The organism is Micromonospora fulviviridis (assembly GCF_014648395.1).
In the GTDB taxonomy this organism is placed as follows: domain Bacteria; phylum Actinomycetota; class Actinomycetes; order Mycobacteriales; family Micromonosporaceae; genus Micromonospora; species Micromonospora fulviviridis.
Map to the genome: position 1 here is coordinate 212,442 of NZ_BMRA01000006.1, position 56,277 is coordinate 268,718.

The following is a 56,277-nucleotide window of genomic DNA, read 5'->3' on the forward strand; positions in this document are numbered from 1 at the left end:
CTCAACCAGTTCCTGCACGCGCGGGGCATCCAGCAGTTCGGGGTCTACCACCCGGCCGACCGGTTCTGGACGTTCCAGCTCATCGAGACGGCCCTGTTCGTCGCCGTCGCGGCGGTCCTGATCGGTGTGGTGGTGTGGCGGGTACGGCGCCGTATGATCTAGTGCCCTGACCACAAACGTTCACGGTGTTGGTTGACACGCTGTTCGGCTTGTCGGCCGGGCGGCGTGTCGACGTTCACGCTGTGTGGATGGCAGAGCTGGGCTTCCCCCGGGGGTGTGGACACCGGGTCATGCCGCGATCGGTAGCAGCGTAGTGGGGTCGTGGGGCTGCGGTAGCCGAGGGCGGAGTGGCGACGGCGGTGGTTGTAGAAGGCGATCCAGCGGAAGATGTTGCGTCGGGCGTCGGCCTCGCTGTTCCAGCGTCGATGGTCGACGGCCCGCTGACGCCAGCCGGGAGGTCTTGCCGAATCGACGTATGGCTCTGGCCGCTGCCGTCCTAGGTGGCACCGGTGCACCAACTGCCGGATGAGGTCGTCGAGGAAGTCGGGCGAGGGCGGGCGCCCCCTCTTGCCGCCGTCGTGCGGTCCGCCGCCAGTCGCAGGTGGTCAGGGTCAGGTAGCCGCCGACTGGGTCGAAGACCGCTCGGAGCGGCGCCGGCACTTGCCGGACGCACACCGTCGAGGTCGGTGCCAGGGGTGCGCCGTGGGCGAAGACGTACAGGCGTAGCACCAGAAACCGCCCGGCTCCGGCGAGTCCGGAGGCGCTGAGGTAAACGGCCTGCTCCCAGCCGATGCTGGCGGACGGCTGCACAGCGTGCAGGACGAGGATGGCAGCTGAGGTGACCAGATAGGCGGCGGTGGCGGAGCCGGCGGACTGCAGATGCTGGTGCCATCGCGCGCGCCGACCGGCGCCGAAGGTGAACCGGGCGTGCAGTTCCGTGCCAAGCAGCGTGGATATCGCGGTGATCAATGCGTTGGCGGCCGCCCATGGCATGAGCGTGGCCACCACCGGCACTGCGACACTGGAGGCGAGCCCGACACCACCGCCGAGCAGAACGAACCTGGCAAATGAGCCTAGTGTGCTTCGGTTCACCGGTCGGTCCTCGGATGCTCCGGGTGACTTCGGCAGGAGCAGCGACGTGATCTGCTCACCTTCACGCACTCGTGCAAAGCAGCGGCGAATGGGCTTCAGCATCGACGGAACGGTCGAACCGGAGCAACGTCTTCTTCGACCGGCTTGCCAGCGCCGCTGCGGCAGGCAGCCCTCGCCGGTGGCGGTCAGCCGCACCATGCCGGTCATCTGCCTGCTCATCACAGCTCTCCTCGCCAGGACAGCGGAGATCGAGGCCGGCGTGTCGAACTTCGGCATCACACTCTCCATCGGACGGTCGTCATTTCGTGCTCGGCGGCTCGTGTGTCCGCCGTGCACACTGACCATCGCTACCGCCGCTGACACCGCCCTATCAGCGCGCTGACACGGAGGCTCACCCACATCGACCCGATGTCAGCAGCGTGGAGCGGCGGCGGCTTCACCCAGCCCGTGTACGACGTACTCCACGCCGCCCTCCCCGCAACACCCGAGGACAGCCGATACCGCGACGGCTTGAGCCGGCCCTAGCGTGCCGAGCCTCCGGCAGTTGACCCTGCCTGACGGAGTGCCCGCGTAGGTAGGCGATGATCGTGGGATGGGTATTCCGGGATCCCTGCGCGAATCTCTGCACGATCCGGCGTTCTGGGCGCGGTACACCTTCGCCGCAGAGGACGGCCCCGGCGCCGATCGGCTCGGCGCACTCGAAGAGCTGCTCGATGACGATGACGATGACGATGACGATGACGAGCGCGAGAATGCGCAGAACGTCACCTTCGACGTCGGCGGTGGCCATCTCATCTCGCTGGATGTCGACACCCGGCTCGGCTCGTACGAATTGGGCATCACCGGGCCTGGTTCCGTCGAGTGGGCTGGGCTGGGGTGGGACGATTTGGCGCACTGGCACCCGTACGCGCTGCGCTGGTCGGAGCTCGATCTGATCTGCCGGGCAATCGCCGTGCGAGACCCGTTGTTGTCGCACCCCGGGGTGCCGATTGCCTTGCTATGCCGGTTCGCCGCGGTCTTCGAGGACGACGACGTGGACACCGCCGTTGCCGTAGTGGACGCGGCGTACGGCGTACTGCGGCCCCGGGGCTGGGACGGCTACTGGCCCAGTGGCGCCGACTGGCTCGAACGCACAGACTTCCGCGGTCAGAAAGTGGTCTGGCACCGCGACGAAGCAGGCAACCTGTGGGCCGAACAAGACGACGACCACGACGCCGACTTCTACAGCACACGGGTAACGCCGCCGGCGGGGGGCGAGGAGCATTTCCCGCATACCCGGCTCAGGGATCTGGTGGCTGCGGCCGCGATCACGGTAGCGACCGGGTCCCGCCCCTAACCCCTGGAAGCGGCGCCTTGCAGGCGCGGGCACCCGGGCGCCGACGAAGGGGCTCGCACGTCGACCGTACGCCAGTGCCGCTATCCGGAAGCCCGCAGATCATCAGCGGGCCCCGGAGGTCGATGAGCAAGTCCGGTCGGCGAGTGTGGAGATGCTCGTCGGGGTGCACCGTCGGCACCGGTACAGGGGATGTCTCTCAACACCGTCGCCTCGTGCTCGCCTGACGATCCAGGGGACCTGCGAGCTGGCGACATCGTGGTGAGCCGTTCGGTGCTGGTGGCAAAGGCATGGGCTGAACGCTGCTGGGATACCAGCGCAAGCCGCATTCCGCCACGGGAGTGGAGGACTTTTGAGTGGTGAACGCGCTTGGCCCGCTAGCCAGATCCCGGTACCCCCGTACCCGCTTCATCGAACTGCCTTGCGGTATCCCCTCTTTGGCACGGGCGTGCGTGGGGGGATCTCCGTCAGGCTCCCTCGCGCCGCATCTGCGGCATGGGAATTGTCGCGTGTACGGGTGGACGCGACCGTGGTTGATGACCTTCAGATCCATGTCCAGGGACGGAGGGCCATCCACAGGCGCCCCCGCCAACGGGCCCGCCGAGGATGAAGGAAGAGCTCAATGTCCTCCAACGCAGTGATGGCGGCACCACCGACATAAGGGGCCGATCGAACACGGCGAAGGGCGGCAACTACTCGAGTTTCCTCCAGCTGGCCGTGAACCCTCGCCAGATGGCCCAAACATGTGGCGGCCAGGGCCCTCACCTGGCGATCCTCGTGATCGAGTAGCTCAAGATAGAGTCCCTGCAGCTCCTGCCAGTCCCCGTCGCCGTACAGCACGGCACCGACCATCGCATCCAGTGCGCTGGAAAGCTCGCCGCGATCAAGCGCCCCACGCACCTCAGCCGGCGTCGCCGGCGGCGGGTTGTGGAACACACGATGCTCATGGCTCATGGCAACATCCTTGCTCACCTTCGAGCGATGGCCGCCAGGACAGACTCACCCTGGCAGAGCACCCGCAGGCCGAACACGTGCGCCGAAATGTCGGGCGCGTCGGCAGAGGCCTGCCAGTGCCCCTTGTCGTTGTCGCTTCAGCGGAGGGTCGTCCTCGGTCGGCGGGATTCCGCCCGGCCGGCGGCATCGGTGCGTGTGGTCGGGTTCCACTGGGAGGAGCCAACAGCGCAGTTGAACCGGCGAGCGTGAGCGGACGGATCTGCCTGCCTTGCGGGTGGCGCACCCGAGAGGTCAGGACGAGAAGCCGTCGACCACGGCGCGTCGGCTGGTGGCCGCAAACCAGCTGCGGACCTGGGGGCGGCTGGTCAGGAACAGCAGCGCGACCACCACGAGCGCCTTGGCGACGTTGACCGCTCGGATCCACCAGGGGAACGGCTGGAGCAGGGTCAGACCGGATACGAGCAGCACGACCACCGAGACGTAGACCACCTGCCGGTACGCCTTGCGCTGGCCCTCTCGCAGCCCGTGGATCACCCACAGGTAGGCGAGCGCGACCAGCGCCACGGGCAGCACGCGGGACCACGCCGACGAGCGCAGCGTCTCCCGGGCGGCGGCCAGGTCGGTGCCGGCGGGCAGGTCGAGGTGGGCGAGCTGGTAGTCCAGCAGCTGCTCCTGGAAGGCCAGCATCAGGCCGGCGAGCAGGGCGCTCAGGGCCAGGTTGGCGAGCATGAGCACGATCATGCGGCGCACGTGCGGCGGCGTGGCCGTAGCGGCGTCGGGATCGGTGGCGGGAGCGTCCGGTGTCGTCATCGGCAGGGATCAGATCACACGCCGCCTTCCCGCGCTGCCCCGGTCTCCCGCCCGTCCCGCTCACCCTGTGAACTACCCGGCGATTGTGCCCAGCGTTGCCGGCAAGCTCCGCCGCCGACGGCACACGGTCCAGGTGGACGAGCCAATGGGCCGCGGCACCGAACTGGAACGGCTACTGGACGAGATGGCCTTCCGGTGTCCGCAGCTACGGCAGGCGGTGGAGTGGAACCGCAAGCAGTCCAGGCGAACCCGCGACCGGCGCCGAGTGGTGAACGCGATTGATCTGCGCCCTACCCTCCTCTCGCTCTGCGGCCCAGCAGTCGCCTCGATAGGGACGGCTACGCGCCGGAGCTCCGACGAGGTCCAACCAGAGGACGAACGAAGCGGTGCAGGTGGCGCGGGTCCTAATCCATCGCGCTGCGGCGTTGCTGTTACCGGCCGCTGGGACCTTCCGCGCCACGGATGGCGAAGGGCCGGCTGTCGAGGCCCGGTTCGCCGCACCGGGTCGGAGCCGGATACCGGACTTGGAGTGTTTCAACTCAGACGAGTGCGGAGGCTGCCAACCCTGTCTCCTCTGCCTCAAGCCGGACGCGCACCCACCCGAGCCCGGTGTCGGCGAGGGCTTGTGCCAGGCGCCGCACGAGCAGCTGTGCCTGCCGCCCGTCGGTGTCAATTTCTACGTCCAGGTGCCACCGCCCGTCGCCCGTGCCCGCGCCCGTGACACTTCCCTCGTCACCGAGAGTCTGCTCCAAGAGGTCTTCGACGTCGTCTCGATCGACCGCGTCAGGAAGTGGCCGATCTCCAATGACTTCGATGAACATGCGAGGGACGATAGTTGACCCCGCATCGCCAGCGCCGTAACCGTGACCCATCGGGCCAGGCGGGCGATACCGACCAGGACTGAGCTTTGACCTCTTTCCCCGACAGATGCTCCGATCAGCCAGGGAGTGAGGCGCGGACGCAAGCTCGACCGTTGGACCGACGACGATCGAGGCGGGCGAGGACGGAAGTCCCAGCCAGCCTTCGACGTTCCGTAGCCTGTGATCGTTGCTCGTGCCATCGGCGTGCCATTAGCCTCCGCTCGGAGGTGAGCGACCTGGCAGCGACTCTGGCTCGAGACGAGGCGATCGCCCTCGTGGAGCGGATCATGAGGGGTGACTACGTGGACGACGCTGAGCTGGGCGGGTGGCTGCACCAGCTTGAGCGCGACCTCGCCTGTCCGGGCGGCAGCGTCTCCGACCTGATCTTCTGTAGTGACCCCGAATTGACGGCTGCTGAGGTGGTGGACCGGGCCTTGGCCTATCAGCCGATTGTGATGCGGTCCACGCCGTGGACGTAGCCGCCGCGGAGCACAAAGCCTCACACTTCCCCGTTCCTTGGCCTTCCTGCGGCCTACGCCAAGGCCATGGAACGACTCTGGAAGGAAGCCGTTCCTGGTGAAGACGCACCGCGACTCATTGTCCGGGCAGCCGCAGACCTCTGGGGCCAAGGGCGTGAGTCAGATCGACGAGCATCTGACGGGCCTGCCGAATGACGCTGGACCCGGCACCGTTGTTGAACCGGCTCGCCGTCCTACTCGGCTGGGAGGGATCGGCAGACCTGGAGTTCGATTGGCCAGCCCTCGAGGAAGCCGCTGGCCACCCCTTTCCCAAGGACTACCGTCGGTATGTCGAGCGCTTTCCACCCGGCGACATCGGCTTCCTGAAGGTGCTTCACCCCCTTCGGTGGGGCGCAACGGAGGACTTCCTCACCTACGCGCGGAACTGGCATGACGTCATGAACGAGAAGGCGGAGCTTGCCGGGGGGGTCCGCTACCACTTCGGCTCGTCCCCAGGCGACCTCCGAGTATGGGGAACGGTGAACCTCGACTATCTGCTCTGCTGGCGTCTGGACGGAGGGCCTCCCGAGCAGTGGCCGACGGTGGTTTGCGACACGGCCATGGCGGACCCGCCGGAGCGCTACGCCGGCACCGTCACCGAGCTGCTGGTCGACCTCGCTGAGGCACGGAACCCGTTGCCGGTGATCGGGTACGTGACTGAGATTGAGGGAGCGCCGCATGACGAAGGGCAATGCCGCAAGCTGCACCTGGCGGGCCTGTCTGGGCAGTACAGCCTTCCGTGCAGCCAAGACCACCCGCTGACACCGACGCCACCCGACATCGGCAGACCGGCTGAACAGGGAAGTGACACCTGACCAGCCGTCCACGATCTTCTGCTAAACCCATGGCTGGCCCAGGCAGGAATGGGGCCGTCAACCGCGGTTCGACCCCGGTATCCAATCTCCTATCCCGCGTTCCCACGCCAATTCCCCGTCTTGGACAACGGCCTTCAGGGGATCCGGCGCCCGGGGATAGTCGTAGGGGATTTGGTGAGCCAAGCCGACAGCTCGGCCTTCCAGCAGAGCCAACATCTCCATCAGCAGATCGTTCAGGCTATCCCACGCCAAACCGAACGGCCCTTCGACCTTGTCGAACTCGAATATCCGCCCGTACGGTGGCTGCGGATGAGTATCGAGGACAAGGCAGCCGCCACAGAGATCGTTTCCGAACGCGATCCAGGTCGGCCGCCAGGAATTGCCCCAGATTGATGCTCTCTGCACGCTGTCGCGTGCCATCTGTGAGCAATCCATCATGTAATAGCCCGGCGGAAGCAGGTTAATGCCGGTGACACCTCGTGCGTCGTCGGAACCGTTGAAGTTCAGGAGCAGTTCCACCAAATCAGGTGGAGGTTCTGTGCCCAATTCCGAAGCAAGCTCTGCCAGCACCCGTTCGTCGGCTGGAGAGTTGATCTTTTCGAACGTGAGAGGCGCGTGCTTCCGTAACCACTCGGCGATCTGCGTCCATAGGAGAGTGATCGAGCCCGGCATGGCTCACCAACCTAGCGTAGGGAGCCCGCTCCCACCGGCCGTGCCAGAGGGCTCGACTTGAGGAGCCAGTGGCGGGAGCCACCGGGGCGAACCGAGCCGGACGAGCCCGGACCGATCCAGTTGCCGAGGGCGCGGCGACCACGGCGACGCGGACGTCGCCGAACGGCATGCGGGGACGACGGTTGTACCGCCGTCCGTACCAGTCGACACGCGGGAGCGAGGAGGGGCAGCAGCGGACAGAACATCTCCCGGTGTCCGCCCGGCCTGGCATGGTAGAGGGATGTGCAGGAACATTCGCGTGCTCCACAACTTCGAACCGCCGGCGACCGACGATGAGATCGAGGCCGCCGCCATCCAGTACGTCCGCAAGGTCAGCGGCACGACACGGCCGTCCGCGGCCAACGAGGAGGCGTTCGACGAGGCGATCCGCGCTGTCACGGCGGCCACCCGCACCCTGCTCGACAGCCTCATGACGAAGGCGCCTCCCCGTGACCGCGAGGTGGAAGCCGCAAAGGCGAAGGCGCGCGCCGCCGAACGGTACGGCCTTCGAGGATCAGCCTCTGCCTGATGGCGCCCGATCCGGCCACGGTGTGTGGCGACTTCGTGCGTCACCGCGCCGTCGGGAAGACCATGGCCATTGGCTCCCTCCCCGGTGAGCGATCGTGAGGAACCTCGTCCCGCACGGGTTGACGTCGACGAAGAAGGGGGCGTCGTCACCGATGCGGGTGACGGTGAGTCGAGTGCCATCCCCATCGACCCCACCGCAGCGGCGCACCGTCCTGGCCTTCGCCGACGCTCACGCCCATCTGGCGCGGGTCGGGGTGAGGGATGTGGTGAGAGCCGGCGGCCGCAGTCTCGGTCGAGGCACGCCCCAGGACGCGCCTGTCAACGGCGCCGAGCACGACCATTGCCTCGTCAGCGAGGGCGGAACCCCACTGACGAGGCAATGATCACCGGAGTGCCCGGTAGCGCCTGACTACTGCTCGGCGACCGTGATCGTCGCCGTGCGGTAGTTGTTGCGCTTCTCGTTGTTCGACGGGTCGTAGTTCTGCTCGATGTTGCCGGCGCTGTCGACCGAGAACCAACGGAACGTGGTGGTCTCGGTTACGTGGAACACCTGCCCCGGCTCACGGAACTCCGTCGCTGCGTAGCGCGGCGACTCGAGGGTGGGCCGACTGCCGTCCGTCGTGTAGTAGATGGTGGCCGGCTCGCTGGTCTCGAAGCGCACGTCGACGGGCCCGGAGTACTTCCCGCCGCCGGGAACAAGCTGGGACGTGGGCTTCTGGTTGTCCTTGCCCCACTCCGCCGCGATCCGGAACATCTCCATGATGCCGTTGGCGTACTCCAACGTCTCGGAGTGGCCGCTGACCAGGTCCGGGTCTCCCACCCACGCCGGCTGGAACGAACCGCCCTGCCAGTTGCCGGTGGCCGGGTTGTAGATCGAGCCGCCGACCTCCCAGCCGAAGGCGTAGATCCCGTAGGTGTGGTAGAGGTCCTCGCGCACGTTGCCCGCGGAGGAGTAGAGGACATCCGATGACCCGCCGACGTTCTCCGGCGTGACGACGGTCTGCCGGTGCGCCTTGACCTGCGACAGGATCCTGGCGGCCGACTGCCAGTAGAACGCCTCGTCACCCAGCGGCGGACGCGGCGTGGTGATCCGCCCGTCCGCGATGTAGGCGCCCGGCTGCCAGAACAGCTGGCCGCCGTTGGAGTGCACCGACATCATGAACTTGATGTTCGAGTACTTCTCGACCAGCCAGATGATGTTCTTCGACTCAGGCTCCGACAGCTTCTCCGGTCCCTGGTAGGTGTCGCTGACGCAGCTGTTCGACCCGCCCGAGTAGCCGTCGTGAGCCGACCCGACCCGATAGTTCCGGTTCAGGTCGACGCCCCAGGAGTTGCGCCGGGCCGGATCGGCGTTGTCGTCCGCGCAGTGGTTCGTCATGTTCCGACGCTGTGAGGCGAAGTTGTAGAAGCTGTAGTTCGCCCCGTCGGGGTTGTTGGACAGGATGAAGAAGACGTCGGTGTTGTCGACGATCTTCTTCGTCTCCCAGTCGGACTTGTAGTTGTGCACCAGACGCTCGGCCGACTCCAGGCTGGTCGTCGCGGGCACCCATTCGCGGGCGTGGTCCTGCGCCTGGATCAGCACACCCGGGTTCCTGCCGTCGCGGTGCTTGCCGATCCGCAGGACGGGGATCGTGGCCGGACCACGCGGCACCTCGCCCTCCGGCGCGCCGACGCGCTTCTGGTCGAGGAAGTCGGTCAGCGCGACCGGGCCGGAGGTCGCCGCGACGATGCCGGTGCCCGCGTTGGTGCGATACGGGTGCGCCCGGTCGATCAGGCCCTGGGACTGGCTCTCCAGTGCCGCCGCCACCTGTGCGGCCGTACTCGCCAGCCCACCGGAAGCGTCCTTCGCGAGGAGGACGCGGACCGCCTTGCCCGCAACCTCGACCCCGAGCGGCAGGTTCGCCCCCGGCCGGTTCACGAACTCGACGGTGATGTCGTTGCCGCCCTCGTGGCCCCATGCCGCCGAGCTGACGACGACAGCACCCTGCCCCGTGCCGCCGATCGTGGCCTGCGCCTTCCGCTGGTAGCCGTTCGTCTTGTTCGGCAGGTAGACGATCTCGGCGATGTCCGGGTACTGGCGGGCGATCTCCTCGGCGCGGCTGAAGAGCTGCTGCGGGTGTCGGTAACCGTCGACGAAGTCCCACTTGTAGGCGGGGTTCGCCGTCAGCGGCGGCGCGCCGTCCTCGAGCCAGTTGGAGACGTAGCCGGTGGCGACGCCCCCCGTCGAGCTCGTGACCCGGATCTGGCTCGGGCGGGCGTCGAGCTTGAACAGGTTCCGGTGGAACATGTACTGGCCGGAATCGACGAACCGGCTCATTGTCCGGGCAGAGCCGAACGAGGTGCCCGAGCCCGAGTCGTTCTCGAGCTGCATCGTGACGATCGGATTCGTCTGCGCCCCTTCGGTGGTCCGCGCCTCGACGTAGAGGAAGCCCTGGCCCTTCGTCGTGAACCAGTCGGCACGGGCGATCCGTACCGTCTCCTCGTGAGCGAGCGGCTGGACGGCCTGCGCGCGGATTGCCTGGAGGCCGCCGTCGGCCTCCTCGCTCCAGGCGAAGCCCTCGCCGTCGCCGAGGATTTCGACGCCCAGCGCCTCGAGTTCGGCGACCTGCTCGGCGGTCGCCACCGCCTCGCCTTCGATGCCGGTCGGTACCCGCCTGAGACCGTGTTCGAGGTCGAAGCCGGCGGCGACCACCTTGTCCAGCATGTCGGCGCCGGTCAGATGGATGCGGACGAGGCGTGCGGCCTCCGGAACCTCGAGGCCGGATCGTCCTGAGCCTGCCATGGCTGCCGACCCGGCGGGATCCGCCCCCGCGGGCCCGGTTGCCATGAGGACGCTTGCCACCAGGGTGGGCACCGCGAAAAGCGCAATGCGTCGTCGTATGTGTCGCATTCTCCCCTCCTTCTGCTTGCGACGTGCGGTTGACGTGGTGGCCGGCCCGGCTGCGGGTCGGGCCGGCCATCCGCGACGGCCGTGCCGAGCTCGCGCAGGGTCGGCCCGTGGGCGACGGTGGTCGCCGCCGTAACGGGTTCGGGGAGGACCGTGAGAGAGCTGGGTGCGCTGAGCGTATGCAGCTTCTTCGCTTCGAAGGATTGGCCGAACTGGATTTGAGCATTACTTGAGGCGCAGCTGGGTGCATGTCCACCTCCGTCAGGCGCACCGATCCCGGTGCGCCTGACGGCCGTAGTCGACCGCGACGACAGTCGCCGCCGCGAGCCGCCGCGCCTGCGCGTCATGCGTGTCGAGATCTCCCAGCACGAACCGCCGCCCTCGGAAGTAGACGACCACAGGTGCACCGTGCTGCCCGGGTCCGGAGACATTGCCTCGGTCACAGATCGGGCCCGGGCCTGATCGCCGTGACGGCCGCGGCGAGGACGATGCCGAGGCTCCCCAGTTGCACCAGGGGAGCCCACATCGGGGCGCGTACCGTGAGCAGCCCGCCGAGCGCCGCGCCTGCGATCAGCCCCAGGAGGGTGAAGACGCTCTGCGCGACGTCACGCAGTCGGTGTCCGGAGGTGAGCCGTGCGATCACGGTGGTGAGCGTTCCGGTGAGATAGGTGGTCGACAGCCCCGCCACCCCGAAGCGCTGTACCGTGCTGCTCTGGATGCCGAGCGCGAGCGCGTTGAGCACCAGCAACGACAGTTGCAGCTGTCCGGAGGGGTGACCCCCGCTCCACCACCAGCCCACCGCGTAGCCGGTGAGCACCCCGCCCTCGACGACCAGCGCGCGGGTCACCGCTGGGGGCCAGACCGGATCCCCGGACCTCGGGGCGCCGGCGATGCGTGTGCCGAGCGAGCAGCCGAGGATGAAACAGACGATCGCCGCCCCGGTGTGCAGGGCCAGCGCACCGTCGGCCCCGGCCAGGGCGACGCCGAGCAGGACCATGTTGCCGGTCATCACGCTGGTGAAGGCTCCGCCCAGCGCCAGAAACCCGATGGCGTCGGTGGCTCCGCTGTTCACCGCCAGTACGACGGCCAGCCCCTCCCGCCACCGACGCTGCTGGTGGCTGCTCCGCGCCGCTGGCGGCGTCCACCTGAATCGGCGCGGATGCGCGCTGTTGATCGTCGGCATCGGCTCACGATGACAAACCGGCCGACCGAAAAGCCGTGGGCTGTCTGCACAGAAGACCACGGCGAACGATGTGCATCTTGACCGTGGGGCGCTGGTCGTCAGCTCCCTAGCGTTGATGGCACCCCAGGGACTCCCGTGACGCCACGCCGAGCTGCCGGGACCGCACCGACGCACCACAGAGAGAGGCGACCAGATGACCGAGCTGCTCTCCCGCGACAACTTCCGTGCTGCCCTCGAGGACGCGATCAAGGGCAGGGAGGCCAAGAACGCGTCGTTCAGCCAGGCATGGGCCGACGGCAAGCTGCAGCGGCACCACTTCGCGCGCTGGGCAGAGAACCACTACCACTACGTGGGCCCGTTCGCCGACTACCTGAGCTACGTCTACGCCAACACCCCCGATACCTGCACGGACGCCAAGGACTTCCTCCTGCAGAACATGTACGAGGAGGAACTGGCCGACATCCGCCACACCGACCTGCTGATCCGCTTCGCCGAGGCGTGCGGGACGACACGGGAGCGGATCGAGGACCCGAACAACATGAACGCGGTGACCCGCGGCCTCCAGGCATGGTGCTACGCCACCGCCATGCGGGAGCACTTCGCGGTGGCGACCGCGGCGCTGGTCGTCGGCCTCGAGTCCCAGGTGCCGAGCATCTACAAGAAGCAGATCGTCCCGCTGCGCGAGGCGTACGGCTTCACCGAGGACGAGATCGAGTTCTTCGACCTGCACATCACCTCCGACGAGGTGCACGGCGAGCGCGGCTACCAGATCGTCCTGGACCACGCCAACACGCCCGAGCTGCAGCAGCGAGCGCTGCAGTTCGTCCGCTGGGGCGCGGAGATGAGGTTCTCCTACACCAAGGCGCTCTACGACACCTACGTGGCGCCGGATCTGATCAGCGCCTGATCGAAGCCGCCGGACGGGTGGGTCCACTGGTTGGCCCACCCTTCCGGCATCTGCGGGCGGAGATCCGCAAACCGCTTCAGACACGGAGGGAGTCGGGAGTGAGCGAGCCTAACCCCGTCGAGTGGGTGCCCGTCGCCGAGCTGTCCGAGCTCGCGCGCCGCAAGAAGAAGCAGGTGGTTGTCGGCGATACACCGATCGCGCTGTTCCTCGTCAACGGCCGGGTCTTCGCGTTGCACGACGTCTGCGTTCACAAGCAGCGCTCGCTGAGCAAGGGAACCGTGCTGCACGGGCGGATCATCTGCCCCGGTCACCAGTGGTCCTTCGACCCGGCCACCGGCGAGGCGGCGGACCAGGTTGAATGCCAGCCGACGTACGACGTGCGGGTGGAGAACGACAAGGTCTACGTCGACCCGCGACCGCGTCCCGGCCGCGCGGACGCCGGCGCCGCCCCGTACACGACCACGGCTGCGGGGTGAGACGCCGATGATCAGGAGCATCGTCACCATCGGCGCCGGTCAGGCCGCCGCCGTCGCCGCCCGTGCCCTGCGCCGGCGCGGTTTCGACGGCCGGATCGAGCTGCTCGGTGCGGAACCGGAGGCGCCGTACCAGCGGCCGCCGCTGTCAAAGGAGTACCTCGCCGGCGACGACGACTGCGGCCTGCACCTCCTGTCGGAGAAGTGGTGCGCGGCGAACGACGTGCACCTGCGGCTCGGCCAGCCGGCCGTCCGGATCCGCCCGGAGCGCGGGCTGATCGAGCTGGCCGACGGCACGGAGGTCGCCGCCGACGCCGTCCTCGTCGCCACCGGCGGAAGCCCACGCCGCCTGCCCGGCGTCGAGGGCGAGCGCATCCACTACCTGCGCACCCTGCGCGACGCGGACCGCCTCCGCGCCCAGCTCCGTCCGGGCGTACACGTGATCGTCATCGGCGCCGGTTTCATCGGCGCCGAAGTCGCCGCCACCAGCCGTGGCAAAGGCGCCGACGTCACTGTGGTGGAGACGCTCGACGTGCCGCTGCAGCGCGTACTCGGACGCGACATCGGCGCCACCTGCGCGGCGATCCATCGTCGTGAGGGCGTCACGCTGCGGCTGGGGGAGTCCGTCGAGTCCGTCGTCGAGACACCGACCGGCGTCGTCGTCACCACCAGCGGCGGGCGCATCGAAGGCGACCTGGTGGTGGTGGGCATCGGCATCACGCCGAACACGACCGTGGCCGAGCAGTCCGGCCTCGCCGTCGACAACGGGATCCTCGTGGACGAGTACTGCCGGACCGTGGTGTCGAACGTGTACGCCGCCGGCGACGTGGCCAACCACTGGCATCCGCTCTTCGGAGAGCGGATCCGGGTCGAGCACTTCGACAACGCGAGCCGGCAGGCGACCGCTGCCGCCAACAACATGATCGGCCGGATCACGCCGTACGCCGACCCGCACTGGTTCTGGTCGGACCAGTACGACCGCAACCTGCAGTACACCGGCCACGCGCCGGTCTGGGACGAGCTGGTCGTGCGCGGCTCGGTCGAAGAGTGCGACTTCTCGGCGTTCTATCTGCGAGACGGCCTGGTGCGGGCGGCCTTCGCGATCGACCGCGGCGCGGACGTCCTCGTCGCCAAGGAGCTGATCGCCGGGCGGGTCAGCGTCGATGCCCACATCCTCGCCGACGAGGACGTGGACCTGTCCGAGCTGACGGCGTTGGAGGAGCAACTGTGAAGGGCAACTTCATCGGTGGCGAGTGGGTGGGGTCGGCCAGCGGGCGCAGCCGCGAGCGGCGGAACCCGGCTGACGAGCGCGAGGTCGTCGCGGTCTTCCCGGATTCGGATGCGAAGGACGCGCACGATGCGGTTTCCGTGGTAGCGGGCGGCTACCGGGAGTGGGCGGAGCGCGGCCCGGAGGCGCGGGCCGCGGTCCTGCACCGGGCCGCGGACATCCTCGCCGCCCGTGCCGACGACCTCGCCCGGGAGCTGGTCCGCGAGGAGGGCAAGACGCTCACCGAGGCGCTCACCGAGACCCGTCGGACCCCGTCGAACCTCCGGTTCTACGCAGGTGAGGCACTGCGCGTCGCGGGCCGCACGTACGCCACGGGCGACGGCAGCCTCGTCTACACCTCCCGGGAACCCGTCGGGGTCGTCGTGGCCGTCACCCCGTGGAACTTTCCGCTGAACATTCCGTCCCGCAAGCTCGGCCCCGCGTTGGCGGCAGGCAACGGGGTGGTGTTCAAACCGAGCGAGGTGACCCCGTTGAGCGGCCAGCGGCTGGTCGAGGCGTTGCTCGAGGCGGGCGTCCCGGCCGGTGCGCTCGCCCTCGTGCAGGGCGGCGGCGAGGCCGGCGCGGCACTGGTCGCGGATCCGCGGGTGGGTGCGGTGACCTTCACCGGCTCGTACGACGTCGGAGCGGCCATCCACCGCGCGGTCGGACCCAGCCAGCGCTGCCAGTTGGAGATGGGCGGCAAGAACCCGGTGATCGTGCTGGAGGACGCCGACCTGGACCGGGCGGCCGACATCGTGGTCCGCGGGGCGTTCGGCCTCAGCGGCCAGGCTTGCACCGGCACCAGCCGACTGATCGTCCACGAGGCCGTGCACGATGCGCTGGTCGAGCGGATCGTCAACCTCGCCCGCGCCCGCCGGGTGGGCAACGGTCTCTCCGACGGCGTGCAGATGGGCCCCCTCGCCACCCGTGCCCAACTGGACAAGACCCGGCACTACTTGGACCTCGCGGCGACCGCCGACGCCGTTCTCCGCGCCGGCGACGAGCCGCTCGAGCCCGGCCTGGAACACGGCAACTTCGTCCGCCCGGCGGTCTTCACCGACGTCGACCGGTCGTCGCCGCTGGCACAGGAGGAGATCTTCGGGCCGGTCCTGGCCGTGCTGCGCGTCGGCTCCTTCGACGACGCGATCAGCGTCGCCAACGACTCGGCGTACGGCTTGTCGGCCGGGATCGTCACCCGCGACCTGGGCCGCGCGTTCGACTTCGCCCGTCGGGTCGACAGCGGCCTGGTGAAGGTCAACCAGCCCACCACGGGCATGGCGATGAACGCCCCGTTCGGCGGGTTGAAGAACTCCAGCACGCAGACGTTCAAGGAACAGGCAGGGGAGACGATGATGCACTTCTACACCGTCGACAAGACCGTGTACGTGGCCTCATGAGCGCGTCCGAGGTCATCGGCACCGCGGACGCCGGCGGCGACCCGGGCGACGTCCGATTCGTCCGCGTCGCCCGCTCCGGTCAGGTGCCCGACGGGTACGTCCGCCGCTTCTACGCCGACAGCCTGGAGCTGTGCGTCGCGCGCTCCGAGGGCAAGGCGTACGCGACGTCGAACTACTGCACGCATCTGGACTGCCTGCTGTCGTCGGGCAAGCTCGTCGACGATGGCATCGGCTGCTCCTGCCACGGCAGCGTCTTCGATCTCGAGACGGGCGAGCCGGTCTGCCCGCCCGCCACCGAACCGATCAAGACCTTCCCCGTACGGGAAGAGGACGGCGAGATCTACGTGGGCGTGACGCCGGAGGACATCGCGACCGGTGGCCCCCGCCGACGCAAGCCGGTGAGGGGACCGGAGTGAGCGTGAACGGGCCGGCACCCACCCGTAACCCGGTCCTCGCCGGCGAGCACATGGCGATCTCGAGCCACCCGTCGGTCAGCGCCGTCGGTCACCGCGTGCTCGCCGAGGGTGGCACCGCGATCGACGCGACCGTGGCGATGGCAGCGATGTCGTGGCTGGCACTGCCGGGCCAGTGCGGCGTCGGCGGCGATGCCTTCGCTGTGGTGCGGGAGCCGGACGGGTCGGTGTGGACCGTCAACGGCAGCGGGTACGGGCCTGACGGCGGTGACCTGGAGTTCTACCGCGGTCAGGGCCTGTCCGCGATTCCCCTCAGCGGGGCGCTCGCCGTGGCGGCTCCGGGTGCGGTGGCCGCGATCGCCGCGCTGCACGCCCGCGGGGCGACGCGTGGCCTGCCCGAGCTGTGGGCGCCGGCGATCGCCGCCGCCGAACATGGTCTGCCCTGCACCCGCAAGACCCGCGCGGACATCCTCGAACACGAGGCGCAGCTACTCGCCGACGAGGGGGCCGGACGGACGTTCCTGCGCAACGGTAGGGCGCCGCAGGTCGGCGAGCGGCTCGCACAGCCGGAGCTCGCCGACTCGCTGCGGCTGCTGGCGGCCGATCCCCGCGCGCTCTACACCGGTGAGCTGGCCGAGCGGGCGGTGGCCGCACTGGCGGCGGCGGGCGCTCCGTTCAGCGGCGACGAGTGGGCGGTCTCCGGGGTCCCGCTCGAGGGCGAGGCGATCGCCGGACGGTACGGCGACCTGGTCGTGCACACGACACCGCTGCCCACGCCCGGCTGGATGGTGCTCCAGCAGGCGGCCGTCTGCGACGGGACGCTCTCCGGGCTGCCGTGGCTGAGCGCGGACGCGGTCAGCTGGCTCGCCGGAGCGGCCCGGCAGGCATTCCGGGACCGGTGGGACCGCTGCGGCACCGACACGGACGCCTGGCGGGGGCTGCTGCGACCTGAGGCGGTCGCCGACGTACGGGCGAAGCTGGCCGCCGGAGCCCATCCGCTCGCGACGGCCGGACTGACGACCGACGGGGACACCACGACGACCCTCGCGGTCGACGGCGACGGCCGCGCGGTCAGCTTCATCCACTCGCTCGCCTTCACCTTCGGCGCCCGGATCACCATCCCGGGGACCGGCATCATGCTCAACAACCGGCTGGGGCGCGGCGCGTACCTGGTCGAGGACCACCCGAACCAGGTACGACCGCGACGCCGTCCGCTGCACACCTGCCTCGCGTGGCTGGTGACCGACGCCGGGGGAGCGCTGCGGCACGTCGGCAACACGCCCGGCGGTGACGGGCAGGTGCAGTGGAACATGCAGGTGCTGTCGCACCTGATCGACCACGGCCTGGATCCCCAGCAGGCGGTGTCGGCGCCGCGGTTCACGGTGTTCCCCGGCAGCGACGCCGACGTGGTCGGGGCGCCCGACCAGCTGATCTGCGAGTCCCGGCTGGACGAACGGACCCTCGCAGAGCTGCGCGCCCTCGGCCACCCGGTCCGGCTGGTGGGCCCGTGGGATGGCGGTGGAAGCGCCCTGGCGATCATGGTGGACGAGCGGCTCGGCTGCCTCGCCGGCGGCGCGGACCCTCGGCAGGACGGGGTGGCGATCGGTGGCTGAACCAGGCGACCGGAACACTCTGCCGGTGCCCCCGGCCCCGCAGGGCCACTACGTGCCGGTGGTGGTGCACGGAGGCATCGCGTACACGGCGGGCATGACCCCCCGCGTGGACGGCCGGCTCGCCGTGCGCGGCGTGGTGGGCGCGGATCTGACCGTGACCGAGGCGCGCGTCGCAGCCGGCCTCGCGGCCAGCAACGCCGTCGCCGCGGTGGCGGAGTCGGTCGGAGGGCTGGACCGAGTGCGGCGGTGCCTGCGGATGACCGTGTACGTCGCCTGCCGTCCGGACTTCACCCAGCACTCGGTTGTCGCCGACGGGGCCTCGGAGGTGCTGCGGGACTGGCTGGACGAACGCGCCCCCGTCGCGCGCTCGGCCGTCGGGGTGTCGAGCCTGCCGTCCGGTGCGCCGGTCGAGGTGGAGCTGACCGTCGCCGTCACCACCGATTGAGCTGGCACGGCACGGCCGAGGCGGCGGGCCGGCGCCCGCCGCCTCCATCGTCGATGTTGCCGCCGGTCAGGGGAAGAAGACGACGGCGAAGATGGTGCCCACGATGAGGCCGCTGACCACCGGGATGAAACACCTGCGGGCGAGTGCGATCACCGGCACCCGGGCGAAACCGGCGACGGCGATGAGTGAGGACCAGGCGACGAGCGTGCCACCACCGGACCAGATGTTGCCCATCTGACCGACGGCGGCGAGCGTTCCGGCGCTGATCCCGGCGGCCGGACCGAGGCTGCCCGCCAGCGATCCGGTCAACGGCAGGCCGGAGAAACCCGACCCCTCCAAGCCCGCGATCATGCCGATGAGCAGAATGCCGAAGGCCGCGATGAAGCCGCTGTGGGGGATGTGGCTCTGCGCCGCCGTGACCAGGTCGTACAGCAGCGCCGGCCCCTTCGTCGGGTCGGCGGTGCCGAGGATCTGGCCGGAGAAGTCGCCGTTGCCGATGAAGAAGAAGCCGGCGATCGGCAGGACGACGCCCATGGCCTTGAACGCGAACACCAGCCCGTTGACCACGTGCTCGGCGGAGCTCTCCAGGAAGCCCTTGCCGTCACCGGCGAGCGCCGCCAGGAAGACGATGAGCGCAGCGATGCCGCCCACCAGGGCGGCCGCGTCGCCGCCCCGCAGGTCGGGCACGCTCTCGGAGAACTTCGCGACCACCATGTACACGATCAACGCCAGGTAGGCCACCGGCACGAAGATGGCGAAGAAGGTCGGCACCAGGGGGTTGCCCCGGTAGCTGGGTGCCGGCTCCTCGGGGCCGTCCCGAAGCTCCTCGTCGTACTCCTCGCGCAGCGCGACGCCATGCCCGACCGTCGGCGGCCCGCCCCGGAGGGACGGGACATCGCCGCCACCGGCCGGCCGATCGCCCGCGCCGACCAGCTCGCGCTCCCGCTCGGTGACCGCCAGGTCCCGCACGCGTTCACCGCTGCCGTCCGCCGTCGACTCCCACTCCGCGAGCAGTGCGGGGTCGGGTCGGCGCATCGTGCGGAACTCCATCAGGTAGGCGACCGCGAGGGCGACCCCACCGACGACGAGCGAGAGCACCATGGCCCGGTCGGCGACCACGTTCGGGTCCGCTCCCGCGGCCTTCGCCGACAGTCCAGGGGCGACCCGGATGACGTAGTCGGAGGAGAGAGCCATGCCCTGGCCGGCGATCGCCACCACCAGGCCGACGGCCATCGGCCGCAGACCTGCCCGGATCGCCACCGGGATGAGCACGGCGCCGATCAGCGGCACCGCCGGGGTCGGCCAGAAGAACAGGGAGATGAAGTACGTGACGACCACCAACGTCCAGAAGGCGAGGTGGCCGTTGCGCATCACGCCTCGGAACGGGGCGACCATCTTCCGGTCCGCACCGAGCGCCTGCAACGAGTGCAGCATGGCGGTCACGAGCGCGATGATCAGGAAGATGTTGAACAGGTTCGTTGCCGCCACGAGGCTGGCGTTGAACACCGCGGAGAGGCCGCGGATGATGCTGTGCGAGAAGACGAGCGCGGTCACGAACGTCGCGACCACGGCCGGGACTACGATGTTCTTCCGGGCGATCATCGTCGCGATGATCACCACAACGCCGACGAGATAGACCCAGTGGGCCGCCGTTAACTGCATCTGCCACCTCACGGACTCTTGCAGTGAGTTGATTGCCCGTCAGACTCCGCGCGTGCAAGGTCAGCGTCTATCACCCATGTGCACAGGCTGGCGGTCAAAGATTGTGCAGGGTGCCGTAGCATCGCCCAACGGTGACGGCGCAGTCTCGAACGGTATGTGAGCTGCGCAGACGATTGGAAGGACGGGACGTGCGGGACACCCGGCCGCGCATTGGCGCGGCGCAGTCGTTCGCCCCGCCACCCGCCCCGAAGGTCCTGCCGCAGCAGAGGCGGGCGGGACTCGCCGTACTGCTGACTCTGCTCGGTGCGACGCTGCTCGGCACCGTCATCAACAACGTGCTGAACGTGCCGTTGCGCGACATCACCGCTGATCTCGGCGTCTCGCTGTCCTCCGGCGTGCTCGTGGTGAGCAGCTTCGTCCTGGTCCTCGCCGCTGGCATGGCGTTGAGCGGTTGGGTGGGCGACCGGTTCGGACGACGCCGGACGATCATCGCGTCGCTCGCCCTCATGGCGGTCGCCATGGTGGGGGCGGCACTGGCCCCGTCGCTGCCCGTCCTCGTCTCGATGCGCGCCCTGCAGGGCATGGCATGTGCGGCCTACCCGCCGGCGGTCATGGGCATGCTCGCCACCATCTACGGGCCGAGCCAGCGGGCCCGCACGATGAGCGCGTGGGCGGCCGCCAACGGGATCGGGCAGGCCATCGGCCCGCCGCTGGGCGGTCTGCTGGCCGACCTCGCCGGCTGGCGGGCGATCTTCTGGTGCCTCGCTCCGGTCGCGGTGATCCTGCTGGTCGCCACCGTCCTGGTGGTGCCGGACGACCGCGGGCACGCCGCCGCGCTGCACTGGCCCGGCGCGGTGTCCTTGACGCTCGGTGCCGCGTTGTTGATGACGGCCGCCACCGCCATCCCGCACCACGTGGTGCCGGCCTGGCTCACCGTCACGCTCGCGGTGGCGGGCACCGGACTGCTGGTGGGCTTCGCGATCACCTCCGCCAGGGCGGCGGCGCCCATCATCCGGCCGCGTCTCATCGTCGAGTCGCGGTTCCTGCGCAGCACGGTCGCCGCGTCCGCGCAGATGTTCTGTCTCGCCGCCACGCTCGTCGCGGTTCCGCTCTACATCACGGGGACCCTCGGGTGGACCACCGCCCTCACCGGGCTGCTGGTGCTGGCGTTGCCCGCCGCCATGGCGGTGCTGGCCCCCGTCGTCGGCCTGCTCAGCGAACGCGGCCGGCCGCGCTGGATCCTGCGCACCGGTCTGGTGCTGCTCGGCACCGCGGAACTGCTGCTGGGGCTGTACGCAGGTAACACGGGCCGGAGCGTGGCGCTGCTGGTCGCGCTGCTTCTCGCGGTAGGTGGGGGCGTGGCCCTCGTTCAGACGCCCTCCGCCGCCGGGGCGACCCGGTCACCCGCGGGTAGATCAGGCGCCGCCCTCGGGCTGTTCAACATGATGCGCTTCGGCGGGTCGGCGCTGGGCGCGGCCTGGGTGGCGGTCGTCTATCCGCACGGCAATCTGGTGCTGCTCTTCGCCGGGTGCTCGGGGATCGCCGTCGTCGGGCTGGTGGTGAGCTTCGTCGGCCCAGACCCGTCCCCGCTCGATGTCGATCGGGCGTCGCCGGCAACTACATCGGGTTGAGATCGCGGTCGACGACCGTCACTGTCTCGGCGAGCAGGTGGAGTTTGTGCGCCAGCCAGACTGCGAACTGGTGCTCGGCCTCCCGTAGATCCAGCTGAAGCAGCCGAGAGGCGCGGTCGAGCTTGTAGAGCATCGTGTTGCGGTGGATGTGCAGTTCCCGCGCGGCGGCGTTGAGGTTCCCGCCGGATGCGATGTAGGCGATGACCGCCTGCTCCAGGTCGTTTCCGCCGGTGCGGGAGCTGCGGAGCGGAGCCAGCATGTCCCGGGCGAAGGCACGCCCCTGCGGGCTTTCCGCGAGCTCGACCAGAGTGGCGAAGACCCTCAGGTCCTGGAAGCCGCAGACCTGGTCAACGCCAAGACGGTTTCGGATCCCGAGCGCTATCCGCGCCTCACGGTAGCTGTCGAAGATGCGGCTGGCACCGCCGACGCAGCGCCCGTACGCCACCGCAACCTCGCGGTGGGTCCTGCGTTCCAACTCCGCCTGCAGGGTGCGCGCGAAGTCCGCCAGCGTTCGCTCTTCCGCGTCCGGGGAGTCCCGGTGGCCCGCAGGTTCGACCTGCCGGATCACCGCGAGCACGTCGCCGATGACGGTCGCCAGGGTGTGCGCGTTCGGCCGGGCGTCGACGCGGGCGGCGTGCCGGGCCAGCTGGAAGAGGGCGGTCGGGGAGTCGGGGCTGCCGGCCGAGCTGAGCCCGTTGGCAACGATCACGCCGTAGGTCGCCCCGACCGGGAAGTCATAGTGTGCCGACCGGGCTTCCAGCTCGTGCTGATCGGAAAAACGGCCGTGCAGCAACGCGTGGACGAAGTCTCCCCGCGCCCGCTCCTCAGCCTGCTCGATGCTGCGCAGCCGCAGCATCTCGGTACCGACGATGGTGGCGGCCTGCTCGACGACCACGCGGTGCTGGGCGATGTCGTGCGGGCGGGGTGGATCGGCCGACTCCACGATGACCACCCAGCCGTCGTGGCGACCGCTGAGCAGGATCGGATTGAGCACGCACGTCGCGTTGATCCCGTCGATCAGCAGCGTGCGGACCTGGGGCCCGGCGTGTGGCTGTTCGGGGTTGGCAGCCGTCGTATCGGTTGAGGGGCCGCCGTCCGCGGAGGCCCGGCGGGACTCGTCCTCGCGCAGCGCGTCCGCGACCGCTGCCGGCTCGAACACACGATCACGGCTGCGTTCGAACGCCAGCACCCGATACTGCGGGTCGAGGATCGCCGCCGAGCATCCCGACAGCCGGGCCATCTGGTGTCCGAGGGCAGCCAATCCGGCCCCGCGGTACAGCAACTCCACCAGCGAACGGTGCACCCTCAGGCCGTAGCGCAGAACGTGGGTCTCCCGGGCCAGGACGAGCTCCGCCACCAGCTGGCTGAGCTGGCGGAACGCGACGTGCGCGCCGACGTGGATCACCGGCACCTCGGCCGGCGGGTCGGTGAGATCACCGACCCCGCCGGCGACGACTACGGCCGCTGCCCTGCGCCTGCCGAGATCCCGCAGCACCGCCGCTCGGACCTGATCGGCCCGGGCGTGGACGACGACTCCGAGCAGCGGATCCCCGCCGGCCGCGACATCGTCCCACGGCAGACACCATGTGACGGCATTGTCGAGCACGTCGACCGAGGCCGTCGTCCGCGCCGGGCTGAGCAGGCGTTCCTGCAGGAGGCGACCCACCGTCAGGTGCTGCGGCTCCGCCTCGCCAGGCAGACCGTCCTGAGCTAGCACTCCCGCTGGGTCAGCCATGACAACTCACTCCTTGGACAGGTTGCACAAGCTTGCCCCGTCGGGTCGCGGCAGTCTAGCCATTGTTCGCGGTCTGCTCGCCCGGGCAGGCTGGTCGCACGGACCGCCCTGTAGCGGGGTAGAGGAGGCAAGGTGCACAGGATCTACCGAATTACGCTCGACGACGCGCTTCCCATGCTCGCCGCAGCCCGCGCGAAGGCGGAGGAGATCGGGGTGAAGCAGACGATCTGCGTCTGCGACGACGGAGGCCACGTGCTCGGGCTGCACCGGTTGCCGGGCGCCCGCCTCACCGGGGTGGAGATCGCGATGGCGAAGGCGTTCACCGCGGCGGGGCATGAGCGGGCGACCCACAAGTTCAACGAGCCGCCGAACGGCCCGGCTTTGCCGGGCAACGAGGCGTTCGGGATCAGCCACATGTATCCCGGAAAGTTCGCCATCTTCGTCGGCGGGTTCCCCATCGAGTACGAGGGCCAGATCGTCGGCGCCGTCGGGGTCAGCGGCGGCAACGGCGAGCAGGACAAGGCCGTCGGCGCCGCGGCGCTGGAGGCGTTCGCGAAGCATGTCGCCGAACTGGGGCTCGGCGGGTAGTCCCGGGCCAGCCGTGGTGGTCGCCGACGTGCGGTTGTCGACCATGGCACGTCGGCGACCGCCTGGCGGTCGAAGCGGCACGGCCGCTACGGATGGCGCCGGGATTCGGTGAGGACCAAGGGAGCGTCGAGGACCACGACCGTGGCGGCGATCTCCGTGCTCGGGTCATAGTCCTTGAGGACGACGCGTACCGGAAGTCCAAGCTTGTCCTTGAACTCCTGGGCGAGCCGCCGTTTGCCCTCGTCCAGCAGCGCCACGTCCACCTCGCGGGTGATCTCGCGGTGCGCGGAATCCAGTGCCGCGAGCGCTTTGACGCGCTGGTGCTTGGCCAGGATGAGGATGCGGTCCCCCAGGAGGTCGACCCGCTGCCGGCTCACACCGACGCCGGCGATGCCCTGGTTCACGGCGTTGTAGACGCGCAGAATCTCCTGCTTGAGATCTCCAGGGGTCCGCGGCGGTGTGCTGCCTGAGCGATCCATGGCGCGACTCTAGTGATCGCCGGACGGGCTGGTCGAGCCCTTGACACCCTCTGGCGCACGCCGGTATATATCACACACCTCTGAGGCGCTGTCCGGCAGGAACGGGCCGACGAGGACGTCGTGATTCAACCGACGAACGGTCTAGGGAGCTTCGTTCGAAGAGCCCGACAGCTGTCGCCGATGGCGGTTGGCGGTCTGCGCGTTCGCGCACGCCGCCGAGTCCGAGCGGTGGCAGCTTCTGTGCTTCCGCCGCCACCAGATCCAGTGCGTGTGCACTGACGTCAGCGGAAAGGCGGACCAGACACGTGACGAACGAGCAGTCGCCGCAGACCTGTCCGACGGTGGCCGACGTGGTCGCGGCCCTCGACGGGCTGACCGGCGGCCGGGTCATCAGCCCCGAAGAGGGCGACAACCCGTGGGTGATCAGCAAGGACTCGGGGATCCCCGGTAAGGCCGTGACCGAACGGCCCGGTCTGGTCTGGGGCTCGCCCGACAAATCGGTGCGGCGGCTCGCCGTCGCGATGACCATCACCGAGCACCACATCGAGCTCGCGTACGCGAGCGGCGTGGACGCGGTCGTGGCGCACCACCCCATCGCGGACGCGGCGAGTTCCGGAGGGGTGGCCCTGGCCGACTACCTCTCGCTCTACGGGGTCGCAGTGCTGGAGTGCCACGAGGCCTTCCACGGACTGCACCCCGGCATGGCGTACCTTCACGGCCACCGGCCCTTCTACGTCGACCCGGCCTATGGCGGGGTGCACGGGCTGGTGGTCATGGTCGGCCGGCCGCTGCCAGGCGTCACCACCATCGGTGACGTTCTCACCCGGCTCGACACCGGCCTGGAGCGGGCCCTGGACCGGCGCATCCTCGACGATGAACGTGCCGCCCGCCAGTGCGCCGACCTGGTGGACAGCGCCACAGCCCCCGGAATGCGGGTGCTCGCGGGCGATCCCGCCGCTCCGCTCGGAGAGGTCATTCTGCACGCTTTTCCGCACACCGGATTCGGCGAGAAACAGCTCAGCCAGTTGCTTGCCGAGTACCCGGCCATCTCGACGGTCATCTTCAGCATCAGCGCGGCCGAAGCGGACTCGCCGGTGGTGGCCAGTGCGGCCGCGCGTGGACTCAACGTACTGGTAGGCAGCACCCACGCCTCGGAGATCTTCGAGAACGGACTTCCGCTGGCGTTCGGGCTGTCCGCCCTACTGCCGGACGTCGACGTCGTCCTGTTCCGGGACCGGGTCGTCTCGATCCCGATCAACAGCGTGGGCACGGGCGCGCTGCGCGAGTACGGGCATGTGATGGCGCAGGAGCATCTGCTGCCACGCGCCGAGGCCGTACGCGCTCGCGCCACCGCGACGACTGTCGCGGCCACACCCCTCAGCCACTCCGAGCAAGCAAGCTAGGAGACAACCATGGAACTCACGCCAGCGCACTGGGTGTACCTGGCAGGTCTGGCTTCTCTGATCATCGTCATGGTCGCCCGGAAGAACGTCGTCGTTCCCGCCATCGCCGCGACCTTCCTCACCGCCGTGACCTTCACCGGCAGCGTGCCCGGGGGACTGGCGTCGGTGTTCCGAGCCAGCCTGGTGGCCGCCTCGGAGCTGTTCAACATCTTCCTCATCATCGCGCTCGTCACCGCGATGCTCGCGGCGCTGCGGGCCATCGGGGCCGAACACCGGATGGTCGCACCCTTCCGTCGGCTCATGGTGAACGGGCCGGTCGCCTACATCGTCCTGTTCGTCGTCACGTACGTCTTCGCGTTGTTCTTCTGGCCCACGCCGACCCTCGCCCTGATCGCGGCGATCCTGCTCCCGGCTGCCATCAAGGCGGGTCTGTCCCCGATGGGCGGAGCGATCGCGATCGCGATCGCCGGGCAAGGCATGGCACTCGCCTCCGACTATGTCATCGGCGTCGCGCCCGCCCTCTCCGCGAGTGGTGCGAACGTGCCGGCCGACCTGATCGCCGACCGGGCGCTGATCCTGTCGTGGGTCGTCGGGCTCGTGGCGATGGCGATGAGCTACATACTGACCGTGCGTCGCCGCCGCCCCAGCCTGGCCCAAGCCGTCGGGGACAGCGCCGAGGTGTCGGCGAGCGTGACGCACCGCGCCGAACTAGCACCTGTGGGCGCGGCCGCCGGCGGCGCTGGGGGCGGCACCTCGGACCAGCTCGGACACGCCCTGGCGACGAAACAGCCGCCCCGGGAGGCGCTGACGGAGTCAGGCGCCGACGCCGTGCTCGACGACGATCCGGTGGCCGCCGGACGGCCTGGCGCCGATCCGCTCGACGAGCGCGGAGCGGGCTGGCGATCCAGGCTCTTTGCCGTCCTCGTGCCCGTCGCCTTCGGCATGCTGCTCGTCTACATGCTGCTCGGCCGGTTCACCGACCTGGTGTCGGTCGACGACGGTGCCGGCGCGCCGCTGGTCGGTGGCCTGGCAGCACTGCTGCTCCTCGCCGTCGCGCTCACCAGCGACGGGACCGGCGCCCTGGAGAGCTGCGCCGAGCACGTCGTCGACGGCCTCTCCTTCGCCTTCAAGGCGATGGGGGTCGTCATTCCCATCGCCGGCTTCGTCTTCATCGGTATCTCGGACTTCTCTGGCCGCATCATGGGACTGGCCGAGGGCACGACAGCACCCGGATTCCTGTTCGACGCCATCCGCAGCGTGGAGGAGCACATTCCGCACAACCCGATCATCATCATGCTCGCCGTCCTGCTGGCCGGCATGACGGTCGGGCTCGACGGATCGGGGTGGGCGGGCCTTCCGCTCACCGGCTCCCTGTCGGAGGCGCTCAGCCCCCACGCCGGAGTCGACACCGCCACGCTCGCCGCCATCGCGCAGAACGGCGCGTCGTGGACCGGAGGCGGCACCCTGGTCATCTGGTCGTCGCTGATCGCCGTCGCGACTTTCTGCGGGGTGTCCGTGGTTGATCTCGCTCGCAGGCTTTTCCTGCCCGTGGTCACGGGACTGGTCGTCAGTACGGTGGTCGCCGCGATCATCTGGTGAGGCTTCATGCCGTCCGAGCGGGACTCCGCCGGCGCTGCCGCACGGGTGACACCGTGCGGCAGCGCCGGCATCATGACGAGCACCAAGCCTCGCGGAGACCCTCGCTGCCGCGCCCCTGAGGGCACCCGAGCACATTCGGACGCGGGACCCACCTACGTCACCAGGACGTGGGCTTGCCCTTCTGGAACAGCCACACGTCGAAGAAGGCAGTGAGGTTCCGCCCGGATTCCCGCTCACAGAGAGCGATGAAGTCGGCCGTTGCGGCGTGGCTGTACCGGCGGCTGGCCGCCCACTCGCGCAGGATCCGGAAGAAGGCGTCGTCGCCGAGCTTGCCCCGCAACGCGTGCAGGGTCATCGCCCCCCGGTTGTACGGGATGCTGCTGAACATGTCCTCGGGGCCGGGGTCGGCGAGGACGATCTGCCAGAACGACGACGACGCGGCCCGACCGTAGTTGCTGCTGCTGTTGAAGGTCTGGCTGACCGACGCGCCGCCGTTGTACTCGGTGTACATCCACTGGGCGTAGGTGGCGAAGCCCTCGTTGAGCCAGATGTCCGACCATCGCTGCGGGGAGACGGAGTCGCCGTACCACTGGTGCGCCAGCTCGTGCGCCATCGTGCCAACGCTCGCCGGGCTGGAGAAGATCGGCTTGGTCTGGGTCTCCAGGGCGTAGCCCACGTCGGGGGCCCGGTCGATGATCGCACCGGTCGAGGCGAACGGGTACGGGCCGAACTTCGAGGCGAAGAAGTCGACCATCCTCGGGATCTGTGCGACCGCGGCGGCGGACCCGGCGACCTGCCGCGGGTCGATCGCGACGTACACGGGGATCCCGCTCGGCGTGGTCGACTCGGTGACCACGAAGGTGCCGATGGTGATCGTCGCCAGGTAGGTGGCCATCGGCTCGGTGGAGTCCCAGGTGAAGGTGGTCCAGCCGTCGCGGGTCTCCTCGGACAGGAGTTGGCCGTTGCCGACAGCGGTGAGCCCCTCCGGCACCTTCGCGGTGAACCGGAAGGTTGCCTTGTCGGTCGGGTGGTCGTTGGTGGGCAGCCAGGCCGGCGTGCCCTGCGGCTCCCCGACGACGAAGGCGCCGTCGTCGGTAGGCACCCAGCCTTCGATCGACCCGTCCGGGTCGGTGATCGGACCCGGTACGCCCGCGTACCTCACCACCACGGTGAAGGCCTGCCCGGTCTTGAGCTTCGGGCGCGGCGTGACGACCAGTTCCTGGCCGTCCCGGATGAAGTCGTGCGCGTGCCCGTCGACCGTCAGCGACGAGATTTCCGGACCGCGAAAGTCCAGGTTGAACCGGTCGAGATCTTGCGTGGCGATCGCGGTGATGGTGGCGGTGGCGGCCATGAACCGGGTTGCCGGGTCGTAGGAGAAATTGATGTCGTAGTGCTGGACGTCGTATCCGCCGTTGCCCTCGTCCGGGAAGTACGGGTCGCCGACGCTCGCCGCACCAGCCGAGTAGCGAGGGGCTCCGGGGTTGCCAGGTGCTGCGCCGGCGGCGTCCGGTATCGCCATCGACCCGATGGTCACAAGAGCGACCGTGGCCAGCGCGGCACCGCGCAACTGTGGGATTGTCATGCGAATCCTCTCCCTTGGACTGCCGTGGCACCACCGGCCGCCAGATGCGTACGCCCAATCCACCCGCGACGAGCAGGCAGCGTCAAGGCCTCCGGTCAACTGGTCAGCCGGATGAACCTCTCCCAGGAGCCGATGGCGGTCCGGTTGGCGATCAGCGGCAGGGTGCCGGACTGTTCCGCGGTCACGTACCGGTTGTTCGCGTTGGCCAGCAGGCTGACCGTGCCGTCGGCGTTGGTGATGACGCGGAACTTCTCCCAGGACCCCACGGCTGTGCGGTTGGCGATCAGCGGCGAGGCGCCGGCGTTCTCGGCCGTGACGTGCCGGCCGTTGACTCTGGCGCGGAACGCCACGAACCCGCCCCCCACGTCGATCTGGTCGAACTGCTGCGATGGGCCGACCACCGTCTGGCCGGCGACCAAGGCTGAGGCGCCGCCGTTGCCCGCCGTGACGTACCGGAGGTTCACGGTGGCCAGCAGGTTGACGAGGGCCGGCGGCGTGACGACGCGGAACTTCTCCCAGGGGCCGATGGCGGTCCGGTTGGCGATCAGCGGCAGGGTGCCGGACTGTTCCGCGGTCACGTACCGGTTGTTCGCGTTGGCCAGCAGGCTGACCGTGCCGTCGGCGTTGGTGATGACGCGGAACTTCTCCCAGGACCCCACGGCTGTGCGGTTGGCGATCAGCGGCGAGGCGCCGGCGTTCTCGGCCGTGACGTGCCGGCCGTTGACTCTGGCGCGGAACGCCACGAACCCGCCCCCCACGTCGATCTGGTCGAACTGCTCCCAGGGGCCGATGGCAGTCCGGTTGGCGACCAGAGCTGAGGCGCCGGCTGTCTCCGCGGTCACGTACCGGTTGTTGACCGTCGCCAGCAGGCTGGTCGCGGGACCGCCGAGCAGTCGGGCCAGAGACGCGTGGTCGCCCTTGAAGACGTCCAGATCGGGCGTGGAGAAGTCGGAGCCGGGGATGGGCGTTCCCGCGGCGTGCTGCCAGACGGTGAAGGACGACCAGCCAGCCGGCAACGGCGGCGGATTCTGTGAATAGTTCGCGATGAACAGCGGGTTCGCCGCGAAGCTCTGGCTGCTGCCCGTACAGGGGTTCCACCAGTTCGTGTTGGTGTAGATCATGGCCTGCCGACCGGTGCGTACCGCGATCTCGGTGACGAAGTCCCGGATCCAGGACACCAGTTGCGCGGGGGTCATGTTGTAGCAGTCGTTCAGGCCCCACTCGGCCCGGGGCCACTCGATGTCCAGCATCGGCGGCAGGCTGCGTCCATCGGCGACGTAGGGGGCGAAGCCGAGCAGGACATCCGCCTGCTGCTTGCCGCTGCTCAGGTCGGGACGGGCTCGGTGGTACGCCCCGGTGTACAGGCCGTTGGCCCGGGCGCCGGCGTAGTTGGTGGCGTAGAAGGGATCAGGATTGTTGTGCGGCACCGCTCGGCCGTCCTGCTCGCTGGCCCGGATATAGGCGAACTTCGCGCCGCCCCGGGCTACCGCGGCCCAGTCGAGCGATGGTCCCTGGAAGTAGGACACGTCAACGCCCGTGATCGAATATTCGTTCGGGGCGGGCAGTGCTTGGGCCGGCGACGCACCTCCGGCAAGCCCCACGAACCCCAATGCCGCACCCAGCAGCACAGCCAGAGCTCTGCGTACCATGGCTCGCCTCCAGACATCGGCCAAGGCGCCACGCCGCGTCCGTCGAAAGCGTAACCTCCGTCTCTGGCGCACAGGTATGGGTCACTTGTCCAAAAGATGCTCCGACCAGCGGCGCGCCAGCTCGGGTCATGGATCTGTCAGAAGCTGTAGCCACCTGCGCAGAGGAGCACCTCGCCGGTGATGTAGTCCGCTTCGGGCGTGCACAGCAGGTAGGCCGCTCCGGCCGCTTCCTCGACGGTCCCGGCGCGCCCCAGCGGGATTGACCGGTCCAGCGAAGCCGCGATGCCAGGGTTGAGGCCGACGGCCAGTTGCCGGCCCTCGACGTCGATGCTGCCTGGCCCTTCCGGATCGGTCAGCCGCGTGCGGATGACGCCGTAGGCGACGGCGTTGACGTTGACCGCGTACCGGCCCCACTCCTTGGCCAGGGTCTTGGTGAGGCCCACGACACCTGCCTTGGCTGCCGAGTAGTTGGCCTGGCCGGGGTTGCCGGCCAGGCCGGAGATCGACGAGATGTTGACGACCTTGCGGTGATGCGTGGTGCCGGTGTCGCGGTCCCGTTCGACGAGCCGTCTGATGACCGGCTGGGCGGCGCGCAGCACGCGGAACGGGGCGGTGAGGTGCACGTCGAGGATGGCGGCCCACTGGTCGTCGGTGGTCTTCTGGATGACCGCGTCCCAGGTGTAGCCGGCGTTGTTGACGATGATGTCCAACCCGTCGAAGGCGGACACGGCGGTGTCGACGAACCGTCCGGCGAAGTCGGGATCGGTGACGCTGCCGGCGATTGCGCCCGCCTGCCCGCCGGCCTTCTCGATCAGCTCGACGGTTTCCGTCGCCGGATCGGGATCGAGGTCGTTGACGACGACCCGGGCGCCGTGTGCGGCGAGCTTGGTGGCGATGGCCCGGCCGATCCCGCGTCCTGCGCCGGTGATCAGCGCGACGCGCCCCTGCAGATTGTTCATGCGGTCCTTTCCAGGAGGGTGACGACGCAGGCGCGCCGAGGCCGACGTTGTGCGCGAGGGCCAGGTTCGCGCCCTCGACCTGTCGAGGGCCGGCCGTGCCGAGCGCACCCTGCCGGCGAGAAAAGGTAAGGCGGCATGATCTCTGCGTGGCCATACTTGTGACCATGAAGCTTGCTGAGGCTCTTGCGCTGCGTGCGGATGCGGCGCGTCGCGCCGAACAACTCCGTACCCGCATCGCCGCCAGCGCCCGACACCAGGAGGGCGAGGCGCCCGCGGAGGACGCCGCCGTTCTCCTGGTGGAAGCGAGCGAGGTGCTCGGCGGGCTGGAGGTTTTGATTCGGCGAATCAATCGCACCAACGCCGCCACGGTGGTGCAGGGTGGCACACTTACCGACGCGCTCGCGCGCCGCGACGTGCTTCGCCTGCGGCACAACGTCGTCACCTCCGCCGCCGACGCCGCAGCCGGGGACGGCCAGCGCGGGTATCGGCAGTTGCGGTCGGAGCTGAAGATGATCCCGGCGCTGCCGGTGGCGGAGTTGCGCCGACAGGCCGATGACCTCGCCCGGCAACTTCGGGAAGTCGACACGCTGATCCAGCGGACGAACTGGGAGGTCGACCTGCTGGACTGAGAAGTTGCGGAGCAGGTAGCCGACGTGGAGGCGTGCACAAACCCGAGAGCCGGCGGGTAATCCGGCTCCCTCCTGGCGCGCCGCGGGCAGGCGCAGGGGTTCGACTCCCCGGCACACAACGCACGCCCAGCACAGCACACAGGTGACGGCGCACAGGGCACGGCACACTACCGGGTGCAGATCCACGACGGCGAGGGTGGGACAGGGGCCTTCCGTAACCCGTACCAGTACAGCTCATTTGGCATTACCCTCGATGTTCGCTCTGAACTACCGCCGGCTTCTGCCAGCGAGCGCGGACCACCGAGCAGGAAGCGCAGGGAATGACGGACCCCTCGGAGGAGTGATCAGTCGGAATTGGTGATCCGGGCGAGCATGATGCCGCCGGTGATCATTGCCAGTGCGGAGAGGCGGCCGATGCTGACCGGGTCCTTGTGCACGACGATTCCGAGCGAGATCGCGCCGATCGCGCCGATGCCGGTGAACACGGCGTAGGCGGTACCGACCGGCAGGTCCTGCATCGCCCGGGAGAGCAGATAGACGGCTGCGGCTCCGAGGATCACACAGAGCACGGTCGGTGCCGGTCTGGTGAAGTTCTGCGTCGGTTTGATGGTCTGGGACCAGGCGATCTCGACCAGGCCGGCGAGCGCCAGGATGAGCCAGCTCATGCCGGCCTCCGCGAGGTATCGGCCGCGGGGGTGGCGGCTGCCCGCGCCAGTGCGGCCGCCGCTTGTCGAGCGTCGGCGTACGACCGGCGGTAGGCGTCGCGCCACCGGTCCAGCGTCGGGTCCACGGTGGAGTTCACGAATTCGGCGTTGATGAAGGTGACGTCGTCGACGTGGAAGTGGCCGTGGAAGAAGTTCCGCAGGTACCGCTCGTGGTGGTCGAAGGGCTCGCGGGGGGTGCCGGGGGCGTAGGAGCCACCTCGCGCGCCGGCGATGACGACCTTGAGGTCCAGTGTGGCGCGCGGGAAGGTGACCTGGTCGATCCACAACTTCAGGCTCGCGGGAATGGAGAAGTTGTACATCGGAGCGCCGATGAGCAGCACATCGGCGGAGATCAGTTCGGCCAGCAGGGGTTCCGCCACTGCCCATGCCTCTCGCTGCGCCGGGGTGCGCACCCCCTCCGCCAGGCGGCCGGGGTCGGAGATGCCGTGCGTCAGCGCGTGGTCGCAGATCTCAGTCCACGCCTCGCCGATGACGGGGACAGGGGCGGCGGCGAGATCACGGTAGGTGTATGTCGCATTCGGGAGGACGGCCCGCCACTCGTCGGCGAACACCGCGCTCAAGGCGCGGGAGTGCGACGTCCGGCGGGCGCTGGTGTCGAGGTGCAGCAGGTGGGGCATGGCTTTTCGTTCCCTACGCGAGAGGAAGTGGACAGGTTGTCCGCTTGCCTCTGGGACGCTAGCAGTTAACCGGACACCCCGTCCACTTAACTGTGGCGACGGCGGCTCAGCCCGTGCGTAAGCGGATGCCATGTCCAGTTACGCTGTCGTGATGGCGGAGAACCTCCTGGCCTCGGCTTCCGCGGAGCGGGCCGACGCGGCAGCCAACCGGCAACGCATCCTCGCCGCCGCGGAACGCCTGTTCGCCGAGCGCGGACCGCAGATCTCCATGACCGAACTGGCCAGCGCCGCCGGTGTCGGCCGGGCGACGCTCTACCGCCGCTATCCGGACGTCACGTCAGTCGCTGTCGCCCTCCTCGACGTGCATGAACAACAGCTGCAGCAGCAGATGATCTCCGGGCCGCCACCGCTCGGGCCGGGCGCCTCTCCTCGCCGGCGCCTTCAGGCGTTCTACGACGCCATGATCGATCTGCTCGAGCAACACCTGCCGTTGGCGCTCGGGGCCGAACAGGGCGCCACCCGCTTCGCGACCGGGGCGTACGGGTTCTGGCGGACCTTCGTCATTTCCCTGATCCGGGCAGCGGGCCGGCAGGACGATGCGCTCGCCGACGCACTTCTCGCACCGCTCGCTCCCGAGCTCTACCGTTACCAGCGCCAGGATCGAGGACAGACGGTCAGTCAGGTCAAAGGCGCGCTCGCCCGCCTGGCACATGTCCTTCCCGAATGAGTTCGGCCCCCAACGGTGGTCACAGCTGTCGCGGGCAGTCTCGTGGAGTTGCGCGCTGACCGGGCAGAGCCTACGGAGGGTTCGTCCCGTGGACCGGGCGCCGAAGCGTGACCGAGCGCCGCCCGGTGGCCGTTACGCTTCGTAGGGCAATTCAGCAGGGGAATGCCCATCCGGATGAGCGGGAGACAGCGACGGTGCCGAAGGCCTACTGGATCACCACCTACCGGTCCATCACCGACGACGAGAAGGTCGCCGCGTACGCGAAGCTGGCAGGGCCGGCACTGACCGCCGCCGGGGGAGTGTTCCTGGCGCGCGGCCTGCCGTCGTACGCGTTCGAGTCGGGCCAGCTGGAGCGCACGACGCTGATCGAGTTCGACAGCGTCGACGCCGCGCTCGCCGCCCACGAGACCCCTGCCTACCAGGAGGCGCTGCGGGCACTCGGCGACGGCGCCGACCGCGACCTGCGCATCATCGAAGCGGCATCCTGACGCCGGACGCATCCGGCGGCAGGGGATGGGCCGCCACCGGCCAGCCCATGGACGGGGACGAACGGGAACCGGCCGCACCTCTAGGCTTGTCGCCATGCTTGCCCGGCACAGCGCACCTGCTCAGTCCGAAGGCCGCGGTGGGAGCGCCGGCGGGCAGGGGCGGTGAGGCCGCCCACCGTGCCCGGGCAACGAAACGCACCACCTGCCCGGCGATCCGGCCTGGCGGACCGCTGCCGGCGGATCGTGGACTCGCGCGCCTTCGACGTCGCGATCGTCGTGGTCATCATGCTCAACGGGATCGTGCTCGGCTTCGAGACCTACCGCGACATCGGGGCGGCGCACCCGGCCCTGCGTTGGCTCGAGTGGTTCTTCCGGCTCGTCTTCGTCGTCGAGATCGCGATCCGGGTGCTGGCCTACGGTCGTCGGCCGCAGGACTTCTTCCGGCACGGCTGGAACGTCTTCGACTTCCTGGTGACGGCCACCATCTTCATCCCCGGCCTGCACGGTGACTCGGCGGTGCTGCGGTTCCTGCGGGTCGCCCGGGTGCTGCGGCTGGTGCGGTTCTCACCCGGGCTGCGCACCATCGTGGCGGCGCTGTGGCGCAGCCTTCCCGGTGTGGCGGGCTTCCTCGCCCTGGCCGCGGTCACCCTCTACGTGTACGGCATGGCCGGCTGGCTGATCTTCGGGGAGCGGTATCCGGAGCAGTACGGCGACATCGGTCGCTCGCTGCTGACCCTGTTCGTGCTGCTGTCGCTGGAGACGCTGCCGGATCTGCTCCAGCAGGGCATGGCGGTGTCGCCGTGGACCCTGGTCTACTACGTCAGCTTCGTCCTGATCACGGTGAACGTGCTGCTCAACATCCTGATCGCGGTCATCGTCAACTCCATGGAGGAGGCCCGCCGGCTGGAGATGACCGAGCGGCTGTCGCCGGACTACGACGAGGACGGCGACGGGATCCCGGACGAGCTCGACCGGATCGCGCTCACCCAACGGTTGGACGACCTGCGCGCCGTCATCGTCGAGCTCGAACGGGAGCTGCGCATCGACCGAGAGGACGGGCCGGGCCGACCGCGCCAGCAGCGGGAGCGTGCGGGCTGAGCCCCCACAAGCGAGGCACCGGACCGGTCGCGCCGCAGGTAAAACCCCCGGCGCGACCGGCCGTCCGGTCAGGACAACTGCAGCCGGGGTTCCAGGATCACCTCGAAGAGGCGGTCCCACGGCAGCTCGACCCGCGCCGACTCGAAGCGCGCCAGAGTCGCCGTGAACGTCTGCGCGCCGCGCCGGCCCAGCACGACGCGGTGCCCCGCGAAGTGGTCGGCGAAGTACCGCTCGGTCAGCGGCACCAGCCGCTCACGCACCCAGCCGTCGAAGTAGCTCTTCTGCGCAGGCGTGAGCGCGAGCGGGTCCCAGCCCTGCGCCCGCGCGTGCGCGTACGCCTCGACCTGCACGATGTTCTTCCACGGGTCGTCCTTGACGAACCGGTACAGCAGGTACTCGGCGTGCGCCTGGCCGGGCCCGCGCAGGTCCGGCACGCCGAACCCGCTGCCGGAGGAGCGGAGGTACGCCCACCGGGCGGTCCCGTGCGCGAGCGCCAGACCGAGGGCGTTGCCGCCGGTGTTCCACCCCGAGTACGACAGCAGCGCCGCCAGGTCCAGGCCGCTCTCCATCCGCGCCACCAGTTCGTGGTCGGCCTTGTTCACGATGAGCGGGTCCACCACGATGACCGGGGTGCCGGCGGCCAGCAGCGCGCCGATCCGCCCGACGAAGGCGTCCAGCTCGGCTGCCCGCTGCCCGGGAGCCGCCGAGGGGGTGTTCACGGCGAGCACGACGTCTGCGTCGCCGTTCACCACCCGTCCGCCCACGGCGGCCACGTGCCGGCGGATGTTCTCCGCGAACGGGATGCCCTCCAGTTGGGCGGTCCAGTTCTCGCCGGAGACCCCGGCGTACTCCACCCGGTAGGTGGGCGCCGTGCCGGCCGCGATCACCCGCGCGACCAGCAGCGCGTCGACCTCGTCGGCGCCGGGGAAGATCTCCACCCGGTCGCCCACACCGAGTCGGGCGACGAGCGCCTCCAGTTCCACCCGCTCGGCCCGGGCCAGGCCGACCGGCGCGGTGTCGTCCTCGGAGAGCACGAGGTGGCTGATGGTGCCGTCGGCGACCCACTCGACCATCAGCCGGTTGACCTGGTGGTTGCGGGCCCGCGCGGCGAGGTAGTCCTCGACGACCTGGTCGGGGATCTTCGCCCGGACGGCGTCGAGCTGGGCTCGAAGCTCCTCCTGCCCGAGGTTCACCACCTGGTCGTAGAGCTTCGCCCAGGAGACCAGCAGATCGCGGTACTTGTCGAGGTCGGTGCCGGTACTGGTGACGGCGAGCCGCTGGATGGTGTCGTGCACCTCGATCACCGCCCCCGGCCGGCTCGCGCGCAGGCTCCGGATGGCGGCCAGGTTCTCCAGGGCGGCGGCCAGGGCCGGCGCGGCGGTGCGTGAGGCGATCAGGCCGCCGTAGGCGAGCATGCTGACCGAGATCACGTACCCGTCCACGCCGTCCGTGGTGCCGAGCCAGCGGGCGATGGCGGCTCCGTCGCCGGGGGTGAAGAAGCGGCCCAGCAGTTCCCGCGGCGGCAGCCGCACCTGGGCGCCGGCGCTCGCCGCGGTCATCTGCGGGGCGTACGTGTTGACCGGCCGGTCGTCCAACGGCACCAGCGCCACGGTCAGCTGCCGTTCGGCGGGCCCGGCGACGGCGGGCCGGCCGATGGCCGCGGTGGCCAGCCCGGCCACGCCGGTGGCCAGGAGGGTACGTCTTCTCATGCTCACTCCCTCTTGTCCAGCGCGCTCGCCGCGCGGGGGGTGGCCGGCGCGAGCCGGCGGGTGATCCACAGCGGGGAGGTGACGGCGTTGCCCATCACGACCGCGTGCGCGCCCGCATCGAAGGCCCGGCCGATCTGTTCCGTGGTGCGGTACCGCCCTTCGGCGATCACCGGCACGGACAGCAGTGCGACGAGTCGCGCCACGAGCCCGAGGTCGGGCCCGTCAGTCGGTGGGCTGGCCGGGGTGTAGCCGGACAGCGTGGTGGCGACGGCGTCCGCGCCGGCCTCGACGGCGGCGACGCCCTCGGCCGTGGTGGCGACGTCGGCCAGGACCAGTGCGTCGGTCCGTTCGCGGATCGCGCGGACGGTGTCGGCGAAGGTGCGTCCGTCCGGCCGGGGGCGGTCGGTGGCGTCGACCGCGACGATGTCCGCCCCGGCCAACGCGACGTCGAGCGCGTGGGCCGCGGTCGGGGTGATGAAGACGTCGTCGGTGCCGTGCTTGTACAGGCCGATCACCGGGACGTCGACGGCGGCGCGTACCGCTCGGACATCGTCCGGTCCGTTGACCCGTACCGCCACCGCGCCGCCGCGTACCACCGCGGCCGCCACCCGGGCCTGGACGTACGGGTCCCGCATCGGGTCGTCCGGGTCGTCGGGCAGCGGCTGGCAGGACACCACCAGCCCGCCGGCCAGGTCGTCGAGCACGCTCACCCGCTGGTCCTTTCGAAGTCGTGGCTGTCCATGGCCGGTCGGGCCGCGCCGTCCCCGGACCCGCCCGCCCCGGTCGACCGGCGCGGCCGCCGTCCTGGTGCCACCGATGCCGATGACCGGTGACGTCATCCCTTGAGGCCGGTGTGCGCGAGGCCCTCGACGAACTGCTTCTGCGCGATGACGAACACCACCAGGACCGGCAGCGCGGTCATCGACGCCGCGGCCAGCTGGACGTCCCACATCGGGCCGCCGTAAGCGTCGACGAACTGGGTGAGCGCCTGGGGCAGGGTGAACTTCTCCGGCGAGGAGAGGAACACGATCGGTTCCAGGTAGAGGTTCCAGCTGTGCAGGAAGGTGAAGATGGCCACCGCGCCCAGCGCCGGCCGCGACAGCGGCAGGGCGATCCGCCAGAAGGTGGCGAAGCGGCCCAGCCCGTCGACCCGGGCCGCCTCCTCCAGCTCACCGGGGAGGCTGATGAAGAACTGCCGCATGATGAACGTCGCCAGGACGCTCGGCGCGCCGAAGATCGGCACCAGGATCAGCGGCCAGTGGGTGTTGACGAGGCCGAGCTTGAAGAACATCTGGAACAGCGGCACGATCGTCACCTCGCTGGGAATGAGCAGGCCCGCGAGGACGACCAGGAACAGCACGTTCTGGCCGCGGAAACGGATGCGCGCGAACGCGTACCCGGCCAGCGCCGACACGGCCAGGGTGCCGACGGTGACCACCAGCGCGATGTAGAGGCTGTTGAGGTACTGCTGCCCGAACGGCTGCAGCTCGAACACCCGCCGGTAGGCGTCGAGCCGCGGGTTGGTCGGCAGCAGGTCCGGCGGGAAGGCGAAGATGTCCGCCACCGGCTTCAACGACGAGGTGACCATCCACCACGTCGGGAAGACGAACGGGATCGCCAGGACCAGCAGCACGCCGTAGAGCACGAGCTTGGTCCGCCGCGACAGGTCACGACTCATGGAAGACCCACCTCTTGCGCATCTGCCACTGCAGCACCGTGAGGGCGAGCACGATGGCGAACAGCACGATCGACAGCGTGGCGCCGTAGCCGAAGTGATGGAACTGGAAGGCCTGCTGGTACAGGTAGTAGACGAGCACCGTCGTCGACGTGCCCGGTCCGCCCTGGGTGAGCACCGCGATCTGCGCGAAGACCTGCAGCGACCCGACCACGGTGATGATCGAGGTGAGCAGGATCGTCGGGCTGATCAGCGGTACGGTGATCCGCCAGAACTGGCGCAGCCGGCTCGCACCGTCCACCTCCGCGGCCTCGTACAGGTCCGCCGGCACGCCCTGCAGGGCGGCCAGGAACAGCACCATGTTCAGGCCGACGTTCTTGAACACCTGCACGACGATGACCGACACCATCGCGGTGCCCTCGCCACGCAGCCAGTTCGGCCCGTCCACGCCGACGGTGTCGAGCAGGCTGTTCAGCCCGCCGTTGTCCTGCAGCAGGAAGCCCCACACGATGGTCCAGGCCACCAGCGAGACCACCACGGGGGAGAAGAACAACGTGCGGAACAGGATCGTGCCCCGCAGTCTCTGGTTGAGCAGGACGGCCAGCAGCAACGCCAGGCCGAGGTTGAACACCACCAGGCCAACCGAGAACAGCCCGGTGGCGCGCAGCACCGCGCCGAGGTTGGGATCGTCGGCGAGAGCCTGGTAGTTGTCGGTGCCGACGAAGTCGAAGGTCCCGGCGAGGACGTTCCACTCGTGGAGGCTGTACCAGACCACGAGGATCAGCGGCAGGATCACGAAGACGGCGCTGCCGAGCAGCTGCGGGGTGATGAACAGGTAACCGGTGAGCTGGTCCCGGCGGCGGGTGGTCCAGAACGGCCGGGCCGGGCCCGGGGTGGGCCCGGCGGTCGCCGGGCCCACCCTGGTGTCCGTCTGGGTCATGGTCCTCAGCCCTACTTCGCCAGCAGCGGCTGGATCTTGGCGCAGACCCCGTCGAGCACGGCCTTGACGTCCGCGTTCGGCTGCCACAGCGGGTCGAGGCCGGCGCGGACCTGCTGGCTCAGCTCGGCCTGGCCGGCGTGGCTGGGCTTGACCACGCCGTTGGTGATGCCGTCGATGACGACCTTCTGCAGCTGCTCCGGCTTGAGCTTCGGGTTCGTCTTGGCGAGCGTCTCGGCGGTCAGCTGGGACTGCCGGGGCGGCGGGAAGAACTGGGCGAGCTTCGCCGAGTTCGTGGGGTTGGTGAAGAAGGCCAGGAAGTCGGCCGCCTGCTTGGCGTGCGGGCTCTTCTTCATCACCCCGAGGCCGGCCTGGCCGACCACCGCGTAGTTCCCCTTGGGCCCGGCCGGCAGCGGCACCAGGTCCCATCCGAAGCCGCCGTCCTTCAGCAGCGAGGCGCGGGAGATCTGAGTGATCGTCATGGCCGAGTCACCGGCGAAGAAGTCGGCCGTCGTGCCCGGGCCGGGCAGCGCCTTCTGGGTGAAGGTGGCCTCGTGCAGGGTGGTCATGGCGTCGACCATCTCGGGGCTGTTGAAGCCGCAGGTCTTCCCGTCCTCGCTCCACGCCTGGGCGCCCCACCCGGTCCAGAAGGTGGACAGGTTGTCCCAGCCCTTGTAGTCGAAGTCCCGGATGACCAGGCCGGCCTTGCCGGACTTCGCCCCCGCGGCCGCGGCGGTGGCCAGGGCGTTGTCCCAGGTCCACTGCCCGGCCGCGATCAGCTCGGCCGGGGTCTTCTGCCCGGCCTTCTTGACCATGTCGGTGTTGACGAAGACCCCGAACGGCGAGGTCGAGAAGGGGTACGCGTAGAGCTTCCCGTCGTTCTGCCAGAGCTTGAGCGTGGCGGGGGAGAGGTCCTCGTACTGGTAACCCTCGGCCTTCTTGAGCGTGTCGTCCAGGGGCAGCAGCGCGCCCGAGGCGACGAAGTCGGGGGCGGAGTTCTCGAACACCCACGCGAGGTCGGGCGCGTTCCCGCCGGCGATCTGCGTGGTCAGGGTGGTGGTGTAGCTGTCGAACGGCAGCGGGTCGAACTTGATCTCCGCGACGTCCGGGTGGCTCTTGCGGTACTCGTCGGCGATCTCGTTGAACAGCTTGAGGTGTGCCTCGTTGGCCGACCAGACGGTCATCCGCAGCTTCGCCGGACCGCTGTCGGCGGCGTCGCCACCGCCGCCGCAGGCGGTCAGGGCGAGCGTGCCGGCCAGCGCCACGGCGACGCCGCGCAGGGCCTTTCCTGCTCTCACAATCTTCTCCTCACCGGGGGTGTGTTCAGTAGCCCGCGATCCGCGGCCAGCGCTGTTCCACGCCGGCCGCGGTGAGGCGGTCCTGGAAGTCGGCCAGCAGACGGGGGGTGTTGCGGACCGCACGCGGGGACTCGCCCCGCGCCAGACAGAAGTCGGCGAGCAGGCCGGCTACCTCGCCGACGTTCCACTCGACCGGGTGCAGCCGGTAGCTGCCGTTGGTGACGTGGGTGGTGCCGATGTTCTTGCCGGCCGGCAGCAGGTTCTCCATCCGCTGCGGGATCAGCGCGCCGAGCGGGATCTCGAACGGGCAGGAGCCGACGTCGATGTAGTTGTCGCCGCCGGTGGACGGGTGCAGGTCGATCCGGTACATGCCCACGCCCACCGCGTCCGGGTAGCCGACCGCGCCGTGGTCGCCCCGGACCGCCAGGGACAGGTCCTGCTCGACGACGGTGTACTCGGCCCGGATCCGGCGGGACTCGCGGATGTACGGGGCCTGGGCCAGGCCGTCGGCGCTGCCGGTCACGTCGCCGCGTAGCCGCAGGCCGGGGAAGCCGGTGCCGCCGTCGGGCCGGGGCGCCTCCGTCTGCAGCCAGTACAGCACCGAGTACGACAGCTCGCGGGCCTTGCTCAGGTGCCACGAGGCGTTCGGCACGTCGATGACCGGACCCTCGAAGTAGTCGATCATCGGCCAGTTGACCAGCGTGATGTCGCTGCCGTACGTGCCGTCGACGAAGTTGCGGCGCGCGGCGATCCGCCGGAACGTCCACAGGTTGCCGTCACCGGGGTTGACGCGCTGATCGGCGTTGACGCTCAACGGGTCGTCGTCCGGGTTGGGGGTGAAGCTGCGCTCGACGATCTCCAGCGTGCGCGGGTGCGGCGACTTCCAGGACAGCAGCCGGTCACCCCAGAAGTCGGGCTTGTAGTCGCGCCAGAAGTCGTATCCCGCCGGGCGGTCGATGGTGTGGTCGCCGTCGACGTGGTCGATGGCGAAGCAGACCGACACCGCCTGCATGTTCATCGGCTGGGCCTCGGCCGGGGCGCTCGGCTCACCGGTCTCCGCCCGCGACTCGAATCCGGTGACGTACTCGGTGCCGGTCAGCGGCAGCAACTCGCCGGTCTCGGTGGCGTCCAGGACGTACGGCGCGACCACGTCGATCCGCTCGTCCCGGTCGCGGTGGGCCAGCGTCACGCCGGTCACCCGGTCGCCGTCGGTCTCCGCGGCGACCGGCCGGTACGGCTGCAGCACCCGCAGCCGGCCCGAACCGCGGTACGGGGCGAGCATCTCCTCGAGGACCGCGACGGCCACCCGCGGCTCGTGGCAGAGCCGGCTCACCCAGCCCGCACCCGGGTTGAGGTCGGTCCAGGCCCGGGACCGCTCGGTCAACGGGAAGTGGCGACGGTAGTAGTCGCGGATGCCGTTGCGCAGCGCCCGGTAGCTGGCGGTGGCGCCGAACTGCTCGATCCAGGAGTGCTCGTCCGGCGGGACGGCCTGGCTGGTGAGCTGCCCGCCGAGCCAGTCGAACTCCTCGGTCAGGATGACCGACCGGCCGGTCCGGGCCGCGGCGAGCGCCGCGGCGACACCGCCCAGTCCGCCCCCGACGACGAGGACGTCCGCACGCATGATGACCACTTGCTTCCTTCCAGTTGCGCGGCCGACCGCTCAGCGTCGGTCGACCGCCGGATCAGGGGTGCCGAGGGTGCTGCCCTCGACGAGTTCGCAGGGGAGAAGTCGCTGCTGGAGGCCGCCGGCGCTGCCGTCGATGACGCCGGTCAGCACCTCGACCGACTGCCGGCCCATCTCCTCGCGGGGGATGCGGAACCCGGTGAACACGATGTCGGTGGGAACGGGGACGGTCGGGTCGCCGAGGGTCACGATCGACAGGTCGCCGGGCACGGTCAGGCCGCGCCGGCGGGCGGCCGCCTCCAGCGCCACCGCCGTGGCGAAGTCCTCCACGAAGGCCACGGTGCTGCCGTCGGCCAGCAGGTCGTCGAGGGTCGTGTCGGCCGCCTGGGGCGCCGCGGACACCTGACGGGCGCTCTCCGCGGTGGCCGCGGCGGTGGCGAAACCCGCACGCCGGTCCTGCGAGGACTCGGCGGTCATGCCCATGCCCACGTACGTCAGGCGCCGGTGACCGTGCCGCAGTGCCGCCTCGACGAGCCGGGCCACCGCCGCGGCGTAGTCGGCGCCGACGTAGGGGACCGGCCCGCCGGCGTCGTCGCGGCGACCGACGGCGACGTACGGATATCCGTCCCCGTTGAGCCGGTGCAGTTCCGCGCCGGGGATCTCGCGCCCGAGCAGGATGCACCCGTCGGCCAGGCGCAGCCGGTTGTCCTGGTGGAAGATGCGCCGCCGGCCGTCCACCACGGGTGCGCTGGTGAACAGCAGCAGGTCGCAGCCGACCCGCTCGGCGTACTCCTCGATGCCGAGCAGGAACGGGTGGAAGAAGTCGCGGCTGCCGCTGGGAAAGGCGGGCTCGTACGTGAAGACGCCGATGATCCGGTTGAACCGCGAGGCGAGGCGGCGCGCCACTGGGTCGGCGGCGTAGCCGGTCTCGGCGATGACCCGCAACACCCGGTCCCGGGTCTCCGGGGCGATGCGGACCTCAGCGTCGGTGCGGTTGTTGAGCACCAGCGACACGGTCGCCTGACTGACACCGGCCATCCGCGCGATGTCACGTTGGGTGACGCGTCTGGGGGGAGCGGTCACGTCGGGTCCTTCCGGTGCGGCTAATGCGTATTAGCGCTCGGCGTTGGGATGGAGCCTGATGCGTGGATCGGCGTGTGTCAAGAGGTGGCCGCAAGATTTCGGCGCGATGAACTGGCTGGAGTAATGCGCATTAGCGAACAGGCAACCGATCAGTTGGTCGGTGGCCTGAGCGGATCGGCGCCGCGCCGGATGGCCTCTTGACAGAAACGCCGCCGAGCGAGCAACATTCGAGAAACATAGATGCTAATACGTATTAGCACGGCGGCGCCACGGCGCGCCCGCCGATCGATGCCCCCTGGTTCCTTACTCAGAGTCATCTTGCGCTGCTCACGAGCCGTCACCGCGTCCGATCGCACCGACAGAAGAGGAAGCCGCATGACGAAGCCACCCGTCCCGTCCTCCCGGCGCGCCGTCCTGGCCACGGCCGGCGCCGGCCTGCTCGTCGCCGCCATGGCCGGCGCCGCACCGGCCGCTGCCGATCCGGGCCTCGACTTCCCCCAGTTCAGCTACCAGGGCACCGCGTTCGACAAGAGCGCCCTCGCCTACAACCCGACGAACGAGTTCATCTTCCCGAGCGTCATCCGGGCCGCCGACTACTTCCCGAACCCGCTCGGCACCTACTACCTGTACTACGCACCGCACGAGCGTCCCGGCGGGATCGCCCTCGCGTACTCCGACTCGATCAACGGTCCGTGGACCGAGTACAGCGCCAACCCCCTGGTCAGCAACACCTGGCTGCCGTACTACTCCACGGTCAGCCACATCTCCTCGCCGCACGCGGTGTGGATCGAGGGCGAGCGGAAGCTCTTCCTCTACTTCCACGGCGAGAACTCCATCACCCGGTACGCGACCTCCGACGACGGCATCCACTTCAGCTACGGGGGCACCGCGGTCAGCCGCAACGACACGACCGGCGGCGAGACCTCCTACGCCCGGGTGTTCGAGCAGGCCGTGCCGCGCCTGGGCACCCGGTACCTGATGCTCTTCATGGACAACCCCACGGGTGGGGCGCCCGGCCCGACCGGGCCGGTGTCCCGCCGGATCCGCTGGGCCGTCTCGAACGACGCGCGCACCTGGACCATGCAGCCCGAGCCGATCGTGACCCCGCAGGGTGACGAAGGCCCGAACGCCTCGGGACCGTTCTTCCTGCGCTGGAACGACCGCAACCTGGTGATCTACCACGCCGCCGACGGCAACATGCACGCCGTGGACGTGGGGGAGGGCTTCGACCAGGAGATCCACCTCGGCGTCGTGCACGACTCGATGTCCGCCGCCCCCGACCTCGGCCGCTCGGCCGCGCCGACGTTCTACTTCGACGGCCAGACCGCGCACATGTACTACGAAGCCGGCGGCCGGCTCACCGCGACCATCGCGCACGCCACCGCCGCCCTGGCAGACCCGTTGCCGGTACGGCAGCTCGACTGTGCCGTGGACCGACCGGTCCTGTGGCCGCCGAACCACGAGCTGGTCGACGTCAACGTGAGCGTGGACCTGCGCGACGGCGTGCTAGGTCCGAACGCGTTCACCCTGACCGGCGTGACCGGGGGTGACGCCGCGGACGTCAGCGGCTTCGTCACCGGTGCGCCGGACACGAGCGGCCAGCTCCGGGCCGAGCGGGACGGGAACGGCGGCGACCGGGTCTACCAGCTCACGTATGCCGGTCACGACGAGATCGGACGGCCGGTCGGCTGCACCGTCACCGTCACCGTCCCGCACGACCAGGGAACCAACTAGGTCGCCTCGCCGATCGCCGAGGGCTGCCCGATCAAGCGGCCCTCGGCGATCCGGTGGCGTCGCCGGTCCTTCATCCCGGGGATCACCGCCTGGACGCGGCGGCGGCGCAGGTAGGCGCGGTTGGCCCGGCTCGCAGGCCGACCCGGGCCTACCCCGCCGCTACTTGCCGGACCACGACCAGAGGTAGTCGAGTTCCATGATGTAGAACTGTTCCTTGTACCCTGCGGACGCGCTGTGCGCGCCTGCCTCGACCCAGTCGAAGTTGCACCTGACCCAGGTGCCGTAGCCGTGGTTGTTCCGGCAGAGGCGGTCGCTGACGCCGTTGGCAGAGCCGACGTAGCCCATCGCGGCGTAGCCGTCGGCCTTGCCGTCTCTGACGTAAACGTAGTCGCCGTCGTAGTCGACGCAGATCGACGTGTATGCGTAGGCCAGCGTCGTCGTCATGCATTCGCCCTGCGGGAGCCCGACCGCCACGCCGGTCTGGCAACTCACGTAGTCGTACTCGCACGTCTTGTAGTAGTTGTCCTCGGCCATGGCCGCGGACGGCAGGGCGAAGACTCCGACCGTGGCCGCCACGAGTGTGCAGACCACGCCGCGCACGAAGGTCCGGTACACGCCGTGCCGCAGTCGATCGGTGAGGGTACTCAAGAGCAGTGTCCATTCTGGATCAACGGATCGCGCTCTGCGATCGCCGGACTATATCCGTAGGGTCGTTGCGCAATTGAGCATCAAGGCTCTGAGCAGGGCCTACACGGAGCGAGTGGCCTTTGTGGAGGCTATCGACGCCCAAACTCCGCGCGAGTCGTCGCCGCCCTTCGGGTACGCCGGAGCGGACATCTGCTCGACGTCGGGCTGGTGGCCGAGCCCGGGGGTCAGGCGAGCTCGGCGAGTCGCGCTGCGACCCGTTGCTCGGCCAGTTCCTGCGCGAATGCCACCGGGTGGCGGTCGGGCATCGTCTGCACCTCGGTGACGCCGAGCGCCGCGTACTCGGCCACCTCGGCCACGAACGCGTCGACGTCGGCCAGGGCCGGTCGCATGACCAGCACGGTCTTCTCGATGCTGCCGTAGTCCCGGCCTTCGGCGGCGCAGTGCTCCCGCAGTACGTCGAGCTTGTTCGCCACCTCCGCCGGGCTGTTGCCGAACAGGTTGCAGGCATCGGCGTAGCGGGCCACGAGCCGCAGGGTCTTCTTCTCGCCGCCGCCCCCGATCATGATCGGGGGGTGCGGTCGGCTGATCGGCGCCGGCACGTTCAGCGTCTCCGCCAGTTGGTAGTGCCTGCCGTCGAACCGGCCGTTGTCGTCGCTCCACATCTGCAGGCAGATCTGCAACGTCTCCTCGAGCCGCTCGAAGCGCTCGCTGACCGAAACGACCGGTACGCCGAGGCCACGCTGCTCACGGTCGTACCACGACGCGCCGATGCCGAGCCGCGCCCGCCCGCCGGAGAGCACGTCGAGCGTGGTGACGATCTTGGCGAGCAGGCCCGGATAGCGGTACATCACCCCGGTGACCAGGACACCGAGCGTCATCCGCTCGGTCTTGCCCGCCACGTAGCCGAGGGTCGTGTAGGCCTCGAGCATCGGCTCCTCGGCGGAGGTGGTGAACTCCATCTGGAAGTAGTGGTCCATGACGCTGAATGCGGACACCCCGGCCTGCTCCGCGATCCGGGCGGTCTCCGCCAGGGTCCCGGCCATCTCGGACGGGTCGGCGGGCGTGGAGAAGTTCCAGTAGTGCAGACCGAGCCTCATCGCTCATCCCCTCACGTCCCTGGGCCAACTGGCATTATGCCGGCCGTTGGGCTCTCGCACCGCCGCTGGAAGGAACTTCCAGCTCCGGGTCCTGCGGAGAAGGATTTCTTTCGATACTGTGCTGCCGTGCCGCCCCCTCCTACCGTCAGCGCCCCACCGGACGACCGCGCGCCGACCACAGAGTCCACACGCTCCCCTGTCCGACGAAAGGAGCCCGCGCGCTTCACCGAAACCGGTCTCGGGTGGCTGCTGCTGCTCCCGTCGGTCGTGGTCTTCGCGCTGTTCGTGTTCTGGCCGCTGGGGCGCACCCTGTACCTGTCCGTGCACGGCAACGACCTCTTCGGCGCCCCGTCGGTGTACGTCGGTGCGGAGCACTACCGGGAGATGCTGACCGCCGAGTTCGGCAAGGTGCTCGCCACGACGGGCCTGTTCACATTGTTCTCCGTGGTGCCGGCCGTTCTGGGCGCGCTGGTCGTGGTGCTGCTGCTGGAGGCGCGCATCCGCGGCGTACGGGTGCTGCGCACCGCGTTCGCGCTGCCGTTCGCCTTCTCGGTGGCGACCGCGTCGGTCGTCTTCGCCGTCATCTACAACCCGGCGATCGGCGTGGCGAACGGCCTGCTCGGCTCCCTGGGGATCGACCGGGTCAACTGGCTGACCGACCCGTCGATCGCGCTGCCCGCGGTCTGCGCCGCGACGGTGTGGATGAACTTCGGTTACAACGTCCTGGTGCTCTCCGCCGGCGTCGCGGCGATCTCACCCGAGGTGGTCGAGGCGGCGCGGCTGGACGGCGCGACCGGCTGGCGGCTGGCGTCCCGGATCACGGTGCCGCTGCTGTCTCCGCAACTGTTCTTCCTCGTCGTGGTGTCCACGATCCACGCGTTGCAGAGCTTCGGGCAGATCCACATCCTCACCAAGGGTGGCCCGGACCAGGCCACGACGACGCTGGTCTACTCGATCTACGAGAAGGCGTTCGCCTTCGGGTCCTCCGACTTCGGATCAGCCAGCGCTCAGGCCGTCGTGCTGCTGGTCGTCATGCTCGGCTGCACGGCCGTCCAGTTCGGCATCCTCGAGCGGCGGGTCCACTATCGATGAAGAAGATCAGTTTGGGGCAGGTCGCCGTCTACGTCGTGCTCGGCCTGGCCGCGATCCCGGTTCTGTTCCCCATCTACTACGGCTTCGTCGGCGCCGTGATGGGTCCCGGTGACCTCGCGACCTACCCGCCCGCGCTGGTACCACACGGGCTGCACTGGCAGAACATCAGCGACGTCTTCCGCTCGGTGCCGCTCGACCGCTTCTACGTCAACTCCGCCATCCAGGCCGGGGCCATCACGTTGGCCCAGATCGTCACGAGCATCCTGGCCGCGTACGCCTTCGCGTTCCTTCGCCTGCCGGCGAAGGCGGTGACGTTCGCTCTGTTCCTCGCCACCCTCATGGTGCCGTGGGAAGCGATCATCATCCCCAACTACCTGGCCATCTCCGGCTGGGGCCTGGCGCGGGGCGGGTTGACCTACCTCGGTCTCGTGCTGCCCTTCCTCGCCTCGGCGTTCGGCACGTTCCTGCTGCGTCAGGCCTTCCTGCAGTTCCCCACCGAGTTGCGGGACGCCGCGGTGATCGACGGGTGCGGTCACTGGCGCCTGCTGTGGCGGGTCATCGTGCCGCTGTCCAAGCCGTCGATCGCGGCGGTCGGGGTCTACGTCTTCCTCTCGGCGTGGAACCAGTACTTCTGGCCGCTGATCCTGATCCGAGACTCCGAGTACCAGACCCTGCAGATCGGCATCTCGCAGCTCAACGACGCCGAGGTGGCGCAACCGGGCCTGGTCCTCGCCGGCGTCGCCCTGTCCCTGCTCCCCACGCTGGCCGTCGTGCTCTTCGGCCAGCGCTACATCGTCCGCGGCCTCACCGCCGGCGCGCTGCGTTAATTCTCAAAGAGGAGAAGCCCGTGAGACAACCCAGGCTCCGCCGGAGCATGACGGCATTCGTCGCCCTGGTAGCCGCCGCCGCGCTGACGGCGTGCGGTGGTTCCGGGTCCGGCACCGATTCCGGCAAGGACTCGCTCGAAGCGCCCGGCGCGGAGGTGCTCGAGAAGGCCACCGACAAGACCACCATCGAGTTCTGGCACGGGATGAAGGGCGCCAACGCCGCGGCGATCGACAAGCTGGTCGCCGACTTCAACGCCCAGAGCGGTGGCAAGGTCGAGGTCAAGGCCATCTTCCAGGGCAACTACGACGAGACGATCGCGAAGTACAAGGCCTCGGTGCAGCAGAAGAACACTCCCGCGCTGGTGCAGATCTACGACATCGGCTCCCGCTTCATGGTCGACTCCAAGCAGACCGTGCCGATGTACAAGTTCATCGACAAGGACAAGTTCAACGCGGGCGACATCGAACCGAACATCGCCAACTACTACTCGATCGACGGCAAGCTCCAGTCGATGCCGTTCAACACGTCCACCCCGCTGCTCTACCTGAACAAGGAGGCATTCGTCCGGGCCGGCTTCGACCCGACGAAGCCGCCGCAGAACCTCGACGAGATCGGGGAGATGGCGAAGAAGCTGACCGTCAAGGACGCCGGCGGCAAGACCGTCCAGTACGGCTTCGGCGCCGCCATCTATGGCTGGCTGGTGGAGCAGCTGATCGCCACCGACGGCAAGGAGTACTGCGACAACGGCAATGGCCGTAAGGGCCTCGCCACGAAGGTGCAGTTCGACCAGGAGACCGGCGTGCGCGTCGCCCAGTGGTGGGCGGACCTGGTGAAGGGCGGCTACGCGACGAACACCGGCCGCAAGACCGACGACGCCCAGGCTGCCTTCAAGGCCGGCACGGTGGCCATGCACCTGGAGTCCACGGGCGCCATGCGCGGCTACATCGACGCGGCCAAGGGCAAGTTCACCGTGCTCACCGCCCCGTACCCGAAGGCGAGCAGCTCGGCCACGGGCGGGCCGATCATCGGTGGCGCCTCGCTGTGGATCAACGGCGTCGGGCACAGCGACAAGCAGAAGCGGGCCGCCTGGGAGTTCGTGAAGTTCGCCTCGAGCGCGGAGCAGCAGGCCAAGTGGCACACCGGCACCGGGTACGTGCCGGTCAACGCCAAGGCGCTCGACGAGCAGATCGACAAGGACTGGGTGGCGAAGTACCCGCAGTTCAAGACCGCCGTGGACCAGCTGCACGCGCTGCCGCCGTCGGTCGCGTCGGCCGGCTGCCTGCTCGGCGTGATGCCGCAGGCCCGCAAGGCGTCCGAGGACGGGCTGGAGGCGGCGATCGTCGGTAGCAAGCCGGCCGACCAGGCCATGAAGGACGCCGCGGCGAGCGTGCAGGCCGCGATCGACAGTTACAACAAGTCGGTCAGCTGACCACCGGGGGACACCTCGGGGAGAGGGGCCGGCTCCGACGGGGCCGGCCCCTCTTCCTCGCCCCTCGGTGCCTGCGGCTCAGATGATGTAGGCGTAGAGGTCGACGATGGCGCCGTCGGCGCGGTGCAGCCCGGCGGAGTCACCGTTCGTGCTGTTCCAGAACCCAGTGGTACGCCCGTTGTGGTAGGTGGTCGCGTCGTCGGTGCCCGGGCCGGTGTGCACCCGCAGCAGGCCACCGGGCGGGATGACGTAGCCCGCGCCCACCTCGATCCGGTCGGACGCCTGGTTACGCAGGTACCAGCCGCTGACGTCCACCGGCTGGTCGGAGACGTTGCGCAGGACGACGTGCGCGTCGGGGGAGTGGTAGCTGATGTCCTCGATGACCACGCCCGCCGCACCGGGCACCCGGCCGCGGCCGTGCAGCATGTCCCTGAGGGCGTACGGGTAGTTGGTGATCATGCCGTCGGCGCCGAGGTCCAGGGCCCACCGCCACAGCTCCGGCGAGTCGACCGTCCACGGCACCAGGGCCATGCCCACCTCGATGACCCGCACCGCGTCCTCGGGCCGCAGCCGGCGGATGTCCGGGTTGACGGAGAAGATCCACCCGGCGAGGCCCGTCAGCTTCCCGCCCTCCGGCACGTCGTACGTGATCAGCGAGACCGGGACATCGGGCAGCTGCGTGTGGAAGTCCCGGAGGGCCTGCTCGTCGAAGGAACCGACGATCAGCGGCTGCGGGCGGGCGCCCGGCTCGATCCACTCGCGCCGCCGACGCAGCCGGGCGGCGACCGCCTGCGCCAGCCCGGGATTCACCGCGGGGGACTTCAGCTCGAGGTTCAGGCCGACCCGACCCCCGAGCAGGTCGAGCAGTTCGTCGAAGGTGAGGATGCGCTGGCCGCTGAATTCGGTCCCGTACCACCCTCCGGCATCGAGCTTCTTCAGCTCGGCGAGGGTGAAGTCGTGCACGTTCCAGGGCGCGCGATACGCGTACGCCGTCCGGGCGTCGGTGGTGCGGGCGAGCGTCACATCGTGGATGATCACCAGCTCCCCATCGGCGCTGAGCTGGACGTCGGTCTCGATGTAGTCGGCGCCCTCGGCGATCGCGAGCTCGAAGGCGGCCGCGGTGTTCTCCGGCGCCAGCCCGGACGAGCCGCGGTGCGCGTACGTCGCGGCGCGGCTGACCGGCGGTGTCGCGCCGGGCCGGGGAACCGGCGCCACAGCCGGCCCTGCCCGAAGACCGGGCCTCGATGACGGACTCGTGCTCATCCACCAACTCCCCGGGAACGGGCCGACGCCTACGGCTGCCGCCTGACCCTAACCGAGATCCAGCTCGGCCCACTCGCGGCGGTGCCGCCCGTTCCCGGCACCCGGCTGGGCGCCGGCTACCCGGTCCGGGTCCCGGGCGCCGCCGGCGACTGCAGCTCGTCGAGCGGCACGTCGGGGTCGGCCAGCCGGTCGAGGTCGACCGGCCCGGCTGCCGCGACGAGCCGCCGGATCGACGGCACGACGTCCCACACGTTGACGTTCATGCCGGCGAGCACCCGCCCGCCGGCGGTCCAGAAGGCGATGAACTCGCGCTTGGCGACGTCGCCCCGGACGACGACCCGGTCGGACGCCCCGGGCGGGGCGTGCCCGACGTACTCCATCCCCAGGTCGTACTGGTCGGTGTAGAAGTAGGGCAGGTCGTCGTAGCTGACGGACTGTCCCAGCATGGCGCGGGCCGCCGCCGGACCGCCGTGCAGGGCGTTGGCCCAGTGCTCGACGCGCAGGTGCCGGCGCAGCACGGGATGGTAGGCGTTGGCGACGTCGCCGGCGGCGTAGATCTCCGGGTCGGCGGTGCGCAGGGACGCGTCGACGACGATTCCGTTCTCGACGGTGAGGCCGGCCGCCGTCGCCAGCTCGGTGTTCGGGCGTACGCCCACGGCCACCAGCACGGCGTCGGCGGGCAGTTCGGTGCCGTCGGCCAGCCGGACCGAGGAGACGCGACCGGTGCCGCGGAACTCGTGGACCTCGGCGCCGAAGTGGAAGGTGACGCCGTGGTCCCGGTGCAGGTTGGCGAACACCCGGGCGATCTCGTCGCCGAGCACCCGGCGCAACGGCAGCGCGGCCGTCTCGACGACGTCGACGGTGGCGCCGCGCTGCCGGGCGGCGGCGGCGACCTCCAGGCCGATCCACCCCGCTCCCACGATCACGAGGTGCGCGCCGTCGACCAGCGCCGCGGCGATCCGGCGACTGTCGGCGAGGGTACGCAGCCGCAGCACCCCGTCCAGGTCGACGCCGGGCGCCGCGAGGTCGCGGGGCGTGGCGCCGGTGGCCAGCAGCAGCTTGTCGTACCGGAGGTGCTGGCCGTCGGCGAGCCGCACCTCCCCGGCGGAGCGGTCGACGGCGACGGCGCGGGCCTCGGTGCGCAGGTCGACGTCGTGCGCGGCGTACCACCCGGCGTCGTGCACGTACACGCTGTCGGGTTCGGCGCCGCCGGTCAGCAGGCCCTTGGACAGTGGCGGTCGCTCGTACGGTCGCTCCGGCTCGTCGCCGATCACGACGATGCCGCCGTCGAAGCCCTCCTCCCGCAACGTCTGCGCGGCCCGCGCGCCGGCGAGCCCGGCTCCCACGATCACGAACGTGCCGGTCTTCGACATCGGTCCAGCTCCTTTCGGGGTACGTCGATCAGCGGGGGCCGACCCCGGCCAGGGTGAAGAACTCGGCGCGCGAGCGGTGGTCGTCGCGCAGGGTGCCGAGCAGGGTGGACGTGATGGTGCTGCTGCCGACGGCCTGGACGCCGCGCAGCGTCATGCACAGGTGTTCGGCTTCGATGACCACGCCGACCCCACGCGGGCGCAGTCGGCTGGTCAGCCAGTCGGCGATCTGTTTGGTGAGGCGTTCCTGGACCTGCGGGCCGTGGGCGAACAGTTCGACCACCCGGGCCAGCTTGGACAGCCCCAGGATGCGCTCGCCGGGCAGGTAGCCGACGTGCGCCACGCCGACGAACGGCAGCAGGTGGTGTTCGCAGACCGACCGGATCGGGATGGCCCGGGCCAGCACCAGCTCGTCGTAGCCCTCGTCGTTGTCGAAGGTGGTCAGCTGGAACTCGCGCGGGGTGAGCAGTTCGGCGTAGGCGCGGGCCATCCGGCCCGGCGTGTCGGCGAGCCCGTCGGCGGAAAGGTCCACGCCGAGCGCGGCCAGGAAGTCCGCGGCCGCCCGTTCGGCGGCGGCCGGGTCGCGGCGGGGTCGCTGGTGCTGCACTCGTTGCGCGTTGACACTCACTCGGGCTCCCAGGGGATTTTCACCAACGCTCATTGGTGATAGCGATCATGCTGCCCCACCGCGTCCGGAATTTCAATAGCCTTCATTGGTGATAACCTCTCGGCCGTGAGCACGGGGGAGCGCTGGAGCGCCATGGCCGCGCTCGTCGACCGGTCCCGACGGGCGCTGTACGACTACGTGTGCCGGGCCGATCACCCGGTCACCCGCGAAGAGGCGGCCGAGGCGCACGGCATGTCCCGCAACCTCACGGCGTTCCACCTCGACAAGCTCGTCGAGTCCGGCCTGCTGCGGGCCCACTACGGCACGCCGGCCGACCAACCCCGGGGCCGCGGTCGGACGCCGAAGGTCTACGAGGCCACCGGCGACGGCGTGGCGATCACCGTTCCCGAGCGGCGCTACGAACTCATCGCCGAGATCCTCGCCGACGCGGTCGCCGACGACCCGCACGACGCCCCCGAGGCGGCGCGGCGGCATGCCCGGCGCCGCGGCCAGGAGATCGGAGCACGGGTACGCGAATCCGGCGAGGACCTCGTCGCCGTGCTCGCCGGCCTCGGCTTCGAGCCCGAGGCGCTCAGCGATCACGTGCTGCTGCGCAACTGCCCGTTCCACGTCCTGGCCACCCGGCAGACCGCCCTGGTGTGCGGGCTCAACCACGCGTTCCTCGCCGGCATGGTCGACGGCGCGGGACGTACCGACCTGCTGCCCCGGCTCGCGCCGCGTCCCGGGGCCTGCTGCGTCCGGTTGGACGGTGCGCCGGACCGGTAGCCGGTCACGGTGAGACGCGCACTTCGACCGAGCTGATGTACCACCGGAAGTCGGACGTGCTGTCGATGGTCACGTCGTTGGTGCCGCTCTTGTCGAAGGAGCGCGTGCCCGCGCACACGATCACCGACTGGCCCGCCGGCACCGGCCCAGCGCTGAACAACTGCGCGAAGTAGTGGGTGCCGCGGGTCAGCTTCTCCTGGTGGAAGCTCTCGTCGTCGTCGGTGGTCTCGTCGAGGGTCGACATCGCGGCGTACGACGGCTCGGCCACGTTGGGGTGCAGCACGTCGAGCATGAGGAAGTTCTGCTGGCTGGTGTGGGAGTTGGACCAGCCCCACTCGTCCGTCGTCTCCAGTCGGTGCGTCGCCTCGACGCACTGCGCGTCGATGAGGACCTCGACCAGACCCGTCGTGGGCGGCACGAACGCGAACGCGATGGCGCTGAAGCCGTCGCCGGAGGCGTAGTCGAAGTCGCCGGCGTCGTCGTCCTCCATGGTGATGGAGATGCCGACGTCACCGACCGACGGGTTCAGCGTGTGAATGCGGTCGACGACGAAGTTGTCGTTGCGCACCGGCACGAAGCCGAGGTTGAACCCGAAGAAGGGCGGCCGGAAGACCTCCCACCGGTGCGGGTCGTCGCTGTCGTCCGGTTCGAAGACGCCCCAGGGGAGCGCGCGGTCGTGGAAGGGGGACAGGCTCAACCACTTGTCGAGGTTGTTCGAGAGGTGGAACCCCGGACGGACGTTCTCGTCGGCGGTGAACACGCCGGCCAGCGCCTCGTGGTAGTCGCTCGCTATCGCGACGATCTCCTCACGCCGGATGTCCCGGCTGCGCAGGAACGCCTTGGCCTTGCGTCGCCGGGCCCGGTTCAGCGCGTCGTAGCTCGTAGTCAGCCCCTGCGGCGGCTGGAGCAGGTCACGAACGGTCAGGCGTTCCTGCCGCATCAACTCCCGCAGGTCCGCCCAGTCGTCGTCGCCCAGCAGGCGCCGCAGTCGCTGGCTCGCCTCCGCCGACAGCTTCGCCGCTCTGCTGCTGCGCTTCTTCGTGATCGCCCGCAGCCGTTGGTCGCGCTCCTCCGCGGCGGCCTCCGCCGACCGCCGGGCCTCCCCGGGGAAGTGGCGGAAATTGTGAACTGCCTGGTCGGTGCTGACCATGGGAACCACCCCATCAGAGCCTCGCCCTCATCCTGCTGCGGAACCCGTCGGCTGGCCAGAGGGGTTGTGCCATGCTGGCAAAGCCGCAAAAGGCGCCAACCGGCGAAGGCCCCCACCGAGTGGATCTCTGCCGTATGGTGCGCTGATGCGTCGCCGCGTACCACTCACCC

At 69.6% G+C, this 56,277-nt stretch carries 56 protein-coding genes (2 of these 56 running past the window's edge); 26 read left to right on the forward strand and 30 right to left on the reverse strand.

The window, feature by feature from the left end:
- Positions 1-162, forward strand: partial view of an ABC-2 membrane transporter-related protein gene (locus tag IEY96_RS17800; protein ID WP_189195919.1) — the 3' end only. It extends 816 nt beyond the left edge of the window; 162 of the gene's 978 nt are visible here — the last part of the coding sequence; its start codon lies beyond the left edge, outside the window; its stop codon occupies positions 160-162.
- On the opposite strand, the gene IEY96_RS33375 is transcribed toward IEY96_RS17800, so the two are convergent.
- Both IEY96_RS33375 and IEY96_RS33380 read right to left on the reverse strand, forming a co-directional pair.
- On the reverse strand, positions 159-389 hold the full coding sequence (locus tag IEY96_RS33375) for a hypothetical protein (protein WP_373293603.1): 231 nt from the start codon (positions 387-389) through the stop codon (positions 159-161). The genes IEY96_RS17800 and IEY96_RS33375 overlap by 4 nt on opposite strands.
- Positions 289-1,368 (reverse strand): GtrA family protein, encoded by a 1,080-nt coding sequence (locus tag IEY96_RS33380; RefSeq protein WP_373293605.1) that lies wholly within the window; start codon positions 1,366-1,368, stop codon positions 289-291. The genes IEY96_RS33375 and IEY96_RS33380 overlap by 101 nt, the downstream gene beginning before the upstream one ends.
- 316 nt (positions 1,369-1,684) lie before the next feature.
- Between IEY96_RS33380 and IEY96_RS17815 the strand changes: the two genes are divergently transcribed.
- A complete protein-coding gene (locus IEY96_RS17815; protein ID WP_189195920.1) occupies positions 1,685-2,428 on the forward strand; it encodes a hypothetical protein in 744 nt (247 codons plus the stop codon).
- 540 nt (positions 2,429-2,968) lie between these two features.
- Here the strand turns inward: IEY96_RS17815 and IEY96_RS17820 are convergent.
- The 3 genes from IEY96_RS17820 to IEY96_RS17830 all read right to left on the reverse strand — a co-directional run bounded on the left by IEY96_RS17820 (position 2,969) and on the right by IEY96_RS17830 (position 5,010).
- Positions 2,969-3,379 carry a hypothetical protein gene (locus IEY96_RS17820; protein ID WP_229791665.1) on the reverse strand — a complete coding sequence of 137 codons (411 nt, stop codon included), beginning with the start codon at positions 3,377-3,379 and terminating at the stop codon, positions 2,969-2,971.
- Positions 3,380-3,670: 291 nt separating this feature from the next.
- Positions 3,671-4,189, reverse strand: coding sequence for a hypothetical protein (locus IEY96_RS17825; RefSeq protein WP_189195921.1), 519 nt, complete (start codon positions 4,187-4,189; stop codon positions 3,671-3,673).
- A 539-nt stretch (positions 4,190-4,728) separates the two neighbouring features.
- Positions 4,729-5,010 (reverse strand): hypothetical protein, encoded by a 282-nt coding sequence (locus IEY96_RS17830; RefSeq protein ID WP_189195922.1) that lies wholly within the window; start codon positions 5,008-5,010, stop codon positions 4,729-4,731.
- A gap of 266 nt (positions 5,011-5,276) precedes the next feature.
- Here IEY96_RS17830 and IEY96_RS17835 point away from each other — a divergent pair, with 266 nt between their 5' ends.
- Positions 5,277-5,528 carry an e9imm peptide gene (locus IEY96_RS17835; RefSeq protein ID WP_229791666.1) on the forward strand — a complete coding sequence of 84 codons (252 nt, stop codon included), beginning with the start codon at positions 5,277-5,279 and terminating at the stop codon, positions 5,526-5,528.
- Between the two features lie 191 nt (positions 5,529-5,719).
- Positions 5,720-6,382, forward strand: a complete 663-nt coding sequence (locus IEY96_RS17840) for a hypothetical protein (protein WP_229791667.1) — start codon at positions 5,720-5,722, stop codon at positions 6,380-6,382.
- Between the two features lie 57 nt (positions 6,383-6,439).
- Here the strand turns inward: IEY96_RS17840 and IEY96_RS17845 are convergent, their stop codons facing one another.
- Entirely contained in the window at positions 6,440-7,054 is a 615-nt protein-coding gene (locus IEY96_RS17845) for an SMI1/KNR4 family protein (RefSeq protein ID WP_189195923.1), read from the reverse strand.
- A 280-nt stretch (positions 7,055-7,334) separates the two neighbouring features.
- Between IEY96_RS17845 and IEY96_RS17850 the strand changes: the two genes are divergently transcribed.
- A complete protein-coding gene (locus IEY96_RS17850) occupies positions 7,335-7,622 on the forward strand; it encodes a DUF2277 domain-containing protein (protein WP_189195924.1) in 288 nt (95 codons plus the stop codon).
- A 408-nt stretch (positions 7,623-8,030) separates the two neighbouring features.
- Here the strand turns inward: IEY96_RS17850 and IEY96_RS17855 are convergent, their stop codons facing one another.
- The 3 genes from IEY96_RS17855 to IEY96_RS17865 form a co-directional block, all read right to left on the reverse strand.
- Positions 8,031-10,403 carry a M14 family metallopeptidase gene (locus IEY96_RS17855; protein WP_189195925.1) on the reverse strand — a complete coding sequence of 791 codons (2,373 nt, stop codon included), beginning with the start codon at positions 10,401-10,403 and terminating at the stop codon, positions 8,031-8,033.
- A 366-nt stretch (positions 10,404-10,769) separates the two neighbouring features.
- Entirely contained in the window at positions 10,770-10,907 is a 138-nt protein-coding gene (locus IEY96_RS17860) for an alpha/beta hydrolase fold domain-containing protein (RefSeq protein ID WP_189195926.1), read from the reverse strand.
- Positions 10,908-10,947: 40 nt separating this feature from the next.
- A complete protein-coding gene (locus tag IEY96_RS17865; protein WP_189195927.1) occupies positions 10,948-11,691 on the reverse strand; it encodes a YoaK family protein in 744 nt (247 codons plus the stop codon).
- Between the two features lie 193 nt (positions 11,692-11,884).
- Between IEY96_RS17865 and IEY96_RS17870 the strand changes: the two genes are divergently transcribed.
- The 7 genes from IEY96_RS17870 to IEY96_RS17900 all read left to right on the forward strand — a co-directional run bounded on the left by IEY96_RS17870 (position 11,885) and on the right by IEY96_RS17900 (position 18,206).
- Entirely contained in the window at positions 11,885-12,598 is a 714-nt protein-coding gene (locus tag IEY96_RS17870; protein WP_189195928.1) for an iron-containing redox enzyme family protein, read from the forward strand.
- A gap of 98 nt (positions 12,599-12,696) precedes the next feature.
- Positions 12,697-13,074, forward strand: a complete 378-nt coding sequence (locus tag IEY96_RS17875) for a Rieske (2Fe-2S) protein (RefSeq protein WP_189195929.1) — start codon at positions 12,697-12,699, stop codon at positions 13,072-13,074.
- A gap of 7 nt (positions 13,075-13,081) precedes the next feature.
- On the forward strand, positions 13,082-14,302 hold the full coding sequence (locus IEY96_RS17880) for an NAD(P)/FAD-dependent oxidoreductase (protein ID WP_189195930.1): 1,221 nt from the start codon (positions 13,082-13,084) through the stop codon (positions 14,300-14,302).
- Positions 14,299-15,735 (forward strand): aldehyde dehydrogenase family protein, encoded by a 1,437-nt coding sequence (locus tag IEY96_RS17885; protein WP_189195931.1) that lies wholly within the window; start codon positions 14,299-14,301, stop codon positions 15,733-15,735. Before IEY96_RS17880 ends, IEY96_RS17885 begins: the two co-directional genes overlap by 4 nt.
- Positions 15,732-16,151 (forward strand): Rieske (2Fe-2S) protein, encoded by a 420-nt coding sequence (locus IEY96_RS17890; protein WP_189195932.1) that lies wholly within the window; start codon positions 15,732-15,734, stop codon positions 16,149-16,151. The genes IEY96_RS17885 and IEY96_RS17890 overlap by 4 nt, the downstream gene beginning before the upstream one ends.
- 2 nt (positions 16,152-16,153) lie before the next feature.
- Positions 16,154-17,761: a gamma-glutamyltransferase family protein gene (locus IEY96_RS17895; protein WP_229791668.1), complete on the forward strand. Its 1,608-nt coding sequence runs from the start codon at positions 16,154-16,156 to the stop codon at positions 17,759-17,761.
- Positions 17,754-18,206: a RidA family protein gene (locus IEY96_RS17900; RefSeq protein ID WP_229791669.1), complete on the forward strand. Its 453-nt coding sequence runs from the start codon at positions 17,754-17,756 to the stop codon at positions 18,204-18,206. Before IEY96_RS17895 ends, IEY96_RS17900 begins: the two co-directional genes overlap by 8 nt.
- A 66-nt stretch (positions 18,207-18,272) precedes the next feature.
- Here IEY96_RS17900 and IEY96_RS17905 read toward each other — a convergent pair whose 3' ends face one another.
- Complete coding sequence (locus IEY96_RS17905; protein WP_229791670.1) at positions 18,273-19,880, reverse strand: hypothetical protein; 1,608 nt, start codon at positions 19,878-19,880, stop codon at positions 18,273-18,275.
- Between the two features lie 176 nt (positions 19,881-20,056).
- On the opposite strand from IEY96_RS17905, the gene IEY96_RS17910 reads away from it, so the two are divergent.
- Positions 20,057-21,499 (forward strand): MFS transporter, encoded by a 1,443-nt coding sequence (locus IEY96_RS17910; protein WP_189195934.1) that lies wholly within the window; start codon positions 20,057-20,059, stop codon positions 21,497-21,499.
- Here IEY96_RS17910 and IEY96_RS17915 read toward each other — a convergent pair.
- The gene (locus IEY96_RS17915) at positions 21,486-23,234 is read right to left on the reverse strand and encodes a PucR family transcriptional regulator (protein ID WP_189195935.1); all 1,749 of its coding nucleotides are present in this window, start codon (positions 23,232-23,234) and stop codon (positions 21,486-21,488) included. The genes IEY96_RS17910 and IEY96_RS17915 overlap by 14 nt on opposite strands.
- Positions 23,235-23,366: 132 nt before the next feature.
- On the opposite strand from IEY96_RS17915, the gene IEY96_RS17920 reads away from it, so the two are divergent.
- The gene (locus IEY96_RS17920; RefSeq protein WP_189195936.1) at positions 23,367-23,822 is read left to right on the forward strand and encodes a GlcG/HbpS family heme-binding protein; all 456 of its coding nucleotides are present in this window, start codon (positions 23,367-23,369) and stop codon (positions 23,820-23,822) included.
- Between the two features lie 86 nt (positions 23,823-23,908).
- Here the strand turns inward: IEY96_RS17920 and IEY96_RS17925 are convergent, their stop codons facing one another.
- Positions 23,909-24,301, reverse strand: a complete 393-nt coding sequence (locus tag IEY96_RS17925) for a Na-translocating system protein MpsC family protein (protein WP_189195937.1) — start codon at positions 24,299-24,301, stop codon at positions 23,909-23,911.
- 305 nt (positions 24,302-24,606) lie between these two features.
- Between IEY96_RS17925 and IEY96_RS17930 the strand changes: the two genes are divergently transcribed.
- Both IEY96_RS17930 and IEY96_RS17935 read left to right on the forward strand, forming a co-directional pair.
- Positions 24,607-25,704, forward strand: a complete 1,098-nt coding sequence (locus IEY96_RS17930; RefSeq protein ID WP_229791671.1) for a Nif3-like dinuclear metal center hexameric protein — start codon at positions 24,607-24,609, stop codon at positions 25,702-25,704.
- A gap of 9 nt (positions 25,705-25,713) precedes the next feature.
- A complete protein-coding gene (locus tag IEY96_RS17935) occupies positions 25,714-27,303 on the forward strand; it encodes a permease (RefSeq protein ID WP_189195938.1) in 1,590 nt (529 codons plus the stop codon).
- Positions 27,304-27,460: 157 nt separating this feature from the next.
- Here the strand turns inward: IEY96_RS17935 and IEY96_RS17940 are convergent, their stop codons facing one another.
- The 3 genes from IEY96_RS17940 to IEY96_RS17950 form a co-directional block, all read right to left on the reverse strand.
- Positions 27,461-28,885, reverse strand: a complete 1,425-nt coding sequence (locus tag IEY96_RS17940) for a M1 family metallopeptidase (protein WP_189195939.1) — start codon at positions 28,883-28,885, stop codon at positions 27,461-27,463.
- Between the two features lie 95 nt (positions 28,886-28,980).
- A complete protein-coding gene (locus tag IEY96_RS17945) occupies positions 28,981-30,411 on the reverse strand; it encodes a GH25 family lysozyme (protein ID WP_189195940.1) in 1,431 nt (476 codons plus the stop codon).
- A 260-nt stretch (positions 30,412-30,671) separates the two neighbouring features.
- Positions 30,672-31,601, reverse strand: a complete 930-nt coding sequence (locus tag IEY96_RS17950) for an SDR family NAD(P)-dependent oxidoreductase (RefSeq protein ID WP_229791672.1) — start codon at positions 31,599-31,601, stop codon at positions 30,672-30,674.
- 56 nt (positions 31,602-31,657) lie between these two features.
- On the opposite strand from IEY96_RS17950, the gene IEY96_RS17955 reads away from it, so the two are divergent.
- Positions 31,658-32,122, forward strand: coding sequence for a DIP1984 family protein (locus IEY96_RS17955; protein WP_189195941.1), 465 nt, complete (start codon positions 31,658-31,660; stop codon positions 32,120-32,122).
- Positions 32,123-32,466: 344 nt separating this feature from the next.
- On the opposite strand, the gene IEY96_RS17960 is transcribed toward IEY96_RS17955, so the two are convergent.
- Both IEY96_RS17960 and IEY96_RS17965 read right to left on the reverse strand, forming a co-directional pair.
- Positions 32,467-32,787 carry a DMT family transporter gene (locus tag IEY96_RS17960; RefSeq protein ID WP_189195942.1) on the reverse strand — a complete coding sequence of 107 codons (321 nt, stop codon included), beginning with the start codon at positions 32,785-32,787 and terminating at the stop codon, positions 32,467-32,469.
- Positions 32,784-33,464, reverse strand: a complete 681-nt coding sequence (locus tag IEY96_RS17965) for an FMN-dependent NADH-azoreductase (RefSeq protein WP_189195943.1) — start codon at positions 33,462-33,464, stop codon at positions 32,784-32,786. The genes IEY96_RS17960 and IEY96_RS17965 overlap by 4 nt, the downstream gene beginning before the upstream one ends.
- A 151-nt stretch (positions 33,465-33,615) precedes the next feature.
- Here IEY96_RS17965 and IEY96_RS17970 point away from each other — a divergent pair, with 151 nt between their 5' ends.
- From IEY96_RS17970 to IEY96_RS17980, 3 genes are all read left to right on the forward strand, one after another.
- Positions 33,616-34,191 (forward strand): TetR/AcrR family transcriptional regulator, encoded by a 576-nt coding sequence (locus IEY96_RS17970; protein ID WP_229791673.1) that lies wholly within the window; start codon positions 33,616-33,618, stop codon positions 34,189-34,191.
- A 107-nt stretch (positions 34,192-34,298) separates the two neighbouring features.
- Positions 34,299-34,679 carry a DUF1330 domain-containing protein gene (locus IEY96_RS17975; protein WP_229791674.1) on the forward strand — a complete coding sequence of 127 codons (381 nt, stop codon included), beginning with the start codon at positions 34,299-34,301 and terminating at the stop codon, positions 34,677-34,679.
- A gap of 243 nt (positions 34,680-34,922) precedes the next feature.
- On the forward strand, positions 34,923-35,777 hold the full coding sequence (locus IEY96_RS17980; RefSeq protein ID WP_229791675.1) for an ion transporter: 855 nt from the start codon (positions 34,923-34,925) through the stop codon (positions 35,775-35,777).
- A 68-nt stretch (positions 35,778-35,845) separates the two neighbouring features.
- Here the strand turns inward: IEY96_RS17980 and IEY96_RS17985 are convergent, their stop codons facing one another.
- The 7 genes from IEY96_RS17985 to IEY96_RS18015 all read right to left on the reverse strand — a co-directional run bounded on the left by IEY96_RS17985 (position 35,846) and on the right by IEY96_RS18015 (position 44,103).
- The gene (locus IEY96_RS17985; protein ID WP_189195946.1) at positions 35,846-37,486 is read right to left on the reverse strand and encodes a DUF4127 family protein; all 1,641 of its coding nucleotides are present in this window, start codon (positions 37,484-37,486) and stop codon (positions 35,846-35,848) included.
- Positions 37,487-37,488: 2 nt separating this feature from the next.
- Positions 37,489-38,196, reverse strand: coding sequence for an N-acetylmannosamine-6-phosphate 2-epimerase (locus IEY96_RS17990; protein ID WP_189195947.1), 708 nt, complete (start codon positions 38,194-38,196; stop codon positions 37,489-37,491).
- A gap of 125 nt (positions 38,197-38,321) precedes the next feature.
- Positions 38,322-39,164: a carbohydrate ABC transporter permease gene (locus tag IEY96_RS17995; RefSeq protein ID WP_091257740.1), complete on the reverse strand. Its 843-nt coding sequence runs from the start codon at positions 39,162-39,164 to the stop codon at positions 38,322-38,324.
- A complete protein-coding gene (locus tag IEY96_RS18000; RefSeq protein ID WP_189195948.1) occupies positions 39,154-40,101 on the reverse strand; it encodes a carbohydrate ABC transporter permease in 948 nt (315 codons plus the stop codon). Before IEY96_RS18000 ends, IEY96_RS17995 begins: the two co-directional genes overlap by 11 nt.
- A gap of 11 nt (positions 40,102-40,112) precedes the next feature.
- Positions 40,113-41,396 carry an ABC transporter substrate-binding protein gene (locus IEY96_RS18005; protein ID WP_229791676.1) on the reverse strand — a complete coding sequence of 428 codons (1,284 nt, stop codon included), beginning with the start codon at positions 41,394-41,396 and terminating at the stop codon, positions 40,113-40,115.
- Positions 41,397-41,421: 25 nt separating this feature from the next.
- A complete protein-coding gene (locus tag IEY96_RS18010) occupies positions 41,422-43,017 on the reverse strand; it encodes an FAD-dependent oxidoreductase (RefSeq protein WP_189195950.1) in 1,596 nt (531 codons plus the stop codon).
- Between the two features lie 39 nt (positions 43,018-43,056).
- A complete protein-coding gene (locus tag IEY96_RS18015) occupies positions 43,057-44,103 on the reverse strand; it encodes a LacI family DNA-binding transcriptional regulator (protein ID WP_268247156.1) in 1,047 nt (348 codons plus the stop codon).
- Between the two features lie 375 nt (positions 44,104-44,478).
- Here IEY96_RS18015 and IEY96_RS18020 point away from each other — a divergent pair, with 375 nt between their 5' ends.
- Complete coding sequence (locus tag IEY96_RS18020; RefSeq protein WP_189195952.1) at positions 44,479-45,837, forward strand: glycoside hydrolase family protein; 1,359 nt, start codon at positions 44,479-44,481, stop codon at positions 45,835-45,837.
- Positions 45,838-45,996: 159 nt separating this feature from the next.
- Here IEY96_RS18020 and IEY96_RS18025 read toward each other — a convergent pair whose 3' ends face one another.
- Together IEY96_RS18025 and IEY96_RS18030 are read right to left on the reverse strand one after the other, a co-directional pair.
- The gene (locus tag IEY96_RS18025; protein WP_189195953.1) at positions 45,997-46,485 is read right to left on the reverse strand and encodes a hypothetical protein; all 489 of its coding nucleotides are present in this window, start codon (positions 46,483-46,485) and stop codon (positions 45,997-45,999) included.
- A gap of 224 nt (positions 46,486-46,709) precedes the next feature.
- Positions 46,710-47,582 carry an LLM class F420-dependent oxidoreductase gene (locus IEY96_RS18030; RefSeq protein WP_189195954.1) on the reverse strand — a complete coding sequence of 291 codons (873 nt, stop codon included), beginning with the start codon at positions 47,580-47,582 and terminating at the stop codon, positions 46,710-46,712.
- 267 nt (positions 47,583-47,849) lie between these two features.
- Between IEY96_RS18030 and IEY96_RS18035 the strand changes: the two genes are divergently transcribed.
- The 3 genes from IEY96_RS18035 to IEY96_RS18045 are packed head-to-tail and all read left to right on the forward strand — an operon-like array spanning position 47,850 to position 50,931.
- Positions 47,850-48,674 (forward strand): carbohydrate ABC transporter permease, encoded by an 825-nt coding sequence (locus IEY96_RS18035; protein ID WP_229791677.1) that lies wholly within the window; start codon positions 47,850-47,852, stop codon positions 48,672-48,674.
- The gene (locus IEY96_RS18040) at positions 48,671-49,501 is read left to right on the forward strand and encodes a carbohydrate ABC transporter permease (RefSeq protein ID WP_189195956.1); all 831 of its coding nucleotides are present in this window, start codon (positions 48,671-48,673) and stop codon (positions 49,499-49,501) included. The genes IEY96_RS18035 and IEY96_RS18040 overlap by 4 nt, the downstream gene beginning before the upstream one ends.
- 47 nt (positions 49,502-49,548) lie before the next feature.
- The gene (locus tag IEY96_RS18045; RefSeq protein WP_229791678.1) at positions 49,549-50,931 is read left to right on the forward strand and encodes an ABC transporter substrate-binding protein; all 1,383 of its coding nucleotides are present in this window, start codon (positions 49,549-49,551) and stop codon (positions 50,929-50,931) included.
- A gap of 78 nt (positions 50,932-51,009) precedes the next feature.
- Here IEY96_RS18045 and IEY96_RS18050 read toward each other — a convergent pair whose 3' ends face one another.
- The 3 genes from IEY96_RS18050 to folE form a co-directional block, all read right to left on the reverse strand.
- Entirely contained in the window at positions 51,010-52,146 is a 1,137-nt protein-coding gene (locus IEY96_RS18050; protein WP_189195958.1) for a glycerophosphodiester phosphodiesterase family protein, read from the reverse strand.
- A gap of 164 nt (positions 52,147-52,310) precedes the next feature.
- A complete protein-coding gene (locus tag IEY96_RS18055; RefSeq protein ID WP_189195959.1) occupies positions 52,311-53,567 on the reverse strand; it encodes an NAD(P)/FAD-dependent oxidoreductase in 1,257 nt (418 codons plus the stop codon).
- A 28-nt stretch (positions 53,568-53,595) separates the two neighbouring features.
- The gene (gene folE, locus IEY96_RS18060) at positions 53,596-54,192 is read right to left on the reverse strand and encodes a GTP cyclohydrolase I FolE (RefSeq protein ID WP_229791679.1); all 597 of its coding nucleotides are present in this window, start codon (positions 54,190-54,192) and stop codon (positions 53,596-53,598) included.
- A gap of 105 nt (positions 54,193-54,297) precedes the next feature.
- On the opposite strand from folE, the gene IEY96_RS18065 reads away from it, so the two are divergent.
- A complete protein-coding gene (locus IEY96_RS18065) occupies positions 54,298-54,957 on the forward strand; it encodes a helix-turn-helix transcriptional regulator (protein ID WP_229791680.1) in 660 nt (219 codons plus the stop codon).
- Positions 54,958-54,961: 4 nt separating this feature from the next.
- Here the strand turns inward: IEY96_RS18065 and IEY96_RS18070 are convergent, their stop codons facing one another.
- Positions 54,962-56,107, reverse strand: coding sequence for a hypothetical protein (locus tag IEY96_RS18070; protein WP_189195961.1), 1,146 nt, complete (start codon positions 56,105-56,107; stop codon positions 54,962-54,964).
- Positions 56,108-56,252: 145 nt separating this feature from the next.
- Here IEY96_RS18070 and IEY96_RS18075 point away from each other — a divergent pair, with 145 nt between their 5' ends.
- Positions 56,253-56,277 carry the start of a M1 family metallopeptidase gene (locus IEY96_RS18075; RefSeq protein WP_189195962.1) on the forward strand. The gene runs 1,454 nt beyond the window's last position, so only the first 25 of its 1,479 coding nucleotides appear in the window; its start codon is at positions 56,253-56,255; the stop codon falls past the right edge of the window.

Bases quoted from the DNA above. Each gene is read 5' to 3' on its own strand.
- IEY96_RS33380 (WP_373293605.1), bottom strand. From the start codon at position 1,368: ATGCCGAAGTTCGACACGCCGGCCTCGATCTCCGCTGTCCTGGCGAGG.
- IEY96_RS17815 (WP_189195920.1), top strand. From the start codon at position 1,685: ATGGGTATTCCGGGATCCCTGCGCGAATCTCTGCACGATCCGGCGTTC.
- IEY96_RS17820 (WP_229791665.1), bottom strand. From the start codon at position 3,379: ATGAGCCATGAGCATCGTGTGTTCCACAACCCGCCGCCGGCGACGCCG.
- IEY96_RS17825 (WP_189195921.1), bottom strand. From the start codon at position 4,189: ATGACGACACCGGACGCTCCCGCCACCGATCCCGACGCCGCTACGGCC.
- IEY96_RS17830 (WP_189195922.1), bottom strand. From the start codon at position 5,010: ATGTTCATCGAAGTCATTGGAGATCGGCCACTTCCTGACGCGGTCGAT.
- IEY96_RS17840 (WP_229791667.1), top strand. From the start codon at position 5,720: ATGACGCTGGACCCGGCACCGTTGTTGAACCGGCTCGCCGTCCTACTC.
- IEY96_RS17845 (WP_189195923.1), bottom strand. From the start codon at position 7,054: ATGCCGGGCTCGATCACTCTCCTATGGACGCAGATCGCCGAGTGGTTA.
- IEY96_RS17850 (WP_189195924.1), top strand. From the start codon at position 7,335: ATGTGCAGGAACATTCGCGTGCTCCACAACTTCGAACCGCCGGCGACC.
- IEY96_RS17855 (WP_189195925.1), bottom strand. From the start codon at position 10,403: ATGGCAGGCTCAGGACGATCCGGCCTCGAGGTTCCGGAGGCCGCACGC.
- IEY96_RS17865 (WP_189195927.1), bottom strand. From the start codon at position 11,691: ATGCCGACGATCAACAGCGCGCATCCGCGCCGATTCAGGTGGACGCCG.
- IEY96_RS17870 (WP_189195928.1), top strand. From the start codon at position 11,885: ATGACCGAGCTGCTCTCCCGCGACAACTTCCGTGCTGCCCTCGAGGAC.
- IEY96_RS17880 (WP_189195930.1), top strand. From the start codon at position 13,082: ATGATCAGGAGCATCGTCACCATCGGCGCCGGTCAGGCCGCCGCCGTC.
- IEY96_RS17890 (WP_189195932.1), top strand. From the start codon at position 15,732: ATGAGCGCGTCCGAGGTCATCGGCACCGCGGACGCCGGCGGCGACCCG.
- IEY96_RS17915 (WP_189195935.1), bottom strand. From the start codon at position 23,234: ATGGCTGACCCAGCGGGAGTGCTAGCTCAGGACGGTCTGCCTGGCGAG.
- IEY96_RS17925 (WP_189195937.1), bottom strand. From the start codon at position 24,301: ATGGATCGCTCAGGCAGCACACCGCCGCGGACCCCTGGAGATCTCAAG.
- IEY96_RS17935 (WP_189195938.1), top strand. From the start codon at position 25,714: ATGGAACTCACGCCAGCGCACTGGGTGTACCTGGCAGGTCTGGCTTCT.
- IEY96_RS17940 (WP_189195939.1), bottom strand. From the start codon at position 28,885: ATGACAATCCCACAGTTGCGCGGTGCCGCGCTGGCCACGGTCGCTCTT.
- IEY96_RS17955 (WP_189195941.1), top strand. From the start codon at position 31,658: ATGAAGCTTGCTGAGGCTCTTGCGCTGCGTGCGGATGCGGCGCGTCGC.
- IEY96_RS17960 (WP_189195942.1), bottom strand. From the start codon at position 32,787: ATGAGCTGGCTCATCCTGGCGCTCGCCGGCCTGGTCGAGATCGCCTGG.
- IEY96_RS17965 (WP_189195943.1), bottom strand. From the start codon at position 33,464: ATGCCCCACCTGCTGCACCTCGACACCAGCGCCCGCCGGACGTCGCAC.
- IEY96_RS17970 (WP_229791673.1), top strand. From the start codon at position 33,616: ATGGCGGAGAACCTCCTGGCCTCGGCTTCCGCGGAGCGGGCCGACGCG.
- IEY96_RS17985 (WP_189195946.1), bottom strand. From the start codon at position 37,486: ATGAGAAGACGTACCCTCCTGGCCACCGGCGTGGCCGGGCTGGCCACC.
- IEY96_RS17995 (WP_091257740.1), bottom strand. From the start codon at position 39,164: ATGAGTCGTGACCTGTCGCGGCGGACCAAGCTCGTGCTCTACGGCGTG.
- IEY96_RS18000 (WP_189195948.1), bottom strand. From the start codon at position 40,101: ATGACCCAGACGGACACCAGGGTGGGCCCGGCGACCGCCGGGCCCACC.
- IEY96_RS18010 (WP_189195950.1), bottom strand. From the start codon at position 43,017: ATGCGTGCGGACGTCCTCGTCGTCGGGGGCGGACTGGGCGGTGTCGCC.
- IEY96_RS18020 (WP_189195952.1), top strand. From the start codon at position 44,479: ATGACGAAGCCACCCGTCCCGTCCTCCCGGCGCGCCGTCCTGGCCACG.
- IEY96_RS18030 (WP_189195954.1), bottom strand. From the start codon at position 47,582: ATGAGGCTCGGTCTGCACTACTGGAACTTCTCCACGCCCGCCGACCCG.
- IEY96_RS18040 (WP_189195956.1), top strand. From the start codon at position 48,671: ATGAAGAAGATCAGTTTGGGGCAGGTCGCCGTCTACGTCGTGCTCGGC.
- IEY96_RS18045 (WP_229791678.1), top strand. From the start codon at position 49,549: ATGACGGCATTCGTCGCCCTGGTAGCCGCCGCCGCGCTGACGGCGTGC.
- IEY96_RS18055 (WP_189195959.1), bottom strand. From the start codon at position 53,567: ATGTCGAAGACCGGCACGTTCGTGATCGTGGGAGCCGGGCTCGCCGGC.
- IEY96_RS18070 (WP_189195961.1), bottom strand. From the start codon at position 56,107: ATGGTCAGCACCGACCAGGCAGTTCACAATTTCCGCCACTTCCCCGGG.